A 56798-nucleotide genomic window follows, 5' to 3' on the forward strand; every position below is an offset into this window, starting at 1 on the left:
TACGAATCAGAGACCGAACGGCGAGCAGCACTACCCGCCTGGATGCACTTCTACAATCATCACAGGCGCCACTCCGCCATCGGAGCCCCACCCATCAGCAGGCTCAACAACCTGCCTGGACATCACAGCTAGAGCACCCCCTGGGCCCGCGTGAGCACGTCGCGGAGGATCTGCTCGATGTCGCGGAACTCGCTCGGGCCGATCGTCAGCGGCGGAGCGAGCTGGATCACGGGGTCGCCGCGGTCGTCGGCGCGGCAGTACAGACCGGCCTCGTACAGCGCGGGGGAGAGGAAGCCGCGCAGCAGCCGCTCGGACTCGGCGTCGTCGAAGGTCTCCCTCGTCGTCTTGTCCTTCACCAGCTCGATGCCGAAGAAGTAGCCGTCGCCGCGGACATCGCCCACGATGGGCAGGTCGCCGAGCTTCTCGAGCTCGGCACGGAACAGCGGTGAGTTCTCCCGCACGTGGGCGTTGAGGTTCTCCTCGTCGAAGATCGCGAGGTTCTCGAGGGCGACAGCGGCCGAGACCGGGTGACCGCCGAACGTGTATCCGTGGTAGAAGGTCGTGTCGCCCTTCGAGAACGGCTCGTAGACCTTGTCGCTCACGATGGTGGCGCCGATCGGCGAGTAGCCGCTGGTCATGCCCTTCGCGCACGTGATCATGTCCGGCACGTAGCCGAGGCCCGTGCAGGCGAAGGTGTGTCCGAGACGTCCGAAGGCGCAGATGACCTCGTCCGAGACGAGCAGCACGTCGTACTTGTCGCAGATCTCGCGCACCCGGGCGAAGTAGCCGGGGGGAGGGGGGAAGCATCCGCCCGAGTTCTGCACCGGCTCGAGGAAGACCGCGGCGACCGTCTCGGGTCCTTCGAAGAGGATCATCTCCTCGATGCGGTCGGCGGCCCAGCGCCCGAAGGCCTCGAGGTCCTCGGCCGGAGCGCCCATCTCGGCCGCGCGATAGAAGTTCGTGTTCGGCACGCGGAAACCGCCGGGGGTGACCGGCTCGAACATCGCCTTCATCGCGGGGATGCCGGTGATCGCCAGGGCGCCCTGCGGCGTGCCGTGATAGGCCACAGCTCGTGAGATCACCTTGTGCTTGGTGGGCTGGCCCATCAGCTTCCAGTACTGCTTGGCGAGCTTGAAGGCGGTCTCGACGGCCTCGCCGCCGCCCGTGGAGAAGAACACGCGGTTGAGGTCGCCCGGCGCCTCGTCGGCGAGGCGGTCGGCGAGCTGGATCGCTGCGGGGTGCGCGTACGACCAGAGCGGGAAGAACGACAGCTCCGAAGCCTGCGCCGCGGCAGCCTCGGCGAGGCGGCGGCGGCCGTGGCCGGCGTTCACGACGAAGAGGCCCGCGAGCCCGTCGATGTACTCCTTGCCCTTGGAGTCCCAGATGCGGTGCCCGTCGCCCTTGACGATGATCGGCACGCCGGACTTGTCCATCGTGGACTGGCGCGTGAAGTGCATCCAGAGATGGTCCTTGGCCATCGCCTGGAGTTCGGCTTCGGTCGGTGTGGTGCTCATCTGGTCCCCCAGTTGTAGAGCTGCTTCTGCAGCTTGGCGTAGATGAATGTCTCGGTCGAGAGCACGCCCTCGATCGGACGGATGCGGTCGTTCAGCAGTGCGAGCAGATCGTCGTCGTCCTCGCACACGACCTCGGCGAGGATGTCGAAGGATCCGACGGCGATCACGACGTAGTCGATCTCGTCGATCTCGGCGACGGCCTCGGCGACGACGCGGGCGTCGCCGGTGACGCGGATGCCGATCATCGCCTGACGGTGGAAGCCCAGCTGCATCGGATCGGTCACCGCGACGATCTGCATGACTCCGGACTCGGTCAGGCGCTGCACGCGCTGGCGAACCGCGGCCTCACTGAGTCCGACCTCCCGCCCGATGTCGGAATAGGAGCGGCGGCCGTCCTCCTGCAGCAACTCGATGATCGTCTTCGAGACGTCATCCAGTGCGAGAACTTTCTTGGTCGAACCCATGGTGCGATCTTCGCACCGAGAGTTCACATCGAGCAACCGATTCCGCAGTTTTCTTGGCTGAATCCTACGAAAGAGACCGTCAGGACTCGAGTGGTCCGAGCCAGGCGCTCGCCGCGGTGGCGTGCGCCGACTCGGGATCGGAGGGGTGGAAGAGGCCGGCGAGCACGTCGCGGTAGAGACGGGACAGCTCGTTCGATGAGAAGTAGGAGGAACCGCCCGCGGTGAGGATCGCCTGGTCGACGACGTGCTTCGACATCGTCACGGCCCGATGCTTGACGCCGGACAGCAGGGTGAACCAGCGGGGGCCGTGATCCGCACGTTCGTCGACGTCCCGGGCCAGCGCGGCGATCTGGGGAGGGAGAGCGTCGTAGGCCAGGGCCATGTCGGCGATGCGCCAGCGGATGTCGGCATCCTGACTGTACGCGAGTCCGGTCTTCAGGGAGGTGCGCGTCCGCACGGTCTGCACCGCGAGGTCCAGCGCTCGACGCGCGATGCCGGTGTACACCGAGGCGAGGAGGATCTCGAACACCGAGAAGATCCCGAACACGATCGGGTCCGGGTTGGGTCCGGGGTCGAGGCGGCGCACGACGTGCGCGGCGTCGGCGATCGCACCGTCCAGCACCGTCGTGCGCGACTGCGAGCCGCGCATGCCGAGCGTGTCCCAGTCGTCCTTCGTGGTGACGGCATCCGTTCGCTCCACGAACGCGAAGACGAGCTTCGGAGCGTCCGGACTCGTCGTGTCGAGCCCATGCAGTCCCAGGCGCGTCCATACCGGGGCGAGCGACGTGAAGATCTTGGTTCCGGTGAAGGCGTAGCCGCCGTCGCCGGTGGGGACCGCAGCGGTCTCGCTGCCGAACAGCACGAGGTCGTTGCCGCGCTCGCTGATGCCGAACGCGAAGACCTCACCCGCGGCGGCTCCGTCCTGCACGAATTCGAGTCCGGGCACGCCCCGGTCGCTGAACACCTTCGCGACTCCGGTCCACACCAGGTGCATGTTGATCGCGAGCGCCGTGGCGGGCGCGGCGCCGGCGAGACGCTGCTGCAGGACCGCCGCCTCGGCGAGGCTCAGCCCCGCGCCTCCGCGCTCCGCCGGAACGAGGATCGACAGGTAGCCGGCTTCCCGCAGCTCATCGAGGTCCTGCTGGGGGAACGTGTTCTCCCGATCATGGATCGGCGCGCGCTCGCGGATGCGCTCGATCAGGTCGTCGGGCAGGTAGGCGGTGGGATCGAAGACGCTCATGACAGGGCCCGTCGCAGGTGCTCGATCGTCTCCTCCGGTTCGTCGCGGTGCGGCGAATGCCCCGCGCCGTCGACCACTGACATCGTGATCAGGGGATTGGCGGCGAGAACGCGCTCGGCGGTGTCGCCGGTGAACAGGCTGTACACCGCGGGGTCCGCGCCGATGATGCGGGTGGGGATCGTGAGGCGCGCGGCATCCTCCGTGACGTCCCAGTGCTCGTTCTGCGCACTCGTCTGCGCGATCGCCCACGCGCTCGCGCGGTGCACGGCGTCGATCTTCAGCTCGAGATCCTGCGGATGCCAGTGCGGATGCTCCTGCCGGACGGCCTCGAGACGGTTGTCGGCGAAGGCACGCTCCTGGCTCTTGCGGACGATCGACGCGTCGCGGCCGGAGACCAGCAGCGCCGGATCGATCAGGACGAGACGTCGCGTCCACTCCGGGGCGGATGCCGCGGCGGAGGTGCTGGCGGCGCCGCCGAGGGAATGGCCGATGACCGCATCCCACGCTCCACCGCCGTCGGGGGCGACCAGCGCGAGGTCGGCGGCGTAGGCGGCGACGGAGTAGTCGAGCGCGCGGGGAGCGTCGCCGTGCCCTCGGAGGTCGACCGCCACCGCGTACCAGCCGGCGCTCGCGAGCGCATCGCCGAGGCGCCACATGAGGGCTGCGGAGGAGCCGAGTCCATGCACGAGCAGGGCACGACGGGTGGATGCCGGGTCTCCCCAGGCGATGCGGGGAAGGGTGAGCGGGGCGGGCATGGCACCAGCCTAGGACGGCGTGACCTGCAACGGCTCGGTGTCGGGAGCAGGACTGGCGTCGCGGCCGCGCAGATCGGGGATCGCACGGACGAAAACGATCGCCACGAGAAGTCCGACCCCGGCGAAGAGAGTGGCGGCGAGATAGGCTCCGCGCCAATCCGTGGCATCGACGAGGAATCCCGCGACCGCCGAGCCTGCGGCGGCTCCGATGAGCTGACCGGTGCCCGCCCAGCCGAAGGCCTCGGCCGTCTCGCTGAACTTCACGCTGGCCGAGGTGATCGCGAACAGCATCGCCAGTGCCGGCGCGATGCCGATACCGGCGAGGATGAGGGTGCCGCCGAGCCAGAACACGTTCAGCATCACCATCGTCAGGGCCAGGCCGACCGTCACGACCGCGAGCCGGCGCGCCATCGCCCAGGGGCCGATGGGCAGGTGTCCGAAGGCGAGCCCGCCGGCGAGACTGCCGACCGAGAACACCGCCAGCACGAGACCCGCCTCGAGGCTGCCGTGCTCGAAGGTCGCCACCACGCCGACCTCTACGGCGGAGCAGGCACCGATGAGGAGGAAGCCGATCACGGTGGCGAGCAGCACGGGTGGCTTGAGCACGACCTTGCCGAGCGCGTTGCGGCTGCGCGGGATGCGCACGCGCCCGACCTCGGGGGAGAGCACGAACCACGATCCGCCTCCGACGAGGAAGACGGCCACGAGCAGCAGGCCCTCCATCGTGCCGACCTGGGTCGAGACGAGGGTGATCACGACCGGTGCGAGGATCCAGATGATCTCCTGCAGCGACGCGTCGAGAGAGAAGAGGGGCGTGAGCTGGCGGGAGTTGACCAGCTTCGGATAGATGGTGCGCACGGCCGCCTGGATCGGCGGGGTGGAGAGCCCGGCGACCATGCCGAGGATCATGTAGCCGGGAAGCGAGAGCGGCAGCACGGCGAGGCCCAGCATCGCCAGCACGCACACGGAGAGCGTGAGGGTGATGACCCGACGCATGCCCCAGACGCCCATCCAGCGGCTCGTGAGCGGACCCGCGACGGCCTGACCGACGCTCGTCGCGGCGAGGACGAGCCCGGCGGCGCCGTAGGAGCCGGTCTGCTGCTCGACATGCAGCAGGATCGCGAGAGAGCTCATGCCGTTGGGGAATCGCGCCGTGAGCTGAGCTGCGATCATGCGCGCCACGCCCGGCGTGCGAAGAAGGTCACCGTATCCCGCCACCAGGCAACGCTACCGGGTGCGGGCGGGCTCCGCGCGACTCCCGTATCGTCGGATCCATGCCCGAACTGCACGACCTCTCCGCGATCGAGCAGCGAGAGGAGCTGCGTCGGGGGAACGTCTCGCCCGTGGAGCTCGTCGAGCACTACCTCGACCGCATCGCGCGCCTCGACGCCGGACTCGGCGCATTCGTCGAGGTCACCGCCCGGGCCGCGCGGGATCGGGCTCGCGCGCTGCAGGAGCATGAGCCGCGCGGGGCGCTGTGGGGCCTGCCCCTCGGCGACAAGGATCTGGTGCCCCGCGCCGGAGTGCCCACGCGGTACGGCTCGCTGCTGCACCGCGATCTCGTGCCCTCGGAGACGGGTGATCAGGCCGCCGTGCTCGACGAGGCCGGCGGGGTGAGCCTCGGCAAGACGAACACGCCGGAGTTCGGGATGACCGGCTACACCGAGTCCTTGATCGCGCCGCCTGCACGCGATCCCTGGAGCCCGGGCGCCGGCGCCGGTGGATCGAGCGGCGGAGCAGCGACCGCGGTCGCGGCCGGACTGCTGCCGCTGGCACCGGCATCCGATGCCGGCGGGTCGATCCGGATCCCGGCGGCGACCACCGGCCTGGTCGGCATCAAGCCGTCGCGGGGGAGGATCGCCTTCGCATCCGGTCTCGACAGCGCCGGCGGCCTCGCCGTGGCCGGGCCCATCGCGAGGACGGTAGCCGATGCCGCCCTGCTGCTCGATGTGCAGGTCGCCGGGCGGCCGTACTCCTTCGCGACCGGAGCCGGTCCTGTGCGATCGTTCTCGCGCGCGGTGCAGGAAGGCGCGGCATCCGCAAGGGTGGGGGTCACGACGGTATCTCCCTGGGACGACGACGAGGACATCCGCCTGGATGCGGGAATGCGGGATGCCGTCGACGTGGCCGCGCGTCTGCTGTCGGATGCCGGCGCGGGGGTCGACGCGTTCGACTGGCGTCCGCGCGGATACGCGGAGATGTTCACCTCGCTGTGGCGGATGAGTGCGGCGCGCATGACGCTGACGGATACCGAGCTCGCCCTCGTACAGCCGATCACGGCCTGGCTCGTGCGCGAGGGGCGCCGCCTCAGCGGACGCGAGGTGCTCGACACCCTGGCCGCGGCATCCGCTTTCGAGAGGCGGACGATCAGCGACTTCGCACCGTTCGATGCCGTGCTGACGCCCGCTCTCGCCGAGCCCGCACGACCGGTGGGGTGGTTCGACCCCGAGGACGCGGCCCGCAATTTCGCCCAGCAGGTGCGTTACGCGCCGTACTCGAGCTTCGTGAACGTCGCCGGCCTGCCGGCGCTCGTCGTGCCGGTCATGACCGACGGCACGGGACATCCGGTGTGCGTGCAGCTGATCGGACGGCCCGGTGGTGAAGGGACGATCATCGCCCTCGCCGCGGAGCTCGAGAGACGATCCGGACGGATGCCGACACCGCCCGTCTGGAACCGCTGACGGCGACACGCCGCGACACGCCGAGACGCTCTTTCCACAGGAAAACGGATGTCGGAGGCCCGGCGTAGCGTGCGGCCTGTGGATGGATTCCGACAGGGCCGCTCGAACCCGCGGGATTCCGCGTTTCGACGACGACTTCGATGGCCTCGGAGCTGTGGAAGAAACGGTGGAGAACCTGTGTTGTTAATGGGGAGAGCGGTGGAAAACTACACGGATGTAACTACTACCCCTTGTGGTCGCCTCCAATGTCGGCACCCATATGTAGTATTGAACTCCCGGCGGGGGCCTGCCGGACAAACCTGAGATTTGAGGGAATCAACGATGTCGATCACCGTCTACACGAAGCCTTCCTGCGTTCAGTGCAACGCGACCTACCGTGCCCTCGATGCCAAGGGCATCGAGTACGAGATCCACGACCTGTCGGAGGACCCGGCGGCGCTCGAGCAGGTCAAGTCGCTCGGCTACATGCAGGCGCCTGTCGTCGTCACCGACGAGGACCACTGGTCGGGCTTCCGTCCCGACAAGATCGACGAGCTCGCCTCGCGCCTGGCCTGACCCACCATGAGCGCCGTAGCCACTGCCGCGCCGCTCGTGGTCTACTTCTCCAGCGTCTCGGGCAATACGGCACGCTTCGTCGAGAAGCTCGGGCTCCCCGCCCGACGCATCCCGCTTCGAGCGCAGGACGAACCGCTCGTCATCGACGAGCCCTTCGTGCTCATCACCCCCACCTACGGCGGGGGCGAGGGCCGCGGCGTCGAGAAGGGCGCCGTCCCCAAGCAGGTGATCCGGTTCCTCAACGACGAGGGCAACCGGCATCACCTCCGTGGGGTCATCTCCGCAGGAAACACCAACTTCGGCGAGTCGTTCTGCCTCGCCGGCGACATCATCAGCCGCAAGTGCCACGTGCCTCACTTGTATCGGCTAGAGATCTTCGGCACACAAGACGATGTCGATCACGTGACCGACGGATTGGAAAGACAGTGGCAGCTTCGGTGACCGAGACGGTGGCGTTCAAGGGGAACCCCGCGTTCGAGGGGCTCGACTATCACGCGCTCAACGCGATGCTCAACCTGTACGACGCCAACGGCAAGATCCAGTTCGACGCCGACAAGCGCGCCGCGCGGGAGTACTTCCTGCAGCACGTCAACCAGAACACGGTGTTCTTCCACTCCCTCAAGGAGCGTCTCGACTATCTCGTCGAGAAGGAGTACTACGAGGGCGCCGTCATCGACGCCTACTCGTTCGAGTTCGTACAGAAGCTCAACGACCTCGCGTACTCGAAGAAGTTCCGCTTCGAGACCTTCCTCGGCGCGTTCAAGTACTACACGAGCTACACGCTGAAGACCTTCGACGGCAAGCGCTACCTCGAGCGCTTCGAGGACCGCGTCGTCATGACCGCCCTCGCGCTCGCGGCCGGCGACGAGAAGCTCGCCGTCAACCTCGTCGAGGAGATCATCTCCGGTCGCTTCCAGCCGGCGACGCCGACGTTCCTCAACGCGGGCAAGGCGCAGCGCGGCGAGCTCGTCAGCTGCTTCCTGCTGCGCATCGAGGACAACATGGAGTCGATCGCCCGCGGCATCAACTCCGCCCTGCAGCTCTCCAAGCGCGGCGGCGGCGTCGCCCTGCTGCTGTCGAACATCCGCGAGGCCGGCGCGCCGATCAAGCAGATCGAGAACCAGTCCTCGGGAATCATCCCCGTCATGAAGCTGCTCGAAGACAGCTTCAGCTACGCCAACCAGCTCGGTGCCCGTCAGGGCGCGGGTGCGGTGTACCTCAACGCGCACCACCCCGACATCATGCGCTTCCTCGACACCAAGCGCGAGAACGCCGACGAGAAGATCCGCATCAAGACGCTGTCGCTCGGCGTCGTCGTGCCCGACATCACGTTCGAGCTCGCCAAGAACGGCGAGGACATGTACCTCTTCTCACCGTACGACGTCGAGAAGGTCTACGGTGTGCCCTTCGGCGACATCTCGGTCACCGAGAAGTACCGCGAGATGGTCGACGACCCGCGCATCAAGAAGACGAAGATCAACGCGCGCGAGTTCTTCCAGACCATCGCGGAGATCCAGTTCGAGTCCGGCTACCCGTACGTCATGTTCGAGGACACGGTCAACAAGGCGAACCCGATCAAGGGTCGCATCAACATGTCGAACCTCTGCAGCGAGATCCTGCAGGTGAACACGCCGACCACGTACAACGACGACCTGTCGTACGACCAGATCGGCAAGGACATCTCCTGCAACCTCGGCTCGATGAACATCGCGCTGTCGATGGATGCCGACGACCTCGGCCAGACCGTCGAGACCGCGATCCGTGCGCTCAGCGCTGTGAGCGACCAGAGCCACATCCGTTCGGTGCGCTCGATCGAGGACGGCAACGACCGTTCGCACGCGATCGGCCTCGGCCAGATGAACCTGCACGGCTACCTCGCCCGCGAGCACGTCTTCTACGGCTCGGAGGAGGGTGTCGACTTCACGAACATCTACTTCTACACCGTGCTGTTCCACGCGCTGCGCGCCTCGAACAACCTCGCGATCGAGCGCAAGCAGGCCTTCGACGGCTTCGAGGACTCGACGTACGCGTCGGGGACGTTCTTCGACAAGTACATCGACCAGGCGTGGGTTCCGGCGACCGAGAAGGTCAAGGAGCTCTTCGCGGGCAAGCACATCCCCACGCAGGACGACTGGAAGGCGCTGAAGGCGTCGATCCAGGAGCACGGCATCTACAACCAGAACCTGCAGGCGGTTCCGCCGACCGGCTCGATCTCGTACATCAACAACTCGACGTCGTCGATCCACCCGATCGCGTCGAAGATCGAGATCCGCAAGGAAGGCAAGCTCGGTCGCGTCTACTACCCGGCCGCGTTCATGACGAACGACAACCTGGAGTACTACCAGGACGCGTACGAGATCGGCTACGAGAAGGTCATCGACACGTACGCCGCGGCCACGCAGCACGTCGACCAGGGCCTGTCGCTGACGCTGTTCTTCAAGGACACCGCCACCACGCGCGACATCAACAAGGCGCAGATCTACGCATGGCGCAAGGGCATCAAGACGATCTACTACATCCGTCTGCGTCAGCTGGCGCTCGAAGGTACGGAACTGGACGCTTGCGTGTCGTGCATGCTGTGACACGGATGCCGTAGACATGTCGGATGCGTCGGATCGTGTAGGAGTGTTGCCGTTCATCGGCATCGTCTACGCGGTCCGACGCTATGACTCCCTGGAGTTCCGCTACGTCGGTATCACCACGAAATCCGTGGATGTGAGGCGTCGACAGCATCTCAAGCTGAGCAGGGCAGGAAGAAAGTCACCGTTCTACGACTGGCTGCGAAAGCACGACGGAGAGAGCGAAGAAGTGTACTTCCAGCCGATGGAGCTGGTGATGGGCGACGATCTCGAGGCCCTCGGTGCGGCGGAGGAACGCTGGATCGCAGTGCTGCGAGAAGAGGGACACCCTCTTCTCAATCTTTCCGATGGTGGTCTCGGCCCGCGCGGCTACGTGTGGACTGCGGAACAGCGCGCGGCTGCGAGTGAGCGGTCGCACGGGCGGAAGCGGCCGGACATCCGTTCCGGACCCGAGCATCCGATGTGGGGAACCCATCGTTCGGAGGAGCTGAAGGCGAAGTGGTCCGCCGAACGGAAAGGGATGAACTCCGGCGCCAAGAATCCGAACTTCGGTAAGTTCGGAGCACAGCATCCGAGTTACGGGCATCGAATGTCGGAAGAGGCCAAGGCGCGGCTGTCCGAGATGCGTCGGGGAGAGAACAACCCCAACTTCGGGAAGACAGCGAGCGCGGAGACTCGCGCGAAGATGTCAGCGGTGCGTAAGGGACGGCCACAACCGTCGAGCCGGCGCAGCGCACACACGAGACACCACACCAACAAAAGCATGTTCAGCGAAACATGCGCATACTGCATTGAAGATCAACACAACGCTCAGGGCGGAATGAGGAACCAAGAATGACCCGGCAGAAGGTACAGCTCGTCAGCGACGTACAGGCGATCAACTGGAACCGCATCATCGACGACAAGGACCTCGAGGTCTGGAACCGTCTGGTGAACAACTTCTGGCTGCCCGAGAAGGTGCCGCTGTCGAACGACATCCAGTCGTGGAACACGCTGACGCCGGAGGAGCAGCTGCTCACGATGCGAGTGTTCACCGGTCTGACGCTGCTGGACACGATCCAGGGCACAGTCGGAGCGGTGTCGCTGATACCCGACGCGATCACGCCGCACGAAGAGGCCGTATACACGAACATCGCGTTCATGGAGTCGGTGCACGCGAAGAGCTACTCGTCGATCTTCTCGACGCTCGCGTCGACCAAGGAGATCGACGAGGCGTTCCGGTGGTCCACCGAGAACCCGAACCTTCAGAAGAAGGCTCAGATCATCATGGACTACTACCAGGGCGATGACCCGCTGAAGCGTAAGATCGCGTCGACGCTGCTCGAGTCGTTCCTGTTCTACTCGGGGTTCTACCTGCCGATCTACTGGTCGTCGAAGGCGAAGCTGACGAACACGGCCGACCTGATCCGCCTCATCATCCGTGACGAGGCCGTGCACGGTTACTACATCGGCTACAAGTTCCAGAAGGGTCTCGAGAACGAGACCGAGGAGCGTCGTCAGGAGCTGAAGGACTACACCTTCAACCTGCTGTTCGAGCTCTACGACAACGAGGTGCAGTACACGCAGGACCTCTACGACGGCGTCGGTCTGACCGAGGACGTCAAGAAGTTCCTGCACTACAACGCCAACAAGGCGCTCATGAACCTCGGCTACGAGGCGATGTTCCCGTCGACGGTCACGAACGTGAACCCAGCGATCCTGTCGGCGCTGTCGCCGAACTCCGACGAGAACCACGACTTCTTCAGCGGGTCGGGTTCGTCCTACGTCATCGGCAAGGCCGAGGCCACAGAGGACGACGACTGGGACTTCTAAGGGCGGACGTGGGTAGGGATTCGGGCATCCTGAAATGGGTGCTGCGTCGTAGGAGTTTCTGGGGTGTTCTCGCATCGGTTGGATACGCAGCGGGAGCCGCGCTTCCATTCATCTCCGCAACACGTGCTTTAGAGGTCGGAACGACGCAGACCGACATGATCGCGATGCTCACTTCCTACGTGGTCGTCGGGCTGGTTCTTGGCGGCGTTGGGCAACTCATGCGCTCTGCGGCACACGGAGCAGCCAGTGTGGGAGGCCGACGAGTTGACGGGGCAGGAAAGCTACTAGGTGTGGTTGGTTGGGCACTTGGACTCACCGGAGCTGTTCTCTTCGCTCTTCAAGGCACCGAGACTCCTGAGTGGGTGTTGTCCTTCGTCGTTGCCGCGGTGTTTTTCCCGCCTATCGTCGTCTTCGGGTTCTCGATTCGAACCCGACCCCTGCCGGGTGGAACAGCTCTCGGGGACTCGAGCCCCCGGACCGAAGGGTGAGTTCCCGGCTTGGAAACACGGTTCCGTCTCTGTGCCGCGATCCCTCGCGGCACAGAGAGATCAGCGGCAAGGTGTGCTGCCAACCTTGCAAGTAGTCTCCAATCGGGCCTTCGCCGTCTGTGCGGGCTTCAGGCCGCAACTCGCCGCAGCACCGGTTCCGCCAGTTGGCGAACCGGAGTGCGCAGCGTCTGGCCGAGCTCACGGAACGCGTCGTCCCTGTTCGCGAAGCGGCCGTGGTCGGCCTTCACGAATCGTGAAAGGTCGAACTCTCCGCCGGTGGTCCCGTCCCAGTCGATCGCGCATCGGCCTGCCGCCTCGAAGAGAGTCTCCGAACCGCTGTTGGTGAATGCGCCACCGCCGCGGCATCCGATCGGCCCGAACAGCTCGGATGCCGGACGCCATCCGCCCACGTCGAACTCCGGCCAGATGAGCAGCACCTGCCGCGGCAGAGCGAAGCGGATGACGGGGAACCGCGGATACCAGAACGCCCGATCGATGTGTAGCGCCCGTACCCGGGTCGGGATACCGATCGCGCGCGATGTGCTCTCCAGCGCGGCGAGTCGTTGGCTGCACGAGCCGAAGCCGCGTGCCAGCGTGCGAGATGCGGGCGTCCGCTCCTCGACGGAGTACACCGCCTTGACCTCGGCGCTGATGATCCCGTGCGCCGCGGCGAGCACGCCGAGGGGAGCCTCGGATGCTGCCGCATCACGCGAGCGCTCGACGAGCCGTCGCACCTCCGCTGACTCGTGATCGAGGATCGGAGTGGTATCGAGAGAGCCGGCCAGGGTTCGGCTGAGGACTGTCATATTCGCAATATAGCACTTATGCGAAATATGGAAATGTCCGGTCGGCGAACCCCGACCGGATCCCGGTCAGGCCGAGTACCCCTCGTCCTTCAGCATCCGGGCCAGGTGCACCGCGTTCGCCACGGCGGTCTGCGTCGCCTGCGTCACCTTCTCGGGGACCGAGGTCAGATCCTTGTAGTCGGTGCCATGCATCGCCTCGCCGTTCCAATAGACGCTGGCTTGCGCGGGGACGGTGAAGCCAGCGTCGTTCAGCGCCTGGAACAGGATCGCCGAGATGTGGTGCGCCCCGTCCTCGTTGCCGACGACCACCGCCACCGCCACCTTGTCGAACAGCGTCGGACGTCCCTGATCGTCGGTCTCGGAGATCTCGGCATCCAAGCGCTCGAGCACGCGCTGGGCGACGCTGGAATGCTGGCCCATCCACGTCGGGGTCGCGAACACGACGATGTCGGCGGCGAGCACGCGCTCGCGCAGCTCAGGCCACTCGTCGCCCTTGCCCTCGTCGGTCCGCACGCCCGGCAGGATGCGGTGGTCGACCGCGCGGATGCGGTCGCCGGCGACGCCGTGCTGAGCCAGAGCGACGAGCACCTGCTCGCCGAGCACGTGAGTGCTCGATTCAGCGGGCGAGGGCTTGAGGGTGCAGTTGATCAGAAGAGCGTTCAGTTCGGAGACCATGCCGCACGGTAGGCATGCGCCCGGCCCGGAGCGCAGGGCCTTGACACGATGGAGGGCCGGACGCCGACGGCATCCGGCCCTCCGTGCGAGTGCTACGTGCGGTTCGCCGCGTAGTACGCGAGCAGCGCCTGGGTCGACGAGTCCTGGGCCGCCACGGCATCCGCATCGCCCTCGATCGCCGGAGCGATCTGCAGAGCGAGCTGCTTGCCGAGCTCGACACCCCACTGGTCGAAGGAATTGATGCCCCAGATCGTTCCCTGCGTGAACGTGATGTGCTCGTACAGCGCGATGAGCTGGCCGAGCACCTCGGGGGTGAGCGCCGGGGCGAAGATCGACGTCGTCGGGCGGTTGCCCGCGAAAGTGCGAGCCGCGACCAGAGCGCCCGTGGTGCCCTCGGCCTCGACCTCTTCCGCGGTCTTGCCGAACGCCAGCGCCTTGGTCTGCGCGAGGAAGTTCGCCAGGAACAGCGCGTGGACGTCCTGCTCACCGTCGACCAGCGGGTACGCCGGGTTCACGAACGCGATGAAGTCGGCGGGGATGAGGCGCGTGCCCTGGTGGATGAGCTGGTAGAACGCGTGCTGGCCGTTCGTGCCGGGCTCACCCCAGAACACCTCACCGGTGTCGGTCGTGACGGGCGAGCCGTCCCACCGAACCGACTTGCCGTTGGACTCCATGGTCAGCTGCTGCAGGTACGCGGGGAAGCGGCTGAGCTGCTGAGCGTAGGGCAGCACGGCGTGCGACTGCGCGCCGAAGAAGTTGTTGTACCAGATGTTGAGCAGACCCATCAGCACGGGCACGTTGCGCTCGAGCGGGGTCGTGCGCACGTGCTCGTCGACGGCGTGGAAGCCCGCGAGCAGACCGCGGAACGCGTCGGGGCCGAGCACGATCGCCAGAGACAGCCCGATCGCGGAGTCGACCGAGTAGCGTCCGCCGACCCAGTCCCAGAACCCGAAGGCGTTGACGGGGTCGATGCCGAACGCGGCGACCTTGTCGAGTGCGGTCGAGACCGCCACGAAGTGGTGAGCGACGGCATCGGTGCGCGAGTCGTCGTCGCCGGAGATCGCACCGGATGCCGTGAGCCCCGCCCACAGCCAGTCGCGGGCGAGACGCGCGTTGGTCAGCGTCTCCAGAGTGGTGAAGGTCTTGGAGGCGACGATGAACAGCGTCGTCTCGGGGTCGAGATCCGCGGTCTTCTGCGCGAGGTCGGTCGGGTCGATGTTCGAGACGAAACGCGCCTGGATGCCGGCATCCGCGTAGGGCTTCAGAGCCTCATAGACCATGACCGGTCCGAGGTCGGAGCCGCCGATGCCGATGTTCACCACGTGCGTGACCTTCTTGCCGGTGACACCGAGCCACTCGCCGCCGCGCACGCGCTCGGCGAAGGCGGTGAGCGCATCGAGGACGGACTGCACGTCGGCGTCGACGTCCTGCCCGTCGACGACCAGAGCGGGGGAGGAGCCGGCCGGTCGGCGCAGCGCCGTGTGCAGCACGGCACGGTCCTCCGAAGTGTTGAGGTGCGAGCCCTGCAGCATCGACGCGTAGCGCTCGGCGACGCCGGTCTGCTCGGCGAGACGCACGAGGGCGGCGAGCACGTCGTCGGTGACGAGGTTCTTCGACAGGTCGACGTGCAGATCGGCCAGGGGCAGCGACAGCCTCGCGGCGCGGTCGGGATCTGCGGCGAACCAGCCGCGCAGATCGGGGGTGATCTCGTCGTGGAGAGCGCTGAGCTCGGACCAGGCGGCGGTATGTGTCGGATCAACGGGAGCGGTCATGCGTCAACGGTATCGCGCGACGACTGCTCCGAGGCGCGACGTCAACCCCTGTGACAGCCGCCGCGCGCATGCGTACGGTCGGCGGAGTCGACGAGAGAACGGACGAGGATGCTGACGAGTGCGGAGATGGTCACGGAGGCGCTCCTCGACGGCCGCTACCGGCTACAGGAGCCGGTCGGCACGGGGGGAATGGCGACCGTGTATCGTGCCGCCGACGTGGTGCTGGGCCGCACGGTCGCGATCAAGATGATCCGCCAGGACGGCCCCGACATGGTCCCGGTCGAGCGCGCCCATCTCGAGGAGTCGGCGCTCGCCGCGCTCGACCACCCCGGGATCGTGACGCTGTTCGACTCACGGCTCGCACCGGGGCGCCCCCAGTACCTCGTCCTCGAGCTCGTCGACGGTCCCACGCTGCGCAGCGTGTTGGCCCAGGAGCGGATGCCGCCGGCCCAGGTCGCCGAGTTCGCCGCCGAGCTGGCCGATGCCCTGCGAGCGGTGCACGCGGCGGGCCTCGTGCACCGCGACCTCACCCCGTCGAACATCATCCTGCGGCCCCCGCGTCGCGAGGGGGACACCGCGTCCCCCGTGATCGTCGACTTCGGCATCTCGACGATCGTCGGCGACCCGCGGCTCACTTCGCCCGGCATCGTCCTCGGCACGCTCACCTACATCGCGCCCGAACTCCTCAGGGGAGCGGAGGCCAGGTCCGCCGTCGACGTCTACGCTCTCGGACTCATCCTCATCGAGGCGCTGAGCGGTCGACCGGCGTATGCGCCGGGTGAGGGAGTCGAGTCCGCGGTCGTCCGCCTCTCGACCCCGCCCGAGATCCCCGAGGACCTCCCCGCCGGATGGCACGCGCTGCTGCGGCGCATGACGAGCATCGATCCCGAGATGCGGCCGTCCGCGGCGGAGGTGGGGCGGATGCTGAGGACGATGGACGCGCCGGCGCCACCCGCTGCGCGCACGATCCTGCCGGCGGCCGCGTCCACGGCGTCGACCATCCCCACGGGGCCGACCGCGGTGATCACCTCGCCGCCCCGCGCTCGTTCTCCTCGTGGCGGCGCTCGCGGGAGGCGCCGGATCAGCCGGCGCAGCACAGCGATGCTGCAGACCGCGCTCGGCCTGACCGCCGTCGGTGCGCTCGCCCTCGGTGCCGTGCTCACGGCTCCGGTCGAGGTCGTCGGCCGCAACGGGGATGACCCGATTCCTCGCACCACGCCGAGCGCAGTGGCCGAGCAGGCATCGGAGGAAGACCCCGGAGCGCAGAACGCGACGACGGCTGTGGACCCGACGTCCGAGCAGATCGCGAGCGTTCCGGCTGACCACGAGGCACCGCGTGGCGACAACGGCAAGGAGCCCGACCACGCGCACTCGCCCGGCGGCAAGAACGGGAACGGCGGCAACACCGGCAACGGGAACGGCGACAAGGGGGACGACGGCAAGGGGAAGGACTGAGCTCGCGCCCTAGGATGGCCCGGGTGAGCGAGTCCCCGGCATCCGTCGCCCCGTCGGCATCCGAGCGACCCGTCCTCGTCCGAGGGCCAGCGCTGATCGCCGTGCTCCTCCTTGCGGCCGGCGTGGCCGTGACGCTGCTGACCGAGGACCTCGGGATCGCGCAGTTCCTCCTCCTGCTCGGCGGAGGATGGTGCGCGGGGTTCTCGTTCGTCAACGCGGTGGAGCAGATGCCACGGAACGGTCTCGTGCTGCACCTCGCGGTGACCATCGTGCTCGCGGCGATCCTGGTCACGGTCATCACCTCGGGCAGCGCCCTCATCGAGTCTGTGCCCGAGCCTCTGCGTGGAGTGCTCCTCACTCTCAACCTCGCGGCGATCCCGGCGACCGGGTGGATCGTCCTCGGGCTCCTCGGCCGCGTCACGCAGGGACTGCGGCGGCGGGAGGAGGCACGGCGGCCCCTGCGCGCGGTGCCCGACTGGCAGCGCGATGACAGCGGAGACGGATCGATCGTCGCGTTCACCGCGATCGAGATGCCGTTCCGCGCGCTGACCCGCGCCATCGTGTGGATCGTCGTCCTCGTCGGAGCGCTCGCGGTGGTGCTGCTCATCGCCTTCTCCGACATCGTCCTGCACTTCGGCGCCCGGCTGTCGATCATCGTCGTCGGCGTCGTGCTCGCCCTCCCGGCATACTCGATCCTCACGGCGCGTCTACGGCGTCGCACCGTCGCCTGCACCCTGGCCCTCGGGAACGACGAGGTGCGCATAGACGTCGGCGGCGCGGCATCCGTCATCCGCTATTCGCGACTCGATCACCTGCTGTGGCGCGAGAAGAGCGACTATGCCCGGGTCGAGGTGCGCGGCGCCGGTACCGACATCTCGCTGCTCGTCGGCATCGCGACCGCGGCACCGGGGGTAGCGGCGGAGCTGCCGCCGTTGCCGCGAAGGATCATCCGGCGATTCGAGAGGGAAGGCCTCGTGCGGACCGTGAAGCGTCGGGGCGGCGGTGTGGAGTTCCGCCGCACGGACCGCCAGGGGTCAGCCGAGTGACCGGTCGACGGTATCCTGGATCACGGCCGCAACGACAGGAGACGCCGTGATCCTCAGCTTCATCTTCTTCATGATCCTCTTCCTGGGAGGCATCTACCTCATGGGCCTCGCGCAGTCGCTCGAGGACTTCCAGGCGATCGTCTTCTGCGCCGGCCTCATCATCGTGAGCCTCTCGATCGCGTTCATGATGCGCGAAGGCCGCAACGGTGCCACGCGCCGCTCGAACAGCTGGTCGGGCAAGTCGACCGAGTGACGGTCAGGCTCGCTTCGCGAGCCGCATCTCGAGATTCGCCTTCACGGCGGGCCACTCCGGTTCGATCACCGAGTACTCGACGCTGTCGCGCAGCGCTCCGTTGCGATAGCGCGAAATCGCCCGCATCACACCGTCCTGTTTCGCCCCCAGACGCTCGATCGCGGCGCGGGACTGGAAGTTCACCCACTGGGTCGTGAGGCCGACCCGGAACACCCCGAGCTCCTCGAAGGCGTGCCTCATGAGCAGCAGCTTCGATTCGGCGTTCGTGCCGGTGCCGTGCGCAGACGGGCGGTTCCAGGTGTAGCCGATGTGCAGACGAGGCACCTCGGCGACGAGATCGTAGAACGACGTCATGCCTAGTACGCGCCCTGCAGCGTCGAACGCCGTGAACGGTACCATCTCACCGGATGCCGCGAGTCCGAGCCGGCGTTCGATCTCGGCGGAGAGGCCCTCGGGCGACGGCACCGACGTGTACCAGGCGTTCCGCCACAGGTCGCCCTCCTGCAGCGCCTCGAGCAGGCCGTTGTGTTGCGCCGCCTCGAGCGGGCGGAGCTCGACCAGGCGGCCGGAGAGAGTGACGGGCGCAGGAGTGGAACGGAAGGCCATGCCCCCATCCAACCATCGCCGTCCCTCACCAGCCGGTAGCGTGGTGCGCATGAAGACCGTTCCCTTCGGCACCTCCACCGCTCCCGCCATCGTCGCCGGGATGATGCGCATCGACAGCAAGGACGACGCGCAGATCCGTGAGCTCTACGACGCCGCCCGTGAGGCGGGCATCGACTTCTTCGACCACGCCGACATCTACGGCGGACGCATGCACTTCTGCGAGGAGCGGTTCGCCGCCGCGCTCGATCTGACCGCCGCCGAGCGGAGCGAGATCACGCTGCAGACCAAGTGCGGCATCGTGCCCGCTCAGGGCATGTTCGACTTCTCCTACGAGCACATCGTCCGTCAGGTGGAGGGCTCGCTCGCCGCCCTGCGCACCGACTACATCGACGTCCTGTTGCTGCACCGTCCTGATGCGCTGGTCGAGCCGGACGAGGTGGCCAGGGCGTTCGACGAACTCGAGGCCGCTGGTAAGGTCCGCGCCTTCGGCGTCTCGAACCACACCCCGCGGCAGATCGATCTACTGCGCACCTCGGTCCGCCAGCCGATCGTCGCCAACCAGCTGCAGCTGTCGATCACGCACGCCCCGATCATCGCGCAGCCGATCGCGGCGAACATGGTCGCCGAAGAGCAGAGCGTCGTCCGCGACGGCGGAGGGATCGTCGAGTACTGCCGCATCAACGGCATCACCGTGCAGGCATGGTCGCCTTTCCAGGGCGGCTTCTTCACCGGCGTCTTCCTCGGCAACCCTGATTACGCCGAGCTCAACACCGTGATCGACCGTCTGGCAGCGGTGCACGACGTCACCCCGATCGCGATCGCCACCGCGTGGATCACCCGTCATCCGGCGGGGATGCAGGTGGTGCTGGGCACCACGACGCCCGAGCGTGTGCGCGAGGCGGCGGCGGGTGCCGACGTCGTGCTCACCAGGGCGGAGTGGTACGAGCTCTATCGCGCCGCAGGACACCTGCTTCCCTGACCTCGGAGTCGTCTACCCTGAGATCATGGCGTTCCTGCTCTCGATCCTCGTCATCGCGCTGATGATCGGCGCGCTGGTCGACATCATCACGCGCGATGACGCGCAGGTGCGATTCCTGCCCAAGATGGTGTGGCTCATCCTCGTGATCCTGCTGCCGCTGATCGGCAGCATCCTGTGGTTCGCGATCGGCCGCGAGTACTCCGAGGCGGGGGTTCGGATGCCGCGCATGCGTCGGGCCGCTCCCTCGCCGCGCCCGCAGGCACCGCCGCCCGCGCCGCACCCGGTGGACACCCGCACGACCGAGCAGCAGATCGAGGATCTCGACCGGGAGATCGAGGAATGGCGGCTGCGCAGCGAGATCGAGAAGCGCAAGAGCGACCCGTCCCCTGACGCGGACTCCTAGACCCTGCCGGCGGAGGCCGTCACTCCGGCTCGATGTCGGAGAACAGCCCCGTGAACGGCACCCCGGTGCCGATCAGCCGCTGGAAGAACTCCCTGGCCACAGGGGTGGCCACGGCCGCCGACGCGGCATCGTAGGACTCGAAGTACAGGTCGAGCGTCCGGTGCGCGGGAGTCGGTGTTCCGTCCTCCTTGGGCCAGACCTTCGCCGACTCCGTGCGCTGGAGCCCGGGGAGTCGCGCGGCGAGGGTGTGGATCTGCGGGTAGATCTTCTCGAACGCCGCGGGGTCTGCGGGGTTCTCGATGACGAGGGTGATCTTGGTGGTCATGATGCTCTGTCTTTCTTGGTGTTGTGTCGTGGTCGTGGGTCGAGTGCGGTGACGTTCACACGGCAGTCCGCTTCCGGAGCATCGCCGACAGGCGGATGCCCGAGATCAGGAAGAACACTGCTCCGAGCAGGGCATAGCCGGCGACGCCGATGATCGTGCCGTCGCCGCGCAGGCCCTGCAGGAGGAAAGCGGCGCCGGCGAAGAGGGAGATCCCGCCGGAGAGCATCTGTGGCACCTGTCCGCCCGCGCGGCGATTGCGGATGGCGGTGATCAGCTGCGGCAGGCCCGCACCGATCGCCCACGCGCCCCACACCGTGAGCGCGACGGCGGGGGAGGTCGATGCCCACCCCAGGACGATCGCGACGACCGTGCTGACGACGACATTGGCCCATTCCGACGCCTTCGCCCGGCGGGACCCGCCCTCGGCGCGGATCTGCCAGAACACCGACGCCGCGTCGAACAGCGGATACACGACGAGCAGGACGGTGAGGAGAGGACCGACGGCGCCGCCGGTCGAGATCAGCAGCGCCGCCCAGACGACGGTGAATCCGGCCCGGACGACATAGAGGCGGCGCAGCGCGCGGCGCAGGGCGGGAGAGGGGAGGGAATCGGACATGATCGGCCTTCTCTGAGGATGTTCGTCTAGTAGAGTTACTAGTACGTCTACATGGTGACCGTAGTTCATCGCCGCGCGGAGCGCAAGCACCGGCCGACCGCGAAGCATGGAATCCTTGACGAAGCGCCGCAACCTGCTCGACCGAGACCGGAGCCCGAAGTGCACGATGAGACGACCGCCCTCCCGGCGACGGCATCACCCGCGAGGAACACACGACAGCGGATCCTCGATGCCGCGAACGACCTCTTCTACGAGCACGGCATCCGGGCGACGAGCGCAGATCGCATCATCGAGCAGGTCGGCATCACCAAGGTCACGTTCTACCGGCACTTCCGCACGAAGAACGACCTCGTCGTCGCTTACCTCGAACGGCAGTCAGCGGCGGAGCAGGCGTGGATGAACAGCACCGTCGACGACGGCGATCCGCTTGCCACCATGCACACCATCGCGGCCGACATCGGCACGGCCAGCTGCAGCCCGGGCTTCCGCGGGTGCGCGTTCATCAATGCGGCTGCGGAGTACCCCGATCCGCACGACCCCGTCCGCCTCGCGGTGGCGGCGCACCGCGAGTGGATGATCGGCTTCTTCGCCGGGGTCGCCGGGCGGGCCGGAGTCCGTGATGCCGGCTCCGTGGCGAACCAGCTGATGATCCTGCGGGACGGGGCCATGGTCAACGGGTATCTCGGAGACCCCCTCGCACTGGCGACGTCTCTGGATGCCGGATTCTCGTCGATACTCGGCGCGGGCAACGCAGCAGGGGACTGACTGCACCGGCTCGAACGCTAGACGAGGTCGAAGGACTCGCGGATCGCAGGTTCGAGGGACGGGTAGCGGAACTCGAACCCGGCAGCGCTGAGCTTCTCCGGCAGCACCCAGCGGCTCTTGAGGACGAGCTCGGTCTCGGTGCGGATGCCGATGGCGCCCAGCTCGAGCATCCACCGCGGCATCGGGGGGCCGATGCGCACCCCCAGCCCCCGCCGCACCGTGGCCATGAACGCCACGTTGTCGACCGGGTGCGGCGCAGCGGCGTTCACCGGGCCGTCCAGAGTCGGCGTCTCCTCGAGGAATTCGATGATGCGGGCGACGTCCTCGACATGCACCCAGCTGAAGCGCTGGCGCCCGCGCCGTGCACCAGGCAGGTGCGCGGTCCCCGCCTCGCGCCGCGCACGGGAGACCGGCCAGCGGCCGTCGTACTGCGCGCCGCCGAGACCCAGCCGGGCGAGTGAGCGGATCGGTCCCAGCACGCCGCCGTGACCGAGCACGATGGCGGAGCGCAACGCCACGCGCCGGGTCTGCGGCAGGTCATCTGCGAACAGCGCCTGCTCCCAGGCCTTGGCGACCTCGACCGAGAACCCGGAGCCGATCTCACCGGTCGACTCCGTCATCGGACGGTCCTCGGCGTGCCGGTAGATCGTCGCGGTCGACGAGTTCACCCAGAGCGCGGGCGGAGCGGACGCACGCGCGATCGCCGTGCTGAGTGACGACGTCGTCTCGAGACGGGACCGGAAGATCTCCGCGCGATTCTCCGGCGTGTACCGGCAGTTGACGCTCTTACCTGCCAGGCCGATGACGAGCTCTGCGCCGTCGACGGCACGATCGATCGCCGTCTGGTCGCCCCAGGCGATATCGGCTCCCGACCGCGAGATCGTCAGCACCTCTCGGCCGGCCTCCCGCAGCCGCGGTAACAGGTATCGGCCCATGAATCCCGTTGAGCCGCCGATCACGACGCGTCCTGTGCTCATCGCTGTGCCTCCTCGATCCGATAGTCGAACGATCCTCGGTACTCGTAGAGCCGGCCGAGAACGGGGGCGTCGATCGTGAGCTCGACCCGCTGGCGTTCGACGTCGTCGTCATAGCGCTCAGAGAGACGGACCACGGGGGACAGGAAGCGAGGCAGTCGCAGCCGCAGACCGCCGAGACGGATGCCGACCGCCCGGCTCGTGAGTCGCAGGCCACCGCGATGCACGTCGAGATCGAAGCAGGCGGCTATCAACCCTGGCTCCCCGAGTTCGTCGACGACCCTGCCGTGCCGGGTCAGCGCGACCGCGTCGTGCATCGTCCAGTCGCCGGAACTCAGATAAAAGGTGCGCTCCGCGATCGCACGCGAGGCGATCGTGCGGTTCTCGACGCGGAACGGCACGTCGCGCTCGTGGCCGGCGGCGATGACGCCGTGTCGTTCGAGCATCCGCAGCACGGGCCACAGCCAGCGGCGCGGCGTGCCGACCACATCGAATACACCCTCGCCGATGCCGACACGGCCCTCGGGGATCGCCGTGAAGTACGCGCGCAGCCGCGGATGCAACTCGTCGATGCGTTCCCCGAGCGCCCGTGCATAGGGGGACTGCGGAACCGGCGTCACCGATCCCGCAGCTTCACGAGCCGCTCGTGACCGGTCTCCTCGAGCTCGGCGAGATCGTCGCGCGACTTCAGGAACTCCGAGAACGAGCGGTAGCCGAGGGCCTTCTCACTGAACGAGGGATCCATCCGGCGCATGTGCGTCTTCACCGCCGAGCTGTGCAGCCACTCGTCGGCGTCCGCTTTGTCATGACCGAGGCGCAGAGCACGCTGGAGCAGCTCCGTGGCCTCCGCCTGCTCGTCCTGATTCGCGGCCGGCACGACCTTCGCCCGCGCTGCCCGGGTCTTCGGGGCCTTGCTCTTGGTCGCCGGTTCCGAGGTCTCGACCACCTCGACGGTCGCAGGCGCGCTCCGATTCGGCCGCACCACGCCGGGCAGGGAGTCGTACGACTCGAACTCGTCGCACGCCGCGGCCAACGACTTCGCCGTGGAACCCGCGACGCCGACGCCGATGACGTAGCGGCCGAGGCGCTTGCACCGCTGCGCCAGCGGAACGTAATCGCTGTCGCCCGCGACGATCACGGCGTGCGTGAGGTCGGGAAGCCGGAACATGTCCTCGACGGCATCGACGGCCAGGCGGATGTCCGCGCCGTTCTTGGCGTACGCCGCGGCGGGGAACAGCTGCACGAGATCGACCGCCCTCGCGACGAGCTGTGAGCGGTACTCGGCGTTCACCGGGGACGACCAGTCCGCGTAGGCCCGTGTGAGCACCAGGGTGCCGAAGGACGCCGCATAGTCGATGATGGCGCCGACATCGATCATCGCCGCCTTGAGCCGCTCGGTGACCTCGGGATCGTCGGGCCGTTCCACGATGCGCTGGCGGTCCTTGCCGTAGGCGTTGCGCCCGTGCACCCGGTCGTACCAGGAGATGACGATGTTGTCGAAGTCCAGATAGACGGCGACGCGCGCCTCGGATGCCTCAGCCATGGTGGTCCTCCTCGTTCGGGTATCGCACGCCGATCTGCGCCCTCACCTCATCGAGCGTGCCGATGATCGCGACGCTCTCGGCGATCGGCAGCAGGTCGGAGTCGCGCTCGCCGTCGGCGATCAGTCGTTCGGCCGCCAGCGCCTGGTACTCCATGCCGCGTCCGGCGACCTCGGACGAGTACTCCTCGATCACCGCGCCGTCGGGCCGCACCACGCGGAAGCTCGTCGGGGTGTACCAGACCCGATCGATGTCGATGCGCGCGTCGGTGCCGATGATGCTCGCGGCGTCGGGGCCGGCGGCCCTGGACGACGACAGGGTGGTCGAGAGCGCGCCGCCCGCGTGCGTCATCACGGTCGCGACCTCGGTGTCGGCGCCGGTGTCGCCGAGTCGCGCGACCGCCCGCACGCTCGTCGGAGCGCCCAGCACATCCGACACGAACGAGATCGGGTAGATCCCGAGATCGAGCAGTGCACCGCCGCCGAGTGCGAGGTCGTTGAGCCGGTGCGTCGGGTCGGAGGGGAGGAGCTGCGTGTGATCGGCGGTCACCGCGCGGATGTCGCCGAGCGTGCCCGCCGCGATGATCTCGCGTATGCGCGCCATGTGCGGCAGATAGCGGGTCCACATCGCCTCCATCACGAGCAGGCCGCGCTCGGCGCCGAGCCGCTGCAGATCCTCGGCCTCGGCCCTGTTCACGGTGAAGGCCTTCTCGACGAGCACGTGCTTGCCCGCCTCGAGCGCGAGCCGTGCGTTCGCGTGGTGCAGCGGGTGCGGGGTGGAGACGTAGACGATGTCGATCTCGGTGTCCGCCACGAGGGCCTCGTAGGACGCGTGCGCACGAGGGATGTCGAAGCGCTCGGCGAAGGCGTCGGCGGATTCCTGCGAGCGCGACCCCACGGCGGCGAGATCGAGGCCCGCGGTGCGCAGATCAGCGGCGAAGGCGCCGGCGATGCCGCCGGTCGCGAGGATTCCCCATCGAAGACCAGTCATGGACCCAGCCTATGGCGTCAGGGGACGAGCACGATCTTGCCGTCGGCCGCATGCGACTCGACCAGTTCATGTGCGCGCGCGGCCTGATCGAGCGGGAGCTCCTGGCCCAGTTCGACCACGAAGTCGCCAGCGGCGATGAGCGCGATCGTCGCGGGCACGGCCTCGGCGCGCCAGGCGAGCTCCTGCTCGGTGAGGGGGACCGGGGAGCCGCCGGAGAACGCACGGATGCCGAAGGACGCGGCATCCGGTCCGCGCACGATCGTCGCGATGCGGTCGCGGTCCTCGACGAGGGCGAGGGAGGTCTCGATCGCCTCGTCGGTCCCCGCTCCGTCGAGGGCGACCGTCACGGGCCCTGGTGCGACCTCGCGCACCCGCTCCAGAAGACCGTCGCCGTAGGCGACCGGGATCGCCCCGAGGTCACGCAGCTGCTCGTGTCGGGCCGGCTTGCCGGTGGCGATCACGGTCGCGCCCCAGGCGACGGCGAACTGGACCGCCGCCTGACCCACGGAGCCCGATCCCGCGTGCACGAGCAGCACGTCTCCCTCGGCGACGCCGAGAGAGCGCAGGGACTGGTACGCGGTGCCCGCCGGGATGCCGACACCCGCGGCCTCAGCGGCGGTCACGCTGTCGGGGAGGAGCGTCAATCGCTCGGACGGGACGGCGAGTTCGGAGGCGTACGTGCCGAGGGTGTCGCGGATCGCGACGCGGTCGCCGATCGCGAACCCGTCGACTCCGGGACCGACGCTCGTGACGACGCCCGCACCGTCGGTGCCGACGCGCCGCGGTTCCTCGATCGGCGGGGAGGGGCGCTTACCGCTGCGCAGTTTCGCGTCGATCGGATTGACACCGGCCGCCTCGATCCGCACGACCACCTCGCCGCTGCCGACGACGGGCTCGGGGATCTCGATCTGATGGAGGACGTCGGGGGAGCCGAACTCGGTGTACACGATCGCGCGGGTCATGCGACCAGGCTACCCGCGGCGGATCACCGGGCGGCGAGCGCCTTCGTGATCCGCTGGGGCGAGACCGGCTGCGCGGTGCCGAGTCGCTGCGCGAACACGCTGATGCGGTACTCCTCGAGCAGCCAGCGCGTCTCGACGAGGTGCGGGGCTGCGCCGGGCGCGAGAGGGAAGGTGCCGCCGGCGTCGGTATAGGCCGCCGCCATGCGTTCGTACTCGCTCATCCGGGTACGGTCCTTGCCGGGTTCGCTGGCGAGCGTCTTCAGACGGTCGAGCATTCCGTCGAGGTAACGCGGGAAGTGCGCCAGGCGATCGACGCCCGCTGCCGAGATGAACCCGGGATGCAGGAGAGCGGTCAGCTGTGTGCGGATGTCGTTCAGCGGGCCGAGGAGGGCGAGCGAGTTCTGCGACTTGATCGCGCGTTCCACGTCGCGGGACTTCGTCAGGATCCGCGCGACGAGCGAGACGCAGGCGAAGAGCTCGTCGACGAGGGTGGCGGAGATCTGGTCGCGCGCGGCCTCGAACGCGGCGCGCGTGCGGATGGGGCCGCGGGAGTCGAGGGCGCGGCGGGCCACCGCCGCCCTGGCGTCCTCGATGAGGGCGGCTGCGTTCTGGTACGGCGATGCGGCGAGCGCGAGCTTCTCCTGACCGGTCAGGTGCTCCTGCACGTACGACGATGGGGTCGGGACGCCGAGGAGGACGAGCCGGAGCACGCCGTCACGGGTCGCCTCGGCTGCGGCATCCGCTGTGGCTTCGACGCGCACCGCGACGGTCTTGCCCTGATCGACGATCGCCGGGTACCCCCGCACCACGCCGCCGGCGACGCGGGTGTCGAGAACCTCGGGGAGGTCATCGAATGTCCAGGCGGTGAGTCCCTCCTGCTCGATCGGCGCGCGGACGGAGGCGGCGGCGACGGCGGATGCCCGGTCGGAAGCGCCGCGTGCCGGAGCGCCGAGCGATCGGCTCACGCTGCTGCGGGCGCGATCGGCGAGCTTCGACTGCAGCGCCCGCAGGTCGCGTTCCGATCCGACCACGCGGCCGCGTTCGTCGACGGCACGGAAGTTCATGCGCAGGTGGGCGGGCACACGCTCGTCGTCGAAGTCGTCCGCCGACACCCGCTGGTTCGCCAACGGCTGGATGAGCCGCGCGAGCGCCTCCTTCAGCGTGCGCGTGGGGCGTCCGCCGTGGTTCTCCGGACCGTCTTCGGCGAGCTCTGCGCCGAACCTGTCGGCCCAGTCGGCGGCCGGGACGACATGACGGCGTATGGCCTTCGGCAACGCCCGCAGCAGACCGGTCACGAGTTCGGCGCGCAGCCCAGGCACCTGCCAGTCGAAGCCGGTGTCCTCGATCTGGGCGAGCAGCGCCAGGGGGACGACGACGCTCACGCCGTCGTCGGCCGCGCCCGGTTCGAACCGATAGGCCAGCCCCAGCACCTGGTCGCCCTGCGACCACCGGGTCGGGAACTCGCTGCGATCTGCGCGGCTGTCGTCGTCGACGAGGTCGGCCTCGCGCATGACGAGCAGCTTCGGCGTTGCGGTGAGCGCGTCGCGCCACCACTTCTCGAACGAGCGCACGTCGAACACCTCGGCGGGGATGCGCTCGTCGTAGAAGCGGAACACCGCCTCGTCGCCTGCGAGGATGTCGCGTCGGCGCTCCCGCTCCTCGAGCTTCTCGAGGCGCTTGCGGAGCTCGGCGTTGCTGCGCCAGAAGGCGCTGACCCGCTTGTCGATGCGGCTGGGATCCCATTCGCCGTCGACCAGCGCGTGCCGCACGAACATCTCGCGGGACGCGGCGCGGTCGATGCGGGCGAACTGCACCCGGCGGCGGGGGATGATCTCGACTCCGAACAGCGTGACCTTCTCGAAGGCCACGGCCGCGCCGGCGTCCTTCGACCAGTGCGGTTCGCTGACCTGCCGCTTGGCGAGGTCGCCGGCGAGAGACTCCGCCCATGCGGGGTCGATCGACGCGACGGTGCGTGCGAAGGTGCGCGAGGTCTCGACGATCTCGGCGGCCATGACCGCCTGCGGGCTCTTCTTGCGCAGGCCCGAGCCGGGGAAGATCGAGAAGCGGATGCCGCGCGCGCCGCGGTACTCGGCGGTGCGGCGCTTCTTGGGGTCGGCACCCTTGCCAGTGGTGCGCTCGTCGAGGATGCCGATCTGCGAGAGGAGTCCTGCCAGGAGCGCGCGGTGCACGGCATCCGGATCGGCCGTCGTGTCTTCGCTCCGGTCGCGGACCAGGGTGCGCAACTGGCGGTGCACATCGAACCACTCGCGGACGCGGACGTAGTTCAGATGCTCATTGCGGCACATGCGTCGGAAGGCGCTGGAGCCGAGCTCGCGCTGCTGCTCGCGCAGATGGTTCCACAGGTTCAGCAGCGCGAGGAAGTCGCTCGTCGGATCGGTGAAGCGCGCGTGCAGGCGATCCGCCTCATCGCGCACGCCCTGTGACGCCTCGGCGGACGGGCGTTCGCGCACGTCCTGGATCGACAGCCCGGCGACGATCGGGAGCACCGCACCGATGACGCCGGTGCGACCGGCTTCGACGATCATGCGTGCGAACCGCGGATCCATCGGCATGCGCGAGATGTCGCGACCGATGCGGGTCAGGGTGACCCTGTCTTCCGGTCCCTGAGCCTGTCGAAGGGCACCCAGCTCGGTGAGCAGGTCGAACGCGGATTTGACCCCCCGAGAATCGGGCGGCGTGAGGAAGGGGAAGTCCGTGATATCGCCGAAGCCGAGCGAGAGCATCTGCAGCACGACCGAGGCGAGCGAGGTGCGCAGGATCTCGGGTTCGGTGAACTCGGGGCGACCGGTGAAATCGTCCTCGGCGTAGAGACGGATCGCGATGCCGTCGCTCGTGCGGCCGGCTCTTCCCGACCGCTGATTGGCGGATGCCTGCGAGACCGGTTCGATAGGCAGCCGCTGCACCTTGGAACGGTTGCTGTACCGCGAGATGCGGGCGGTGCCGGTGTCGATGACGTACTTGATACCCGGTACCGTGAGGCTCGTCTCGGCGACGTTGGTCGCGAGCACCACGCGGCGACGGATGCCGGCGACCGTCGATCGCTCGAACACGCGATGCTGTTCGGCGGCGGAGAGGCGGCCATAGAGCGGGAGCACCTCGACGGGCGCGGTCTGTGATCGGTATGCGCCGCGGACCGCGTCGGCCGCGTCGCGGATCTCGGCCTCGCCGGGCAGGAACACCAGCACGTCGCCGGGAGCCTCACGATCGAGCTCGCGCAGCGCGGCGACGATCTCGCCCACCTCGTCGTCCTCCGACTCCTCGGTGCGCGCCCGGTAGCGGATCTCCACCGGGTACGTTCGCCCCGACACCTCGATGATCGGGGCAGGGCACCCCTCGGCATCCGCGAAGTGCGCCGCGAAGCTCTCAGGGTCGATCGTCGCCGAGGTGATGATCACCTTGAGGTCGGGCCGCTCCGGCAGGATGCGCACGAGATAGCCGAGCAGGAAGTCGACGTTGAGCGAGCGCTCGTGCGCCTCGTCGATGATGATCGTGTCGTAGCGGCGCAGCAGCCGGTCGCGATGGATCTCGTTCAGCAGGATGCCGTCGGTCATCAGCGCGATGCGCGTCTGGTCCGACACCTGATCGGTGAAGCGGACCTTGTAGCCGACGAGGCCGCCGAGATCGACCTGCAGCTCCTCGGCGACACGCTCGGCGATCGTGCGCGCCGCGAGCCGCCGGGGCTGCGTGTGCGCGATGCGCTCGCGGCCCAGTTCGAGCGCGATCTTGGGCAGCTGCGTCGTCTTGCCCGACCCGGTCGCGCCGGCGACGATCACGACCTGGTGGTCGCGGATGGCGTCGGAGATCTCGTGCCGGGCGGCGCTGACCGGCAGCTCCGGGGGATAGGCGATCACGGGGGAGGACATGGCCCTCCATCGTATGACGCCGCGGCCCGCCTACGATCATCGGGTGAGCAGTCTGCAGCGGTGGGTCCGCGAGTTCGGCCGTCCCCCACGCATCCTCGGCCTCGACGTGGCCAGAGGTCTCGCGATCATCGGCATGGCCGGAGCGCACATCGGCGACGCGCCCGACCTCGTCTGGAGCGACCCCGAGACCTGGGCCGGGATCGTGCACGGCCGCTCATCGATCCTGTTCGCCGTGCTCGCCGGGGTGTCCGTCGCCCTGATGACCGGACGCTCGGCCGGACCCGACCCGCAGCGGCTGCCGAGCATCCGACTGGGGCTCGTCGGGCGAGGTGCGGTCGTCTTCGTCATCGGCATCCTGCTCGAATACCTGAACACGCCGATCGCCGTGATCCTCACGCTCTACGGACTCATCTACGTCGCGGTGATCCCGTTCCTGCGCTGGCGGCCCTGGCAGCTGCTCACCGCCGCCGGCGGGCTCGCACTGCTGGGGCCGGCGCTCCTGGCACTCGTGAACGCGCTCACGCTGCATCCGTTCGGCGCCGGCATCGGCTTCGTGATCTCGGGCAGCTATCCGATCACGGTGTGGATGGCGTTCGTCTTCGCGGGCATGGCGCTGGGGCGGCTGCACGTGGACACGATCCGCACGGCCGCCCTCACGCTCTTCACCGGCATCGGTCTCGCGATCATCGGCTACGGCCTGGGTGCGGTGGGCGTCGCGTGGGGAGCGGCGGCGGATCCCGGCATCCCCTACCAGGAGGCCGCCCCCGGGTGGGACGGCTATCCGGAGTCGCTGATCGCCACGGATCCGATCGGCTCGATGATCCGCGCGGTGCTGGCCGTCGACGCGCACAGCGGCGGCACCGCCGAGATCCTCGGATCGGGAGGATTCGCGCTCGCCGTGATCGGAGCCTGTCTGCTCGCGAGCCGCGCGTTCCGGGTGCCGCTGCTGCCACTCGGCGCTCTCGGCTCCATGCCGCTGTCGGCATACAGCGCGCACATCCTTGTGATCGCTCTCATCTCCGGACCGGGGGCCTTCTACACCGACGGGCTGTTCTGGGTGATCCTTTCGCTCGGGCTCATCCTCGTCGCGACCGTGTGGTCGGTCTTCGCAGGTCAGGGTCCGCTCGAGCGCCTCACCGCTCGGGCGGCGCGGGCGATGGCGGCCCCGCCGTCCGCGGCCCGTCCTAGGCTGGATGCATGACGATTCCTGCACTCGAACTGAACGACGGCCATTCCATCCCGCAGCTCGGCTACGGCGTCTTCAAGGTGCCCGCCGACGAGACCGAGCGTGCGGTGAGCGAAGCCCTCGAGATCGGCTACCGCCACATCGACACCGCTGCGATCTACGGCAACGAAGAGGGCGTGGGCGCGGCGATCGCCGCCTCCGGCATCGCTCGCGATGAGCTCTTCATCACCACCAAGCTCTGGAACGACCGCCATCACGGCGAGGAGCCCCGCGCCGCGATCGGCGAGAGCCTCGAGAAGCTCGGCCTCGAACAGGTCGACCTCTACCTCGTGCACTGGCCGACGCCCGCCAAGGACGACTACGTGCACGCCTTCGCGAAGCTCGTCGAGCTGCGTGAGGCGGGGCTGACCCGCAGCATCGGCGTCTCGAACTTCCTCGTCGAGCACCTCGAGCGCACGGTGGCCGAGACGGGCGTCACCCCCGCGGTCAACCAGATCGAGCTGCACCCGGCGTACCAGCAGCGCGACGTCGTCGAGTGGGCGACGGCGCACGGCGTGCGCATCGAGTCGTGGGGTCCGCTCGGTCAGGGCAAGTACGATCTGTTCGGCACCCCGGCGATCGCGGATGCCGCGTCGGCGCACGGTGTGACCCCCGCGCAGGCCGTGCTGCGGTGGCACCTGCAGAAGGGCTTCATCGTGTTCCCGAAGTCGGTGCGCCCCGAGCGTCTGCGCGAGAACCTCGACGTGTTCGGCTTCGAGCTGACGGATGCCGAGATCGCGGCGATCGACGCTCTCGACCCGCTCGACGGCAGCGGCCGCGTCGGTGCGCACCCGACCGAGGTGAACTGAGTCCCCACGCTCGCACCCCGGCCTTCCATGACGCCCCGTGTCGCTTCGCGCGACGCGGGGCGTCGTCGTGAGTAGCGTCGAGGGCATGACTGATCCGTACCGCGTCGTCGCCGTCTCCGGCTCGCTCCACGAGCCGAGCAAGACCACCGCGCTCATCCGTGCGATCGCCGCCGCGATCGCCGAGCGCGCTGAGGTGACGGTCGAGGTGATCGAGCTCACCGACATCGGTCCGTCGCTCGCCGGTGCGCTGCGCCGGGACCAGCTTCCCGCCTCGGTCGAGGAGAAGATCGTCGCGATCGAGGAGGCCGACCTGCTCATCGTCGGCAGCCCCGTCTACCGTGCGTCGTTCACCGGGCTGTTCAAGCACCTCTTCGACTTCGTCGGCCAGTACGCGCTCGTCGGCAAGCCCGTGCTCCTGGCCGCCACAGGTGGCGGAGAGCGTCATGCCCTCATCATCGAGCATCAGCTGCGCCCGCTGTTCGCGTTCTTCCAGGCGCTCACGCTGCCGCTCGGCGTGTACGCCAGCGACACCGACTTCGATCGCTACGAGATCACGTCCGAGGTGCTCCACTCGCGCATCGCGCTCGCGGCCGAGCGAGCCCTGCCGCTCGTGAACTACGCGGCCTCGCGGCCCGTCGACCTGCTCGTCGGCTGACCCGAACATCGACAGCGCCGTTCGCCGGCCAGGGCGGCGTAGCGTTGCGAGCATGACGAACCGGCTCGCCGACGCTCTCAGCCCCTATCTGCGCGCACACGCGGACAATCCCGTGGACTGGTACCCCTGGGGCGAGGCGGCGTTCGCCGAGGCCCGCCGCCGCGACGTTCCGGTCATGGTCTCGATCGGCTACTCGACGTGTCACTGGTGCCATGTGATGGCCAGGGAATCGTTCGCCGACCCGTCGATCGCCGCGCAGCTCGCCGAGGGCTTCGTCGCGGTGAAGGTCGATCGCGAGGAGCATCCGGAGGTCGACGGCGCGTACATGGCCGCCGCCTCCGCATTCACGCAGAGCCTCGGCTGGCCGTTGACCGTGTTCACGACGCCGCAGGGTCGCGTCTTCTACGCCGGCACGTACTGGCCCCCGGAGGCGCGCGCCCCGCTGCCGGCCTTCCGCGACGTCCTCTCCGCGGTCGGCGAGGCGTGGAGCGAGCGCAGAGCGCAGGCCGAGGAGTCCGCCGAGGCGGTCTCCGACGCCCTGCGACGGGCCGCCGCGACCACACCGCAGGCGGAACCGGACGAGGCGGCGCTCGCCGCGGCGGCGCGCGCGATCGCGGCGAACGAGGACTCCCGCTTCGGCGGCTTCGGGGGCGCGCCGAAATTCCCCGTCGCGACCGTGCTGCGTTTCCTGCAGAGCCCGGTGGTGCGTCGTGCGGCTCCGGACGCGGCCGCAGTCGCCGAGCGCGCGCTCGCCGCGATGACGGCATCCGATCTGCGCGACCACGACGGCGGGTTCTTCCGCTACGCGACGCAGCGCGACTGGAGCGTTCCGCACTACGAGCGGATGCTCACCGACAACGCGCAGCTCCTCGGGGTGGCGGTCGATGCCGGCGATCGCACGGCGGCCCGGGGGATCGCAACGTTCCTCCTCGACGTGCTCCGCCGCCCCGACGGCGGTTTCGGCGCCGCCCAGGACTCCGAGTCGTGGATCGACGGCGAGCGCAGCGAGGGCGGCTACTACCTGCGCCCGCCGGTCGAACGTGAGGGCCTCGAGCCGCCGCGGGTCGACGCCAAGGTCATCACCGGCTGGAACGGACTGGCGATCGCCTCGCTGGCCCGCGCGGGAGCCGCGATGGGTGAGCCGGGGTGGATCGACGTGGCAGCGGATGCCGCGAGGGGCGTGCTCGACACGAACCGCAGCTCGCACGGCGCCATCGTGCGCACGTCCGTCGACGGCGTGGCATCGGATGCCGTCGCCACGGCATCCGATCTCGCACTGCTCGCCGAGGGGCTGTTCGCGCTCTCCGCGGCGACCGGCGATGCGGACTGGGCGCGTGAGGCGAGGGACCTGGTGGATCTCGCGCTCGACGGTGTCGGCGGGGATCCGCTGCTGGCGGCGCACGGCATCGCGGTCGCACCGGATCAGACCGACGGCGACCTGCCGTCGGACGCGGCCGCGTTGGCGGCGGCGGCTCTCACGGCCTGGCGGTTCGGCGCGGGGGAGCACTACCGGGATGCGGCGACGGAGATCGTGCGCTCGCTCACCGCGCGCGCCCTCGAACAGCCCTTCGCGCACGGCAGCCTGCTGAGCGCCGCCGCAGGGCTCGGAGAGCCGCCACGGCAGATCGTCGTGGTGACGTCGTCGTCCGACGGGGCGCTCGCCGCGGCCGCTCGCGCCGCCGATGCGGATCTCGTGGCGGTCGTGACTCCGGCGCAGGCGGCGGCCTTCGAGGCTGCGGGATTCGAGCTGTTCGACGGGCGGGCGGGCGTGCCGGAGCGCGTCTACGACTGTCGTGGATTCGTGTGCCTGCTGCCGATCAGCGACCCGGCGGAGGTCATGGCCGCGCGCTGACTTCATCGTCGGCCGCGGGCTGGGCAGTCTGCTCAGCGATTCGCGATCTGAACGGCCTCCGCTGCGCGCGGTGCGCAGGTATCGCTGCACGGATTGCCCAGTGCGCGGCATCCGGTCTAGGGTGACCCGACAGCGGCCGGACGCATCCGGCCGGCACGGATCACAGCAAGGACGCTCTGACGATGACTCTTCCCACCCGCGCCGGACTCGACGCCGTTCCCGCCTACCGACAGGGGCGCTCGGCCCCGGCAGGTGCCTCCAAGCTCTCGTCCAACGAGTCCCCGCACCCGCCGCTGCCCGCCGTGCTCGCCGCGGTGCACGACAGGCTCGGCACCATCAACCGGTACCCCGACATGAGCGCCGCGGCACTGCGTGCGCAGCTCGCCGTGCGCTACGAGGTCGATGTCGACCTCGTGACGGTGGGCGCCGGATCCGTCGAGCTCGCGGCACAGCTCATCCACGCGGTCGCGGGGGAGGGTGACGAGGTGATGTTCGCCTGGCGCTCGTTCGAGGCCTATCCGTCGCTCGTCCGCATCGCCGGCGCGACGCCCGTCGCGGTGCCGCTGAACGCCGGGCACGCCCACGATCTCGACGCGATGCTCGCCGCCATCACACCGCGCACCCGTGCGATCTTCGTCTGCAACCCGAACAACCCCACCGGGACGGTCGTGAGCGCCGCAGACCTCGAGCGCTTCGTCGCGGCGGTCCCGCAGCGCATCCTCGTGGTCATCGACGAGGCCTACGTGCACTTCGACCGCACCGACAGTTACGGGGCCGGCATCGAACTGTTCCGCCGGCATCCGCACGTCGCGGTGCTGCACACGTTCTCGAAGGCCTACGGGCTCGCGGGTCTCCGCATCGGCTACGCCATCGCCCCGCGCGAGGTCGCCGAGAACCAGCGCAAGGTCGCCGTCCCGTTCGGGGTGACCGATCTCGCTCAGACGGCGGCGCTCGCGTCTCTGGATGCGGAGGACGAGCTCGCCCTGCGCATCGACGAGGTCGTCGAGCAGCGCGATCGGCTCCACGAGCTGCTCGTGGACGCCGGATGGCCCGCCGTCGCCTCGCAGGCGAACTTCGTCTGGGTGCCGGCGGGAGACCGCACCGCGGAACTCGAGACGCTGCTCCGCGACGGAGGTGTGATCACCCGCGCGTTCCCCGGCGAGGGCGTGCGCATCTCCTCCGGGAGCGTCGAAGACATCGACCGCGTCGCCGCCGCGCTCGTGCGCGAGGAGGCGATCGCATGACCGAGGTCCCCACCACCACGACCACCACCAAGGGGCTGCACCCGGGGCTCACACGCCGGCAGATCTCGATGATGGGACTCGGCGGCGCGATCGGTGCCGGTCTGTTCGTCGGCTCCGGCCAGGCGATCGGCATCGCAGGCCCCGCGGTGCTGATCTCATACTTCGTCGCCGGCGGCATCGTCGTGCTCGTGATGGCGATGCTCGCCGAGATGGTCGCGGCGCGGCCGAGCTCCGGCGCCTTCAGCTCGTATGCGCAGAAGGCCATGGGGCGCAGCGCCGGCAGCGCGGTCGGATGGCTGTACTGGATCCAGCTCGTCGTGGTGATCGCGGCGGAGGCCACGGGCGCCGGCGGCATCATCGCGGGCTGGGTGCCCGGCATCCCCGCCTGGGTCTGGGTGCTCGTCTTCGTCGTCGCGCTCACCGCCGTGAACCTCTTCGGCGTGCGCAACTACGGCCGCTTCGAGTTCTGGTTCGCCGCGATCAAGGTCGCCGCCATCATCGCCTTCCTCGTCGTGGGGGTGTGCGCCATCGTCGGGCTGATCCCTGGCGTCCCGGCCACGGGCGTGGGCAACGTCGTCGCGCACGGCGGCTTCGCCCCGAACGGTGCGGCGGGTATCGCCGCGGCCCTCCTCATCGTGGTGTTCGCATTCGGCGGGACCGAGGTCGTCGCGATCGCGGCGGCGGAGTCCGACGACCCATCGCGGAACATCCGGCGCATCGTGCGCGAGGTGCTCGTGCGCATCCTCATCTTCTACGTCGGCTCGATCTTCGTGATCGTCGCGGTCCTGCCGTGGAACGACCCCGCCGTCACCGCCGGTCCGTTCTCGGCGGTCCTGAACACGCTCGAGGTGCCAGGTGTGGGGCTCGTGATGGACGCCATCGTCGTCATCGCGCTGTTGTCGGCCATGAACGCGAATATCTACGGTGCCTCGCGCATGGCGTACTCGCTCGGCGAGCGCGGACTCGCCCCGCTCGCCGCGACCCGCACGAGCGCGAAGGGCGTGCCCTACGTCGCGGTGCTGGCGTCGGTCGCCTTCGGCTTCGTCACGGTGGCCCTCAACTGGGCCTTCCCCGACACCGTTCTGCCCGCGCTGCTCAATGTCGTCGGGTCGACGCTGCTCGTGATCTGGACTTCGACGGCCGTGTCGCAGATCATCCTGCGGCGCCGAGCCGATCGCGCCGGGGAGGAGCTGCCGATGCGCATGTGGGGCTTCCCCTGGCTGTCATGGCTGTGCCTGGCACTGCTCGCCCTCGTGGTGGCGCTGACGATGATCGATCCCGGCGCGCGACTGCAGCTGCTGCTGACGATCGCCCTGACCGCGGCCCTGCTGCTGGTCGCTCGACTCACACGCGGCGCCTCGCGCCCCGGAGTCGTCCGGGAGCCGTGACGTGCACATCGATCGGCTCGACGCCGCTCTCATCAGACTGCTCACCGAGGAGCCGCAGCTCCCGATCCTCGAGTGCGCCCGGCGGCTCGGCATCGCCCGGGGGACGGCGACGAGCAGGCTCGCGCGTCTGCACGAGGGCGGAGTGATCGACGCGATCGTGCCACGGGTCGAACCCGCGGGCTTCGGCTACGGGCTCGTGGCGTTCTGCCTCGTCGAGATCGATCAGAAGATCGGTCACGACGAGGTCGCCGCAGCGCTCGCCGATGCGGTCCCCGAGATCGTCGACATGCACACGGTGACGGGGATCAGCGACATGCAGCTGCGCCTGGTCGCCCGCGACGCCGTACAGCTGCAGGAGGTGCTCGACCGGGTGGCGGTAGTCCCGGGGGTGGCGAGGACGGCCTCGTCGATCGCCATGCGCACGCACCTGTCCGGGCGGGTGCTGCCGCTCGTCGAGCATGTCGCTCTCGGGGTGAAGGACTGACTCAGACCCAGCCGGGCAGCCAGTTGTGCAGCAGCCAGAACTCGTACGGCACGCTCATCCCCGTCCACACCGGGTAGTAGAACGCCGAAACGGCCACGACCACGACGAGGAAGACGGCCACCGTGCGCTGACCGGCCTGACGTCTGTGCAGGGCGTCTCCCGCGCGGCCGGCGATCTCGCGCAGGGTCAGCGCGAGCGCGAGCACGAGGAACGGCATCATCGCCACCGTGTAGAACTGGAAGATCGTGCGCTCGGGGAAGAGCAGCCACGGGACCCAGGTCGCCGCCAGGCCGACGAGCGGCCAGGCGAACGCGGTGTCGAAAGTGCCTCGACCGAGCAGGAATCGCACCAGACGGTAGACCAGATAGACGGCGGCGGCGACGCCGGCCCACCAGATCAGCGGGTTCGGGATGCTGGAGACCACGGCGATGCAGTGGTCGGTGCCGCACGACGTCGTGTCGCTGTCGACCCAGACCGCCGTCGGGCGCAGCAGCAGTGGCCACTCCCACGCCGGGCTCGCGTACGGGTGGCCGCTGACCAGACCCACATGGAAGTTCAGGATCGACTGGTGGTACTTCCACAGCGCGATCAGGGGATTCGGGTCCGCGGTGCGGCCCCAGCCACCGTTCGTCACGAGCCACCCCGTCCAACTGGCGAGGTACACGACGAGCGCGGGGACGACGAGGAGGACGAACGACACCGGGCCCTGTCGGAACACCGCGGCGGAGGGCCAGAGCACGGTGCCCGCACGCCGGCGGGCCAGGGCGTCGGTCACCACGACGTAGAGACCGAAGGCGGCGAGGGCGTAGAGCCCAGACCACTTCACCGCGCAGGCGGCACCCAGCGCGACCCCCGCGGCGACGAGCCACGGGCGTCTCCAGAGCACGCGCCCCCAGAGCGGCTCCGGGGTCTCGTCATCGCGGCGCTGCACCACGGGTATGGTCCGTTCGCGGTCGATGAGCACGAACAGCACCCCGAGCATGAGGAAGAACGTGAGGATGCCGTCGAGCAGGGCGGTACGGCTCAGCACGATGCTCAGGCCGTCGATGGCCAGCAGCAGGCCCGCGATCGAGGCGACGACGACCGAGCCGCTGAGCCTTCGGGCGATGAGGTACGTGAGCAGCACCGTGCCGACCCCGAGCAGAGCGGTCGCGAGGCGCCAGCCCACGCTGTTGTCGGGCCCGCCGATCGACATTCCCAGCGCGATCAGCCACTTCCCCAGCGGCGGATGCACGATGAACGAGCCCTTCTCGTCGAGCGGCAGCTGCTGGAGGGTGAGGAAGGCCTCGTTCGCGTTCTCACCCCAGGTGCCCTCGTAGCCCAGCGTCCACAGCGACCAGGCGTCCTTGACGTAGTAGGTCTCATCGAACGCGAGCTGGTGCGGGTGCCCGAGGTTGACCAGTCGCAGCACGGCGGCGAGCAGAGTGATCACCAGCGGGGCGAACCACCGGATCATGCGGCCCCACTCAGGACCGAGCACGACCGCGTCGCGCAGCCGCTCGTAGCGCGTCGGCCTGTCGTCGAACGGGGGCAGCAGCGGCACGGGCGCGGTCGCGGGCTGCGCCCGCTCGTCGGGCCGGGGATCGGTCACCCGGTACAGCCTAGACAACGCGCATAGGCTGAACGGGTGATCATCCTCGCAGCCACTCCCATCGGAAACCTCGGCGACGCCTCGCGCCGTCTGATCGAGGTGCTCGAGAACGCCGAGATCGTCGTCGCCGAGGACACCCGCACCACCGGACGCCTCCTGCAGGCCCTGGAGATCACGAACCGTCCGCGTCTGATCGCGCTGCACGACCACAACGAGAAGCAGAAGGCGGCGGAGCTCGCCGCACTCGCCGCCGAACAGGACGTCGTCGTGGTGAGCGACGCCGGGATGCCCGCGATCAGCGACCCCGGGTACGGCCTGGTCGCCGAGGCCGCGGCCCTGGGCGTCACGGTCACGGCTATCCCCGGGCCGAGCGCGGTGCTCATGGCGCTCGCGATCTCCGGTCTGCCGACCGACCGCTTCACGTTCGAGGGCTTCCTGCCGCGCAAGCCGGGAGATCGGCGATCGGCGCTGCGTGCGCTCGCCGCAGAGCCGCGGACCATGGTCTTCTTCGAGTCCCCCTCGCGGCTCGCGAGCTCGCTCGCCGACATGGGCGCGGCGTTCGGCGACGACCGGCGGATCGCGGTGTGCCGGGAGCTGACGAAGTTCTACGAAGAGGTCAGACGCGGCACGCCGGGCGAACTCGTCGCCTGGGCCGAGAACGGCGTCAAGGGCGAGATCGTCGTCGTCGTGGAGGGGGCGCCACGACGCGTCGCCTCGACCGAGGACGCGCTCGCCCAGGTGCAGGAGCTCGTGGCCTCCGGCATCCGCCTGAAGGAGGCGTGCGCCGAGGTCGCCGCGCTCACCGGGCTGTCATCGCGCGATCTGTACCAGGCCGTGCTGACGGCGCGGAGGGGAGAGCCCGCATGACCAGGAGGGCGACGGTCTACGACGTCGCGGACCGGGCCGGAGTGTCGATCGCGACAGTGTCGCGCGTGCTGCGGCTGCCGGATGCCGTTCGTCCGGCCACCCGGGAGCGCGTCCTCGCCGCGGTGTCCGAGCTCGGGTACGTCCCCAGCGGAAGCGCGCGCGGGCTGGCCGAGCGCCGCACCGGAGTGCTGGGGCTGTACTTCCCCGGGTTCGACGCGGCGGAGGAGGCGCCGGAGCTCGACGTCCTCGCCGAGGACGCCGCGACCGTCGGCTTCACCGTCGATCGCGAGGCGGATGCCGAGCACGCCTCGGGCATGCTCTTCCTCGACGAGGTGCTGCGCGGCGCCGAGCTGGAGGCGTGGAAGCGCGGCTTCGTGCTCATGATCGGGGTCGGGCGCGACGATCCGACCCGGGAGACCGTGCGGGACATCGCCGGCCGGGTGGACGGCCTCATGGTGCTCGCGCAGAGCGTGCCCGACGATGTGCTCGCCCGCCTCGCCCAACGGATCCCGGTCGTGGTGCTGTCGGGCCCGCCGCGGGGGGATCGGTACGACCACGTCACGGTCAGCAACGCCGAGGCGATGGCGGAGGTGACGCGCCTCGTGCTCGCAGAGGCGGACCGCGGGCGCATCGCCTTCCTCGCCGGGCCCGAGGATTCTCCCGACGGCGCGGAGCGCTGGGACGGGTTCGCTGCGGCCGTGTCCGCTGCGGGGATGTCGATCGACGAGGTCGTGGTCGTCCGTGGCGACTTCACGCGCGAGTCCGGGCGGCGGGCCGTCGCCGAGCTGCTCGAGGGCGGACCGCTGTCGGCCCTGATCGCTGCGAACGACCAGATGGCGCTGGGGGCGATCGAGGCGTTCCGCGCCCAGGGCGTGCGGGTCCCGGAGGACGTGCTCGTGAGCGGGTTCGACGGCATCGAGGAGGCTGCGACCGCACGCCCCGCTCTCACGACGGTGCGCCAGCCGATGACCGATCTCGGGCGGGCCGCGGTGCAGTTGCTCGCCCGACGTCTTCAGGACCCGGGGGCCGAGCCGATGTCGGTGCGCCTGCCTCTGCGCATCCTCGTCAGGGAGAGCACGAGCAGGGCCTGATCCGGCGGCGGATCCGCATGCGATCCCAGCAGGCTGTGGCACCGCTCCCATCCCTGCTGCTGCGTGTTCTCCGAGGGTCCGACGCGCGTCCGCGGCAGATGTCAAGGGGTTGCATATCGGAAATGTATGCGCTTACACTCGCTCATGCGGCTCCGGCCGCGGGGTTCTCGACGAGCGAGGATCCCTCATGACACGGACGACATGAGGTGGAAGCGTGGCGAAGACGCACATGCTCCGACGCTGGCGGAGAGCCGCGATCGTGGGGCTGGCGGCAGCGGCGGTCGCACTCAGCGGCTGCAGCATCCAGATCACATCGCAACCCGATCCCTCGATCGGCGACGACACGATGCTCATCAACGCGGATCACGGGAACCCGTTCTTCACGAGGAACTTCAACCCGTATCTGACGAACACGCGCACGGCATCGCGGTGGATCTACGAGCCGCTGATCCTGGTCAATCCGCTGGACGGCACGCTCAACCCGTGGCTGGCCAGCGAGTGGTCGCAGCCCGACGCGAAGACGATCGTGATGACGATCCGCGACGACGTGCAGTGGAGCGACGGCGAGGACTTCACCGTCGACGACGTGGCGTTCACGTTCCAACTGCTGAAGGACAACCCCTCGCTCGACATCAAGGGCGCCTGGCAGCACCTCGAGAGCGTCGAGACCGACGGTGACGAGGTGATCCTGCACCTGCAGACCGAGGATGCGCCGTCGCTGTCGATCCTCGGGCTCACCATGATCGTCCCCGAGCACATCTGGGCGGAGGTCGACGACCCCGGCACGTACCGTAACGAGGAGCCGATCGGCACCGGTCCCTTCGTGCTGGGCAACTACAACGACCAGCAGTACTCGATGGACAAGAACCCCGACTACTGGCAGGCGGACTCGATCGAGGTCGAGCACATCATCCTCCCGGCGACGAACACGCAGCTGGACACCGTGACCCGCGGCTACGACTGGGCGTACTCGTTCATCTCCGACGTCGAGGGCACGTGGGGGGCCGCCAGCCCCGACAACTCGTGGTGGTTCCCGCCGGGCGGCGTGATCGCCCTGATGCCGAACCTCGAGGTCGCGCCCTTCGACGACGTGAACGTGCGCCGCGGCATCGCCCTCGCGCTCGATCGCGAGGAGATCGCCGAGACGGCATCCGAGGGCTACATGGAGCCGGCCGGGCAGACCGGGCTGATCCTGCCCAATCAGGAGAAGTACCTCGATCCGACGATCCCCGACGGCGGCATGATCACCCAGGACGTGGATGCCGCGCTCGCCGCCTTCGCCGAGTCGGGCTACACCCTGCAGGGCGATCAGCTCGTCGGCTCCGACGGGAAGCAGCTCGAGTTCGCGCTCACCACGGCCAACGGCTACTCCGACTGGACCCGCGCCGCGCAGACCGTGCAGAGCCAGCTCGCCGCGGTGGGGGTCAAGGTCACCCTGAAGCTGCCGCAGCCCGCGGGCTATCAGAGCGCGATCGCCAACGGCGACTTCGAGATGGCGATCGGCGGCATGGGCAACGGCGACGTCTACCAGGCCTACAACAACCTGCTCTCCAGCGAGTTCTACGTGCCGTCGGGAGAGTCCACGGCGAACAACTTCGAGCGGTACCGCTCGGACGAGGCGGACGCTCTGCTCGCCGAGTACCGCGAGACCGTCGACCCTGCGCGCCAGCAGGAGATCATCGACGAGCTGCAGGGCATCGTCTACGACGAGCTCCCGGTGATCGGTCTGTACTACGGCGGCATCTGGGGTCTCTTCAACGACGCCAAGTTCACCGGTTGGCCGTCTGCGGACGACCCGTACATGATCCCGCAGAACTACGACTCCGCTCCGCTGATGATCTTCACCCGGCTCGAGCGCGTGAAGGGAGGGGACCAGTGAAGTACCTGCTCCAGAAGATCGGCCTGTTCGTGCTCACCCTGTGGGCCGCGATCACCCTGAACTTCTTCCTGCCGCGGCTCATGCCGGGCTCCCCGGCGGATGCCGCGATCGCCAAGCTCGCGCAGAACGGTCCGGTCTCCGACGCCACGAGGGCCGCGATCGAGGCCCAGCTCGGCGTGCCGACCGGGTCGATGTGGGACCAGTACGTGGCCTACCTCGGCCAGGTCGTCCGGCTCGACTTCGGCGTCTCCTACACCTTCTATCCGCAGAGCGTGTCGAGCATGGTCTCCACGGCGCTGCCGTACACGATCGGCCTCGTCGGCATCGTCACGATCCTCGCGTTCGTGATCGGCACCCTGATCGGCGTCTCCGCCGCCTGGCGGCGGGGCACCTGGCTCGACTCCCTGCCGACGCTGACGGGTTCGTTCCTCAGCACCTTCCCCTACTTCTGGACCGCGTTGCTGCTGCTGTTCTTCCTCGGGTACGTGCTGCACTGGTTCCCGACCACGGGGGCGTACGCCGCGACCACGACGCCGGGCTTCACCGGGGAGTTCTTCCTCGACATCGCCCAGCACGCCGTGCTGCCTGCGCTGACGATCCTGCTGACCTCGCTCGGCGGGTGGATCATCGGCATGCGCAACGCCATGATCAACACGCTCGGCGAGGACTACGTGACCTTCGCCGAGGCGAACGGCCTGCGCGGGCGCACGATCGCGCTCCGCTACGCCGCACGCAACGCGATCCTGCCGAACCTCACCGGCTTCGGGCTCACGCTGGGCGGCGTGGTCGGCGGATCGATCCTCGTGGAGCAGGTCTTCCAATACCCCGGTATCGGGTACCTGCTCTTCAACGCCGTGATCGGGCAGGACTACCCGCTCATGCAGGCGCTCTTCCTGATGATCACCGTGAGCGTGCTCATCGCCAACTTCCTCGTGGACATCCTCTACGGGGTACTCGACCCGAGGACTCGCCGATGACCTCCACCATGAACGTCAAGGTCCCCTCCGCCCGGATCGCCGCTCCCAGCCCGTGGCGCGCCTTCGCCCGCATGGTGGGCACGCTGTGGGGCAACGGCAAGGCCCGACTCGGACTCATCATCCTCGGGCTGTTCGTCCTCGTCGCGGTGTTCGCGCCGCTGCTCGCGCCGTACGGGGCGAAGGACAACGGCTTCGAGCGAAACGCGGACGCGTCCCCGGCCCACTGGCTGGGCACCACCGCCGCCGGCGAGGACGTGCTGAGCCAGCTCATCTACGGTTCGCAGGTGAGCCTGCTCGTCGGTCTCGCCGCCGGCCTCCTCTCGACGATCGTCGCGGTGCTGATCGGCCTCAGCTGGGGCTACATGCGCGGCTTCGCCGCCGAGGTGATCGGGTTCATCGTGAACCTGTTCCTCGTCATCCCCGGCCTGCCGCTCATGATCGTCATCGCGGCCTATCTGCAGAACGGCGGCATCCTCATGATCATCGCCGTGATCGTGGTGACCGGTTGGGCGTGGGGCGCACGCGTGCTGCGCAGCCAGACGCAGTCGCTGCGCGGCAACGACTTCGTCGCATCGGCGCAGTTCTCGGGCGACAGCCCGGCGCGCATCGTGTTCCGCGAGATCCTGCCGAACATGACGTCGATCATCGCCGGCACACTGTTCGGCGCGGCAACCGCGGCGATCCTCGCCGAGGCCGGCCTCGAGTTCCTCGGACTCGGCGACTCCAGCATCGTCAGCTGGGGCACGATGCTCTACTGGGCGCAGAACTCCAACTCCCTGCTCACCGGGCAGTGGCTGCTGCTGTTCGCCCCCGGTCTGTGCATCGCGCTGCTGGCGCTCAGCCTCACACTCATCAACTTCGGCGTGGACGGCATCTCGAATCCGCGCCTGCGCGAAGGAAAGGGTCGATGATGACCGCTGCGGAGAAGAACGAGATCCTGCTCGACGTGCAGGGCCTGTCGGTCGAATACGCCTCGCCCGGTGCGGTGCCCGTCACCGCGGTCGACGATGTCTCCTTCACGCTGCGTCGAGGCGAGTTCGTCGGCCTCGTGGGCGAGTCGGGCTCGGGCAAGTCGACCCTCGGTTTCGCGCTCACGCGTCTGCAGAAGCCGCCGGCACGGATCAGCGGCGGTCGTATCCTGTTCGACGGCCGCGACATCCGCGAGCTCGACGCCGAGCAACTGCGCCGGCAGCGGCAGGGCGGGTTCGCCATGGTCCTGCAGTCCGGTATGAACGCGCTCAATCCGGTGCGCACGGTCGGTAACCACTTCCGAGACATCTTCGCGGCTCACGGGCATGTCGCGCCCGAGGCCAGGGACGCCAGGGCACGGGAGCTCGTCGCGAAGGTCGGTCTCGATCCCGTGGTGCTCTCGCGCTACCCCGGCGAGCTCTCCGGCGGCATGCGACAGCGCACGTCGATCGCGCTCGCGCTGTCGCTCGAACCGCAGCTGATGGTGTTCGATGAGCCGACCACCGCGCTCGACGTGCTCGTGCAGCATGCCGTGATGGACACGATCAAGGAGCTCCAGCACGCCGAGGGCTTCACTGCGATCCTCATCAGCCATGACCTCGGCATCGTGCTCGAGGCCACTGATCGGGTGATGGTGATGCACGAGGGTCGCATCGTCGAGGACGCACCGAGCCGGGACGTGCTGCATCGTCCGCAGGACGAGTACACGCGGATGCTGTTGAGCCACTACGCCGACCCGCGGGCCGAATCGATCTCGATCCCCGGTTTCGTCGACCTCGGCACGAGGCGTCGCGATGGACGTTCGCGCACGGATGTCACCGAGACCGTGCCGACCGTGTCGCAGCGCGACGCCCGCCGAGCGGATGCCGCGATCGTGCTCGAGGGCGTGTCCAAGCGCTATCCCGCCCCTCGCCGAGGGGAGAACGAGGTCGTCGCGGTCGACGACGTGTCGTTCCGCCTCGAACCCGGGGAGGCTCTCGCCCTGGTGGGAGCATCCGGCTCAGGCAAATCGACGCTCGCCAAGCTCATCACCGGCGTCGAGAAGCCGACCTCGGGGAGCGTCCGGTTCGGAGACACCGACGTGCCGTCGCTGCGGCGCCGCGGGCTGCGCGACCTGCGCAAGGACCTGCAGATGGTGTTCCAGGATCCGTACGCGGCGCTGAATCCGCTGCACACGGTCGAGTACGCGCTCAGCCGGCCGATCCGCAACTACACGCCGCTCCGCGGAGACGAAGCCCGGTCCCGGGTGCTCGAGCTCCTCGAGACGGTCGGCCTCACGCCGGTCGAGCAGTTCGCGGGCAAGCTGCCGCACCAGCTCTCGGGTGGTCAGCGCCAGCGCGTGGTGATCGCGCGGGCTCTGGCCAGCGACCCCCAGGTGCTCATCGCCGACGAACCGGTGTCGATGCTCGACGTGTCGCTCCGCGCCGGCGTGCTCGCCCTGCTCGAGGATCTCCGCGAACGATGGGGCATCAGCATGCTCTACATCACGCACGACCTGCTGAGCGCGCGGCTGGTCACCGAGAACATCCTCGTGCTGAACCGCGGTCGCGTGGTCGAGCGCGGCGAGACGGCGCAGGTGCTGCAGCATCCGGAGGACCCGTACACGGTCGAGCTCCTGGACGCGGTGCCGAATCCCGCACGCATCCGATAGACCCGCACGCATCCGATTCACATCGAGAGGAGAGCATCCGTGCTCGCATTCCCCGACGGCTTCCTCTGGGGAGCATCGACCGCCGCCCACCAGGTGGAGGGCAACAACACGACCAGCAACTGGTGGGCCATGGAGCACGCTCCTGGTTCGCCCATGGTCGAGCCCTCCGGCGACGCCGCGGATCACTTCCACCGCTACCCCGAGGACATGCGGCTGCTCGCCGACGCCGGCCTGAACTCCTACCGGTTCTCGGTGGAATGGGCGCGCATCGAGCCGGAGCGCGGGTTCATCTCGCGAGCCTCGCTCGACCACTACCGACGCATGATCGACACCGCGCGCGACCTGGGCCTGGACCCCACGGTCACTCTCATGCACTTCACGGTGCCCCAGTGGTTCCAGCGCGACGGGTTCTGGCGCGCGCCGGATGCCGTCGACCTGTTCTCCCGCTATGTCGAGACGGTGCTCCCGATCCTCGACGACGTGACCTACGTGTGCACGATCAACGAGCCCAACATCGCCGCGATGCTGGCCGGGGGAGAGGACGCGGCGAACCTCGTCGCCTACGGTCTGCCCAAGCCCGACCTCGGCGTCGCCGACACGCTGCTCGCCGCGCACCGCCGCGCCTCCGACATCCTGCACTCGGTCTCGGGCGTGCAGGCGGGCTGGACCATCGCGACGCAGGCCTTCCACTCGACGGGCGAGCCGGGCGCGGACGAGATGCTCGCCGAGTACGGCGACCCGCGTGATCACTGGTATCTCGACCAGTCGGCCGGCGACGACTTCGTCGGAGTGCAGGCCTACACCCGCACGTTCATCGGCCCGGAGGGGCCACGGCCGGTGTCGCCCGACGTGGAGACGACGCTCACGGGCTGGGAGTTCTTCCCCGACGCGCTGGAACTCGGTGTGCGCAGCGCGTGGGAGCGCAGCGGCGGGGTGCCGGTGCTCGTCACCGAGAACGGCATCGCGACGGCCGACGACACGCGTCGTATCGCGTACACGCAGGGAGCGCTCGAGGGCCTGCATCGGGCGATCTCCGACGGCATCGAGGTGCGGGCGTACCAGCACTGGAGCGCGCTGGACAACTACGAGTGGGCCAGCGGCTACGCTCCGACGTTCGGCCTCATCGGCTTCGATCGGCTGACGTTCGAGCGCTCACCGAAGCCCTCGCTCGCGTGGCTGGGAGAGATCGCGCGGCGGAACGCGCTCTGAACCCGGCCGTCAGGTTCAGCCTTCGATCGGCGCGCTGAGCGCTTCGTCGACGCCCGAGGCGGCGACGAGCGCCAGCGCGCGTTCGAGCACCTGGAGGTCCTCGACGGTCTCGACCTCGGTGACCCGTCCCCACCGCAGGGTGAGGAATTGGAACGCCGTGTTCTCGTAGCGCGAGCCGTCGGGCAGGTCGCCCGAGACGAATGCCCGCGTCGCGACGCGGGTGCGCCATGGGCCGCCCGAGACGAGCACGTCCCGGATGTCGAAGCGCGCACCGGGCAGCAGCCGCAGCGTCCGCTCCCACCATCGGATCATGGCCTCGCGACTCACGCGGCGCCCGCCGAGCGCGTGCCGCCCGTGGAACACGTAGACGAAGTCGTCGGCGAGACCCTCGACCATGGGCAGGTAGTCTCCCTCGTTGATCCGGTCGAAGACCCGGCGCACCTTTGCACGAACGATCATCCGATACATCGTGTCTCCTTTACGTTACGATGAGTCATATAATGACATCGCCCGGCCGCCCGCGTAAAGCCTCGATCGACGAGGCGATTCTCGATGCATTCGCCGATCTCCTCGTGGACCGCGGCTTCGTCGACGTCCGGATCGACGACGTCGTGGCGCGCGCGGGCACGAACAAGCCCGCCTTCTACCGGCGGTTCCGCGACCTCGCCGATCTCGTATCCGTCCTCCTCGCGCGCAGGCACGGGCTCGACGACGACATCGACACCGGCACTCTTCCCGGCGATCTGCGCGAGGTGCAGCGTCGCCAGGTGACGCTCTTCACGGACCCGGTCGTCGCGCGCGGGCTGGTCGGCTGGGCAGCCCATGCGCAGTCGCACCCCGATCGCGCGGAGCCGTTCATCGCCGGGTACCTGGCACCGCGCCGGGCGTTCACGCACGTCATCCTCGCGCGCGCCGTCGCGCGTGGGGAGATCGAACCGGGGGCGGATGCCGACTGGATCGCCGATCTGCTCACCGGGCCCCTTCTCATGCGCATCACGCTCCCGGGGATGCCGCCGATCGATCAGGCGCTCGCCGCCCACACCGTGGAAGCCGCGCTCGTCGCTCTCGGATATCGACGGCCGGACTCCGCCGTCGCAGATGCCTACGACCGTCGAGCCGACGAGTACACCGCGGCGGCCGGGCGGCTCGATCAGATGGATCCGCGCGACATCGCCGTCATCGCAAGATGGCGTGACGAGACTGCGGGACCGCTGGTGGACGCCGGATGCGGCCCGGGGCACTGGACGGCGTTCCTCGACGATGGCGACAGAACCGTCGCCGGTGTCGACCTATCGGAAGGGATGATCGCGCGGGCCCGCGCCGCCCACCCTGGGGTCGCGTTCGAGCTCGGATCGTTCCGCGAGCTGCCCCGGCGGTCGGCATCCGTCGGCGGCATCCTCGCCTGGTACTCGCTCATCCACATTCCGCCCGCCGAGGTCCCAATGGTCCTGGCCGAGTTCGCCCGCGTGCTGACCCCCGGCGGAGGACTGCTGCTGGGGTTCTTCGACGGCGAACCACGCGGGGGTTTCACGCATGCGATCGCGCCGGCGTGGTTCTGGAGCATCGGCACCCTCACCGCGCTGCTCGAGGACGCGGGATTCTCCGTCGTCGGGAGTGAGCGGCGCTCGCGAGAACCAGGCGAGGTCAGCATCCGTCCGCACGCATCGATCGCGGCCGTCCGCCTCGCGTAACCCGCCCCCTGATCACGCCTAGAATCGATCCCATGCCCGCTGGCGAATCGTTCTACATCACCACGCCCATCTATTACCCGTCCGACGTGCCGCACATCGGCCACGGGTACACCTCGGTGGCCGTCGACGCGCTCGCGCGCTGGCACCGTCAGTCGGGTGACGACACCTGGATGCTGACGGGTACCGACGAGCACGGTCAGAAGATGCTCCGCGCCGCCGCGGCGAACAACGTCACGCCGCAGGAGTGGGTCGACAAGCTCGTCAGCGAGGCCTGGTTCCCGCTGCTGAAGACCCTCGACGTCGCGAACGACGACTTCATCCGCACCACGCAGGAGCGGCACGAGGAGCGCGTCAAGAGGTTCGTGCAGGCAATCTACGACCGCGGCTACATCTACGCGGGCGAGTACGAGGCGCTCTACTGCGTCGGCTGCGAGGAGTTCAAGCCCGAGTCCGAGATCCTCGACGGCACCGGTCCGTTCGAGGGCCTGAAGGTCTGCGCGATCCACTCCAAGCCGCTCGAGCTGCTGCAGGAGAAGAACTACTTCTTCAAGCTCAGCGAGTTCCAGGACCGTCTGCTCGAGCTGTACAAGACCGAACCCGATTTCGTGCGCCCCGAATCGGCGCGCAACGAGGTCGTCTCGTTCGTTCGTCAGGGGCTGAAGGACCTCTCGATCTCGCGTTCGGCGTTCGACTGGGGTATCGAGGTGCCCTGGGACAGCTCGCACGTCATCTACGTGTGGGTCGACGCGCTGCTCAACTACGCGACCGCCGTGGGCTACGGGGAGGACGAGGAGACGTTCGCTCGACGATGGCCCGCCTATCACGTGGTCGGCAAGGACATCCTGCGCTTCCACGCCGTGATCTGGCCGGCCATGCTGATGGCCGCGGGACTCGACGTGCCCAAGGGCGTGTTCGCGCACGGCTGGCTGCTCGTCGGCGGCGAGAAGATGTCGAAGTCGAAGCTCACCGGCATCGCGCCGACCGAGATCACCGACGTCTTCGGCTCCGACGCGTACCGCTTCTACTTCCTCTCGGCCATCGCGTTCGGCCAGGACGGCTCGTTCTCGTGGGAGGACCTCTCGGCCCGCTACCAGGCCGAGCTCGCGAACGGATTCGGCAACCTCGCGTCGCGCACCACGGCGATGATCGAGAAGTACTTCGAGGGGATCGTGCCGCCCGCGGCCGAGTACTCCGAGAACGACCTCGAGATCCAGCAGATCGTCGCCGAGGCGACGACGAACGCGGATGCCGCGATCGAGCAGTTCCGCATCGATGAGGCGATCCGGTCGATCTGGACGATCGTCGACGCCCTCAACGGCTACATCACCGAGAACGAGCCGTGGGCGCTGGCTCGCGATGAGTCGCAGCGTGCGCGCCTGGGCACCGTGCTCTACACGTGCGCCGAGGGTCTGCGTGCCCTGGCAGTGCTGCTCTCGCCGGTGATGCCGCAGTCGACCGAGAAGCTCTGGATCGCGCTGGGCGCCGCCGAGACCCTCGGGCGCCTGGTCGACCAGCCCCTCCGCGAGGCGGGCGCCTGGGGCGTGCTGAAGCCCGGAACGAGTGTCAACGGCCTCGCCCCGCTGTTCCCGCGCGTGGAACAGGCCTGATCGGCGTGACGTACGTCCAGACCCGGTCCGGCGACGGGCGCAAGGATCTGCGGTATCCCGCGGCTCCCGAGCCCCTCGCCGTGCCGGTCTACGACAACCACTCGCACCTGGAGATCCTCGACGGCGACGAGCCGCTCTCGCTCTCGGAGCATCTCGACAGGGCGAACGCCGTGGGGATCGCCGGCGTCGTGCAGGCCTCGGGAGACATCGAGTCGTCGCGCTGGGCGGTCGAGGCGGCGGCATCCGATGCTCGCGTGCTCGCGGCGGTCGCGATCCACCCGAACGACGCTCCGACATATGCCGAACAGGGAATGCTCGACGAGGCGATCGCCGTGATCGACGAGCTCGCCGCCCACCCGCGCACCCGTGCGATCGGCGAGACCGGGCTGGACTTCTTCCGCACGGAGCCCGAGCGGCGCTCACCGCAGCACGAGTCCTTCGAGGCGCACATCGCGCTGGCGAAGAAGCACGGCATCGCGATGCAGATCCATGATCGCGACGCGCACGACGCCGTGCTCGAGACGCTCGCCCGGGTCGGCGCACCGGAGACGACGGTGTTCCACTGCTTCTCCGGAGACGACGCGATGGCGCGGACCTGCGCGGATGCCGGCTACCACCTGTCCTTCGCCGGCAACGTCACGTTCAAGAACGCGCAGAACCTGCGCGACGCGCTGAAGGTGACGCCTCTCGACCGGGTCCTCGTCGAGACGGATGCGCCGTTCCTCACGCCCGTGCCGCTGCGCGGACGTCCCAACGCGCCGTACCTCGTGCCGATCACCGTGCGTTTCATGGCGGCCGAACTGGGCCTCGGTGTCGACGAGCTCTGCGCTCAGCTCGCGGCCAACACGCTGCGGGTCTACGGCTCGTTCGACTGAGCCTCGTCCGACTCGCGCTCACCGGCCGGGCGTGCGCTGACGATCTGCGAGATCGGCTTCCACACCAGCGCGAGCGTGAGGGCGGCACCGGCGAACGCGAACCACCAGGGGGCGGTGAGCCCCCAGGTCTGCGCGATCACGCCTCCGAGCGCCTGTCCGATGACCATTCCACCGAACACGCCCACCATGTTCACCGATGCCACCCGGCCCTGCAGCTCAGCGGGGACGAGGCGCTGCCGGACGGTCGTCGAGATCGTGCCCCACACGAACGCATAGGCGCCGAAGAAGAACATGATCACGAGCGCCAGCCAGCCGGTGCTCGTGAGCGCGAAGGCGAGGTGCATGAGCACCTCGAGCGTGAGCACGACCCGCATGAGGGTCGCGAACGACACATGCCGCTCCAGCCAGCCGAAGGTCATCGTGGCGAGGATTCCACCCAGAGCGGATGCCGTCGTCAGCGCGCCGTAGCCGATCGCTCCCATGTGCAGGTGCTCGGTCGCGTAGAGAACGAGCACGCCCCAGGGAGCGGCCCAGGTGACGTTGAAGGCGAGGATGATGATCACGAGCATCCGCACTGGCGGGTTGCGCCACAGCCAGCGCAGGCCTTCGGCGATGTCGGTGTGCACCGGCGCATGCTCCTCGCGGGGAGGCAGCGGCGTCGTCGCCATCCGGGAGATGAGCACCACGGCCAGAAGCACGCAGACGATCTCGACGAGGAACGGCCAGGCGCTGCCCGCCGCGAACAGGAACGCGCCGAGGGGCGGACCGGCGAACTGGTTGGCGACGAGGTACCCGGCCTGCAGACGGGCGTTGCCGACGCCGAGGTCGGCGGGCGTCACGAGCATGGGCAGCAGAGTGCTCCCCGCGGTGTCGACGAAGACCTCGGCCGTGCCGTAGAGGAAGGCGACGGCCAGCACGATCCAGATGTTCGCGGTGCCGGTGGTGAGGAACACGCAGAGAGCGGCGAGCACGATCGCGCGCGCGGCGTTCGCGGTCATCACGAGGCGCCGGCGGTCGAACCGGTCGGCGATCGCGCCTGCATGCAGGCCGAACAGCAGCCACGGCAGGAACTGCAGGATCGCGCCCGCCGCGACGAGGATCGGCGACGAGGTCATCGACGCGATGAGCAGGGGAGCGGCTGCGAGCGCTATGCCGTCGCCGACGTTGCTCGTCCACGATGACGCGAGCAGCCAGCGGAAGTCCCTGCCCATCCGCCGTGGTGCGAGGAGTTCACCGAGGGAGGGCATCCGAGAAGACTACCGAGAGTAGGGAACAATGGGAGGATGACCGTCACCCTGCTCGGAGCCACCGAGATCCGCAGCCTCGCCGCCGAGCTCGATGTCACCCCGACCAAGAAACTCGGTCAGAACTTCGTGGTCGACGCGAACACCGTGCGCAAGATCGTGCACGCCGCTCGCGTGCAGCCCGGTGAGCGCGTGGTCGAGGTCGGCCCAGGGCTCGGATCCCTGACGCTGGCGATCCTCGAGGCCGGGGCATCCGTCACGGCGGTGGAGATCGATCACCGACTGGCCGCCCGACTGCCGCAGACGGTCGCCGACCACGGGGTCGAACCCCAGCGGTTGACGGTGGTCGATGCGGACGCCCTGCGTGTGACCGAGCTGCCGGGCGACCCCGAGGTGCTCGTCGCGAACCTGCCCTACAACGTCTCGGTCCCGGTGCTCCTGCACTTCCTCGAGACGTTCGATCACCTGAAGCGCGGTGTCGTGATGGTGCAGGCCGAGGTCGCGGAACGGCTCGCGGCGAAACCCGGCTCGAAGATCTACGGCTCGCCGAGCGTCAAGGCGGCCTGGTACGGGGACTGGAAGCTCGCCGGCACCGTGTCTCGTCAGGTGTTCTGGCCCGTCCCCAACGTCGACAGCCTGCTGGTCGGCTTCGACCGCGCCGAGGGCGAGCGCGGAACACTGGAGGAGCGCCGCCGGACCTTCGAGATCGTCGACGCCGCGTTCAACCAGCGTCGCAAGATGCTCCGACAGGCCCTCTCGGGGCTCTTCGGCAGCTCGGCTGCGGCCTCGGTCGTGCTGGAATCCGCGGGCGTCGCACCCACGGGACGCGGAGAGGATCTCACGGTGGACGACTTCCACCGCATCGCCCTGCGCGCGGCAGCGGTCGTGGACCAGGGGAGCGGCACGTGAGCGTCGCGGCGACGCCTGCGTCGGTGCACGTGCGTGCACCGGGAAAGATCAACGTCTATCTCGGCGTCGGCGATCGCCAGGACGACGGGTATCACCCTCTCGCGACGGTCTTCCAGGCGGTCTCGCTGTATGAGGATGTGATCGCGCGGCGGGCCGCCGACTTCTCGATCACCGTGACCGGCGATGTCGACCCCGACACGGTGCCGCTCGACGACCGCAATCTCGCGATGCGTGCGGCCAAGCTGCTCGCCGCGGCCGCCGACTACCACGGGGGCGTCGCCCTCGAGATCCGCAAGAGCGTGCCGGTCGCCGGCGGCATGGGCGGGGGATCGGCGGATGCCGCAGCCGCGCTGGTCGCGTGCGATGCGCTCTGGGGTACGGGCTTCTCGCAGGTGCGTCTGCACGAGTTGGCCGCGAGGCTGGGTGCTGACGTGCCCTTCGCGCTGCACGGCGGGACCGCGGTCGGCACAGGTCGTGGAGACCAGCTCAATCCTGCGCTCGCCCGCGGGCGCTTCGACTGGATCCTCATCACGAGCGATGAAGGGCTGTCGACGCCCGCCGTCTACAGCCGGCTCGATGAGATACGCGGGATCGACGGCGCGCTCGCCGATGATCCGCCGCCTTCTCTCGACGTCCCTGTGGCCGTGCTGCATGCTCTGCGAGCGGGGAATGCGGAGGATTTGGCCGAGACCCTCGCCAACGACCTCGAGGATGCCGCGTTCGACCTCAGGCCCGAGCTCGAGCAGCGCCTGCTGCACGGAGTCCGTGCGGGGGCGTTGCGCGGCATCGTCTCCGGTTCGGGGCCGACGATCGCGCTGCTGTGTGCGGACCCCGAGAGCGCGCAGCACGTGCAGGCCGTGCTGCGCGAGACGGGCGTCGATTCGCTGCACGTGCACGGGCCCGTTCCGGGTGCCCGCATCCTCGCCTGAGGGCTCCCGTGCTGTGCGAGCCGTCTGCACATGTACATAATGGGGTAACCCGATGTGACCGTGCACACGCGAGGAGGCGTTGATGTCCACTCCCTCCGAGCGCGCCCGGGTTCCGAGCATCCGGGACGTCGCCCGCCTCGCTGGCGTGTCCCATCAGACCGTGTCTCGCGTGCTCAACGATCATCCGAGCATCCGCCCGGAGACGAAGGCGAAGGTGCTCGACGCCATCACGGTGCTCGATTACCGGCCGAACCTCGCCGCGCGGGCGCTGGTGACCAGCAAGTCGAGCCTGCTCGGCATCCTGTCGGCGACGGTGGGCGAGTTCGGGCCGACATCGTCGATCGCCGGCATCGAGGACGCGGCGCGCGAGGAGGGCTACTCGGTCTCGACCCTCAATCTGCCCGACACCTCGCCCGAGGCCATCGGCACCGCGTTGCGACAGCTCGCCCGCGAGCAGGTCGACGGTGTCGTCGCGCTCGCTCCGCAGGTGCGGGTCTTCCATGTCCTCAAAGGCATGAGCGTCGATCTGCCCTTCGTCACCCTGCAGACCGCGTCAGGATCCGACGGGGTCAGCCATTCGCCGGACCAGGTCTCCGGTGCTCGGGCGGCCACTGAACACCTGATATCGCTGGGGCACAGCGACATCCTGCATCTGGCGGGGCCGCAGGACTGGATCGAGGCGGAGTCCCGGATGCGCGGCTACCTCGAGGCGCTTCGGGAAGCCGATCTGCCGACGTTCCCGCCGATCCGCGGGGACTGGACCGTCGACTTCGGGTTCTTCGCGGGCCAGGAGCTGTCGCGTCGACGCGACTTCACGGCGGTGTTCGCGGCGAACGACCTCATGGCGATCGGCCTGATGCACGGCTTCCGTGTCTCCGGCATCCGGGTCCCGCACGACGTCAGCGTCGTCGGATTCGACGACATCCCGGTCGCCGCGCACGTGGCGCCGACCCTCACCACGGTGCATCAGGACTTCTCGGAGTTGGGACGCAGGGCCGTTCGGATGCTGCTCGCCCAGATCCGCGGAGAGCAGCCCCCGTCGTTCGGCCAGGTGGAGACGAGGCTGCGCATGCGCGAGTCCTCCGCCGCGCGCTGAGAACACGATTCGATCACGGGCTTGACACCGCTCGATCGAACGTCCAACATTGAGACGCATGTGAACGGTCACATTGGAGGTGACCGCACAGAGTCGAGGAAGATCCGTGAGCACCACAGCAACGTTGCCGGTCGTTTCCGGCCCCATCCTGGAGATGCGCGACATCACCAAGGAATTCCCCGGGGTCAAGGCGCTGTCCGACGTGTCGATCACCGTCCGCTCGGGCGAGATCCATGCGATCTGCGGCGAGAACGGCGCCGGCAAGTCCACCCTCATGAAGGTCCTGTCCGGGGTCTACCCGTACGGCTCCTACGACGGCGACATCCTGCTCTACGGGCAGGAACAGCGCTACCGCGACATCGCCGCGAGCGAGCAGGCCGGGATCGTCATCATCCACCAGGAGCTCGCTCTGATCC

The 56798-nt window shown here is 68.7% G+C and carries 53 protein-coding genes and 1 pseudogene (1 of these 54 running past the window's edge); 34 read left to right on the forward strand and 20 right to left on the reverse strand.

All coding sequences use genetic code 11. The annotated features are described in order from the left end of the window. Positions 1-132: pseudogene (locus ACI3KS_RS12350) on the forward strand (IS481 family transposase); the annotation flags it as partial. On the opposite strand, the gene ACI3KS_RS12355 reads toward ACI3KS_RS12350, so the two are convergent. The 5 genes from ACI3KS_RS12355 to ACI3KS_RS12375 form a co-directional block, all read right to left on the reverse strand. Then, positions 129-1514 (reverse strand): aspartate aminotransferase family protein, encoded by a 1386-nt coding sequence (locus tag ACI3KS_RS12355; protein WP_404918699.1) that lies wholly within the window; start codon positions 1512-1514, stop codon positions 129-131. The pseudogene ACI3KS_RS12350 and the gene ACI3KS_RS12355 overlap by 4 nt on opposite strands. Then, entirely contained in the window at positions 1511-1978 is a 468-nt protein-coding gene (locus tag ACI3KS_RS12360) for an Lrp/AsnC family transcriptional regulator (protein ID WP_404918701.1), read from the reverse strand. The genes ACI3KS_RS12355 and ACI3KS_RS12360 overlap by 4 nt, the downstream gene beginning before the upstream one ends. Before the next feature lie 79 nt (positions 1979-2057). Then, positions 2058-3218 carry an acyl-CoA dehydrogenase family protein gene (locus tag ACI3KS_RS12365; protein WP_404918703.1) on the reverse strand — a complete coding sequence of 387 codons (1161 nt, stop codon included), beginning with the start codon at positions 3216-3218 and terminating at the stop codon, positions 2058-2060. Then, on the reverse strand, positions 3215-3973 hold the full coding sequence (locus ACI3KS_RS12370; RefSeq protein ID WP_404918705.1) for an alpha/beta fold hydrolase: 759 nt from the start codon (positions 3971-3973) through the stop codon (positions 3215-3217). The genes ACI3KS_RS12365 and ACI3KS_RS12370 overlap by 4 nt, the downstream gene beginning before the upstream one ends. A 9-nt stretch (positions 3974-3982) precedes the next feature. Then, positions 3983-5191, reverse strand: a complete 1209-nt coding sequence (locus ACI3KS_RS12375) for an MFS transporter (RefSeq protein WP_404918707.1) — start codon at positions 5189-5191, stop codon at positions 3983-3985. Between the two features lie 56 nt (positions 5192-5247). Here ACI3KS_RS12375 and ACI3KS_RS12380 point away from each other — a divergent pair, with 56 nt between their 5' ends. From ACI3KS_RS12380 to nrdF, 6 genes are all read left to right on the forward strand, one after another. Beyond that, a complete protein-coding gene (locus tag ACI3KS_RS12380; RefSeq protein WP_404918709.1) occupies positions 5248-6654 on the forward strand; it encodes an amidase in 1407 nt (468 codons plus the stop codon). A 321-nt stretch (positions 6655-6975) separates the two neighbouring features. Beyond that, positions 6976-7209, forward strand: coding sequence for a glutaredoxin-like protein NrdH (gene nrdH, locus ACI3KS_RS12385; RefSeq protein ID WP_067118559.1), 234 nt, complete (start codon positions 6976-6978; stop codon positions 7207-7209). 6 nt (positions 7210-7215) lie between these two features. Then, positions 7216-7650 (forward strand): class Ib ribonucleoside-diphosphate reductase assembly flavoprotein NrdI, encoded by a 435-nt coding sequence (gene nrdI, locus ACI3KS_RS12390; protein WP_404918712.1) that lies wholly within the window; start codon positions 7216-7218, stop codon positions 7648-7650. Further along, positions 7647-9791, forward strand: a complete 2145-nt coding sequence (gene nrdE / locus ACI3KS_RS12395; RefSeq protein ID WP_404918714.1) for a class 1b ribonucleoside-diphosphate reductase subunit alpha — start codon at positions 7647-7649, stop codon at positions 9789-9791. Before nrdI ends, nrdE begins: the two co-directional genes overlap by 4 nt. A 16-nt stretch (positions 9792-9807) precedes the next feature. Then, a complete protein-coding gene (locus tag ACI3KS_RS12400; RefSeq protein WP_404918716.1) occupies positions 9808-10626 on the forward strand; it encodes an NUMOD3 domain-containing DNA-binding protein in 819 nt (272 codons plus the stop codon). Beyond that, on the forward strand, positions 10623-11600 hold the full coding sequence (nrdF, locus tag ACI3KS_RS12405; protein ID WP_404918718.1) for a class 1b ribonucleoside-diphosphate reductase subunit beta: 978 nt from the start codon (positions 10623-10625) through the stop codon (positions 11598-11600). The genes ACI3KS_RS12400 and nrdF overlap by 4 nt, the downstream gene beginning before the upstream one ends. Positions 11601-12216: 616 nt before the next feature. On the opposite strand, the gene ACI3KS_RS12410 is transcribed toward nrdF, so the two are convergent. From ACI3KS_RS12410 to pgi, 3 genes are all read right to left on the reverse strand, one after another. Then, the gene (locus ACI3KS_RS12410; protein ID WP_404918720.1) at positions 12217-12894 is read right to left on the reverse strand and encodes a hypothetical protein; all 678 of its coding nucleotides are present in this window, start codon (positions 12892-12894) and stop codon (positions 12217-12219) included. 66 nt (positions 12895-12960) lie between these two features. Continuing rightward, the gene (locus tag ACI3KS_RS12415; protein ID WP_404918722.1) at positions 12961-13569 is read right to left on the reverse strand and encodes a flavodoxin family protein; all 609 of its coding nucleotides are present in this window, start codon (positions 13567-13569) and stop codon (positions 12961-12963) included. A gap of 92 nt (positions 13570-13661) precedes the next feature. Further along, positions 13662-15341, reverse strand: coding sequence for a glucose-6-phosphate isomerase (gene pgi, locus ACI3KS_RS12420; RefSeq protein ID WP_404918724.1), 1680 nt, complete (start codon positions 15339-15341; stop codon positions 13662-13664). A 108-nt stretch (positions 15342-15449) separates the two neighbouring features. On the opposite strand from pgi, the gene ACI3KS_RS12425 reads away from it, so the two are divergent. Genes ACI3KS_RS12425 through ACI3KS_RS12435 form a run of 3 tightly spaced genes read left to right on the forward strand, consistent with a single transcriptional unit; the run spans position 15450 to position 18095 of the window. Then, the gene (locus ACI3KS_RS12425) at positions 15450-16796 is read left to right on the forward strand and encodes a serine/threonine-protein kinase (RefSeq protein ID WP_404918726.1); all 1347 of its coding nucleotides are present in this window, start codon (positions 15450-15452) and stop codon (positions 16794-16796) included. A 23-nt stretch (positions 16797-16819) separates the two neighbouring features. Then, positions 16820-17842 carry a hypothetical protein gene (locus ACI3KS_RS12430; protein ID WP_404918728.1) on the forward strand — a complete coding sequence of 341 codons (1023 nt, stop codon included), beginning with the start codon at positions 16820-16822 and terminating at the stop codon, positions 17840-17842. A gap of 46 nt (positions 17843-17888) precedes the next feature. After that, entirely contained in the window at positions 17889-18095 is a 207-nt protein-coding gene (locus tag ACI3KS_RS12435) for a hypothetical protein (protein WP_404918730.1), read from the forward strand. 3 nt (positions 18096-18098) lie between these two features. On the opposite strand, the gene ACI3KS_RS12440 is transcribed toward ACI3KS_RS12435, so the two are convergent. Beyond that, positions 18099-18701, reverse strand: coding sequence for a GNAT family N-acetyltransferase (locus ACI3KS_RS12440; RefSeq protein ID WP_404918732.1), 603 nt, complete (start codon positions 18699-18701; stop codon positions 18099-18101). 49 nt (positions 18702-18750) lie between these two features. Between ACI3KS_RS12440 and ACI3KS_RS12445 the strand changes: the two genes are divergently transcribed. Further along, a complete protein-coding gene (locus tag ACI3KS_RS12445) occupies positions 18751-19680 on the forward strand; it encodes an aldo/keto reductase family oxidoreductase (protein WP_404918734.1) in 930 nt (309 codons plus the stop codon). A 25-nt stretch (positions 19681-19705) separates the two neighbouring features. After that, on the forward strand, positions 19706-20083 hold the full coding sequence (locus tag ACI3KS_RS12450) for a PLDc N-terminal domain-containing protein (protein ID WP_404918736.1): 378 nt from the start codon (positions 19706-19708) through the stop codon (positions 20081-20083). A 19-nt stretch (positions 20084-20102) separates the two neighbouring features. Here the strand turns inward: ACI3KS_RS12450 and ACI3KS_RS12455 are convergent, their stop codons facing one another. Next, positions 20103-20408 carry an EthD family reductase gene (locus ACI3KS_RS12455; protein ID WP_404918738.1) on the reverse strand — a complete coding sequence of 102 codons (306 nt, stop codon included), beginning with the start codon at positions 20406-20408 and terminating at the stop codon, positions 20103-20105. 55 nt (positions 20409-20463) lie between these two features. Further along, on the reverse strand, positions 20464-21024 hold the full coding sequence (locus ACI3KS_RS12460) for a hypothetical protein (protein WP_404918740.1): 561 nt from the start codon (positions 21022-21024) through the stop codon (positions 20464-20466). A 159-nt stretch (positions 21025-21183) separates the two neighbouring features. Between ACI3KS_RS12460 and ACI3KS_RS12465 the strand changes: the two genes are divergently transcribed. Beyond that, complete coding sequence (locus ACI3KS_RS12465; protein ID WP_404918742.1) at positions 21184-21789, forward strand: TetR/AcrR family transcriptional regulator; 606 nt, start codon at positions 21184-21186, stop codon at positions 21787-21789. Positions 21790-21806: 17 nt separating this feature from the next. Here ACI3KS_RS12465 and ACI3KS_RS12470 read toward each other — a convergent pair whose 3' ends face one another. From ACI3KS_RS12470 to hrpA, 6 genes are read right to left on the reverse strand one after another with little or no spacing between them, the layout of a single operon-like run. After that, entirely contained in the window at positions 21807-22766 is a 960-nt protein-coding gene (locus tag ACI3KS_RS12470) for an epimerase (RefSeq protein ID WP_404918744.1), read from the reverse strand. Beyond that, positions 22763-23383 (reverse strand): DUF4166 domain-containing protein, encoded by a 621-nt coding sequence (locus tag ACI3KS_RS12475; protein ID WP_404918746.1) that lies wholly within the window; start codon positions 23381-23383, stop codon positions 22763-22765. The genes ACI3KS_RS12470 and ACI3KS_RS12475 overlap by 4 nt, the downstream gene beginning before the upstream one ends. Beyond that, entirely contained in the window at positions 23380-24306 is a 927-nt protein-coding gene (locus tag ACI3KS_RS12480) for an NYN domain-containing protein (RefSeq protein WP_404918748.1), read from the reverse strand. Before ACI3KS_RS12480 ends, ACI3KS_RS12475 begins: the two co-directional genes overlap by 4 nt. Continuing rightward, the gene (locus ACI3KS_RS12485) at positions 24299-25294 is read right to left on the reverse strand and encodes a Gfo/Idh/MocA family protein (protein WP_404918750.1); all 996 of its coding nucleotides are present in this window, start codon (positions 25292-25294) and stop codon (positions 24299-24301) included. Before ACI3KS_RS12485 ends, ACI3KS_RS12480 begins: the two co-directional genes overlap by 8 nt. 17 nt (positions 25295-25311) lie before the next feature. Further along, positions 25312-26256: a zinc-binding alcohol dehydrogenase family protein gene (locus tag ACI3KS_RS12490; RefSeq protein ID WP_404918752.1), complete on the reverse strand. Its 945-nt coding sequence runs from the start codon at positions 26254-26256 to the stop codon at positions 25312-25314. Between the two features lie 23 nt (positions 26257-26279). Continuing rightward, complete coding sequence (hrpA, locus tag ACI3KS_RS12495) at positions 26280-30155, reverse strand: ATP-dependent RNA helicase HrpA (protein WP_404918806.1); 3876 nt, start codon at positions 30153-30155, stop codon at positions 26280-26282. A 28-nt stretch (positions 30156-30183) separates the two neighbouring features. On the opposite strand from hrpA, the gene ACI3KS_RS12500 reads away from it, so the two are divergent. The 7 genes from ACI3KS_RS12500 (at position 30184) to ACI3KS_RS12530 (ending at position 37797) form a co-directional block, all read left to right on the forward strand. Further along, complete coding sequence (locus ACI3KS_RS12500; protein WP_404918754.1) at positions 30184-31341, forward strand: heparan-alpha-glucosaminide N-acetyltransferase domain-containing protein; 1158 nt, start codon at positions 30184-30186, stop codon at positions 31339-31341. Further along, complete coding sequence (locus tag ACI3KS_RS12505; protein WP_404918756.1) at positions 31338-32174, forward strand: aldo/keto reductase; 837 nt, start codon at positions 31338-31340, stop codon at positions 32172-32174. The genes ACI3KS_RS12500 and ACI3KS_RS12505 overlap by 4 nt, the downstream gene beginning before the upstream one ends. A gap of 85 nt (positions 32175-32259) precedes the next feature. After that, entirely contained in the window at positions 32260-32829 is a 570-nt protein-coding gene (gene msuE / locus ACI3KS_RS12510; RefSeq protein ID WP_404918758.1) for an FMN reductase, read from the forward strand. A 52-nt stretch (positions 32830-32881) separates the two neighbouring features. Continuing rightward, a complete protein-coding gene (locus ACI3KS_RS12515) occupies positions 32882-34681 on the forward strand; it encodes a thioredoxin domain-containing protein (RefSeq protein WP_404918760.1) in 1800 nt (599 codons plus the stop codon). 182 nt (positions 34682-34863) lie between these two features. Beyond that, a complete protein-coding gene (locus tag ACI3KS_RS12520; RefSeq protein ID WP_404918762.1) occupies positions 34864-35925 on the forward strand; it encodes a histidinol-phosphate transaminase in 1062 nt (353 codons plus the stop codon). Continuing rightward, positions 35922-37313, forward strand: coding sequence for an amino acid permease (locus ACI3KS_RS12525; RefSeq protein WP_404918764.1), 1392 nt, complete (start codon positions 35922-35924; stop codon positions 37311-37313). The genes ACI3KS_RS12520 and ACI3KS_RS12525 overlap by 4 nt, the downstream gene beginning before the upstream one ends. Position 37314: 1 nt before the next feature. Then, on the forward strand, positions 37315-37797 hold the full coding sequence (locus ACI3KS_RS12530) for an Lrp/AsnC family transcriptional regulator (RefSeq protein ID WP_404918766.1): 483 nt from the start codon (positions 37315-37317) through the stop codon (positions 37795-37797). A 1-nt stretch (position 37798) separates the two neighbouring features. On the opposite strand, the gene ACI3KS_RS12535 is transcribed toward ACI3KS_RS12530, so the two are convergent. After that, a complete protein-coding gene (locus ACI3KS_RS12535) occupies positions 37799-39388 on the reverse strand; it encodes a dolichyl-phosphate-mannose--protein mannosyltransferase (RefSeq protein ID WP_404918768.1) in 1590 nt (529 codons plus the stop codon). Positions 39389-39424: 36 nt separating this feature from the next. Between ACI3KS_RS12535 and rsmI the strand changes: the two genes are divergently transcribed. The 7 genes from rsmI (at position 39425) to ACI3KS_RS12570 (ending at position 48031) form a co-directional block, all read left to right on the forward strand. Next, complete coding sequence (gene rsmI, locus ACI3KS_RS12540; protein WP_404918770.1) at positions 39425-40255, forward strand: 16S rRNA (cytidine(1402)-2'-O)-methyltransferase; 831 nt, start codon at positions 39425-39427, stop codon at positions 40253-40255. Continuing rightward, complete coding sequence (locus tag ACI3KS_RS12545) at positions 40252-41346, forward strand: LacI family DNA-binding transcriptional regulator (protein ID WP_404918772.1); 1095 nt, start codon at positions 40252-40254, stop codon at positions 41344-41346. The genes rsmI and ACI3KS_RS12545 overlap by 4 nt, the downstream gene beginning before the upstream one ends. Before the next feature lie 214 nt (positions 41347-41560). Next, positions 41561-43225: an ABC transporter substrate-binding protein gene (locus ACI3KS_RS12550; protein WP_404918774.1), complete on the forward strand. Its 1665-nt coding sequence runs from the start codon at positions 41561-41563 to the stop codon at positions 43223-43225. Further along, a complete protein-coding gene (locus ACI3KS_RS12555; RefSeq protein WP_404918776.1) occupies positions 43222-44202 on the forward strand; it encodes an ABC transporter permease in 981 nt (326 codons plus the stop codon). The genes ACI3KS_RS12550 and ACI3KS_RS12555 overlap by 4 nt, the downstream gene beginning before the upstream one ends. After that, positions 44199-45113, forward strand: coding sequence for an ABC transporter permease (locus tag ACI3KS_RS12560; RefSeq protein WP_404918778.1), 915 nt, complete (start codon positions 44199-44201; stop codon positions 45111-45113). The genes ACI3KS_RS12555 and ACI3KS_RS12560 overlap by 4 nt, the downstream gene beginning before the upstream one ends. Then, positions 45110-46822: an ABC transporter ATP-binding protein gene (locus tag ACI3KS_RS12565; RefSeq protein WP_404918780.1), complete on the forward strand. Its 1713-nt coding sequence runs from the start codon at positions 45110-45112 to the stop codon at positions 46820-46822. The genes ACI3KS_RS12560 and ACI3KS_RS12565 overlap by 4 nt, the downstream gene beginning before the upstream one ends. 39 nt (positions 46823-46861) lie before the next feature. Further along, the gene (locus tag ACI3KS_RS12570; RefSeq protein WP_404918782.1) at positions 46862-48031 is read left to right on the forward strand and encodes a glycoside hydrolase family 1 protein; all 1170 of its coding nucleotides are present in this window, start codon (positions 46862-46864) and stop codon (positions 48029-48031) included. Between the two features lie 15 nt (positions 48032-48046). On the opposite strand, the gene ACI3KS_RS12575 is transcribed toward ACI3KS_RS12570, so the two are convergent. Then, positions 48047-48490 carry a nuclear transport factor 2 family protein gene (locus tag ACI3KS_RS12575; protein ID WP_404918784.1) on the reverse strand — a complete coding sequence of 148 codons (444 nt, stop codon included), beginning with the start codon at positions 48488-48490 and terminating at the stop codon, positions 48047-48049. 41 nt (positions 48491-48531) lie between these two features. Here ACI3KS_RS12575 and ACI3KS_RS12580 point away from each other — a divergent pair, with 41 nt between their 5' ends. Genes ACI3KS_RS12580 through ACI3KS_RS12590 form a run of 3 tightly spaced genes read left to right on the forward strand, consistent with a single transcriptional unit; the run spans position 48532 to position 52204 of the window. After that, positions 48532-49722 (forward strand): TetR/AcrR family transcriptional regulator C-terminal ligand-binding domain-containing protein, encoded by a 1191-nt coding sequence (locus ACI3KS_RS12580; RefSeq protein WP_404918786.1) that lies wholly within the window; start codon positions 48532-48534, stop codon positions 49720-49722. A gap of 32 nt (positions 49723-49754) precedes the next feature. Beyond that, positions 49755-51329 (forward strand): methionine--tRNA ligase, encoded by a 1575-nt coding sequence (gene metG / locus ACI3KS_RS12585; protein ID WP_404918788.1) that lies wholly within the window; start codon positions 49755-49757, stop codon positions 51327-51329. Beyond that, positions 51329-52204, forward strand: coding sequence for a TatD family hydrolase (locus ACI3KS_RS12590; RefSeq protein ID WP_404918808.1), 876 nt, complete (start codon positions 51329-51331; stop codon positions 52202-52204). Before metG ends, ACI3KS_RS12590 begins: the two co-directional genes overlap by 1 nt. Here ACI3KS_RS12590 and ACI3KS_RS12595 read toward each other — a convergent pair. Next, positions 52186-53451: an MFS transporter gene (locus tag ACI3KS_RS12595; protein WP_404918790.1), complete on the reverse strand. Its 1266-nt coding sequence runs from the start codon at positions 53449-53451 to the stop codon at positions 52186-52188. The two genes, ACI3KS_RS12590 and ACI3KS_RS12595, sit on opposite strands and share 19 nt — an antisense overlap. A 36-nt stretch (positions 53452-53487) precedes the next feature. Here ACI3KS_RS12595 and rsmA point away from each other — a divergent pair, with 36 nt between their 5' ends. From rsmA to mmsA, 4 genes are all read left to right on the forward strand, one after another. Beyond that, positions 53488-54357, forward strand: a complete 870-nt coding sequence (gene rsmA, locus ACI3KS_RS12600; RefSeq protein ID WP_404918792.1) for a 16S rRNA (adenine(1518)-N(6)/adenine(1519)-N(6))-dimethyltransferase RsmA — start codon at positions 53488-53490, stop codon at positions 54355-54357. Then, the gene (locus ACI3KS_RS12605) at positions 54354-55286 is read left to right on the forward strand and encodes a 4-(cytidine 5'-diphospho)-2-C-methyl-D-erythritol kinase (RefSeq protein WP_404918794.1); all 933 of its coding nucleotides are present in this window, start codon (positions 54354-54356) and stop codon (positions 55284-55286) included. The genes rsmA and ACI3KS_RS12605 overlap by 4 nt, the downstream gene beginning before the upstream one ends. An 82-nt stretch (positions 55287-55368) precedes the next feature. Beyond that, a complete protein-coding gene (locus tag ACI3KS_RS12610) occupies positions 55369-56382 on the forward strand; it encodes a LacI family DNA-binding transcriptional regulator (protein ID WP_404918796.1) in 1014 nt (337 codons plus the stop codon). 154 nt (positions 56383-56536) lie between these two features. Beyond that, positions 56537-56798: the 5' portion of a multiple monosaccharide ABC transporter ATP-binding protein gene (mmsA, locus tag ACI3KS_RS12615; protein ID WP_404918810.1), read on the forward strand. 1259 nt of this gene lie beyond the right edge of the window; the window shows 262 of its 1521 coding nt (coding positions 1-262); it begins with the start codon at positions 56537-56539; its stop codon lies off the right edge, out of view.

Source organism: Microbacterium sp. ZW T5_45, from assembly GCF_044987415.1.
In the GTDB taxonomy this organism is placed as follows: Bacteria; Actinomycetota; Actinomycetes; order Actinomycetales; family Microbacteriaceae; genus Microbacterium.

Bases quoted from the DNA above. Each gene is read 5' to 3' on its own strand.
- ACI3KS_RS12355 (WP_404918699.1), bottom strand. From the start codon at position 1,514: ATGAGCACCACACCGACCGAAGCCGAACTCCAGGCGATGGCCAAGGAC.
- ACI3KS_RS12360 (WP_404918701.1), bottom strand. From the start codon at position 1,978: ATGGGTTCGACCAAGAAAGTTCTCGCACTGGATGACGTCTCGAAGACG.
- ACI3KS_RS12365 (WP_404918703.1), bottom strand. From the start codon at position 3,218: ATGAGCGTCTTCGATCCCACCGCCTACCTGCCCGACGACCTGATCGAG.
- ACI3KS_RS12370 (WP_404918705.1), bottom strand. From the start codon at position 3,973: ATGCCCGCCCCGCTCACCCTTCCCCGCATCGCCTGGGGAGACCCGGCA.
- ACI3KS_RS12380 (WP_404918709.1), top strand. From the start codon at position 5,248: ATGCCCGAACTGCACGACCTCTCCGCGATCGAGCAGCGAGAGGAGCTG.
- nrdH (WP_067118559.1), top strand. From the start codon at position 6,976: ATGTCGATCACCGTCTACACGAAGCCTTCCTGCGTTCAGTGCAACGCG.
- nrdI (WP_404918712.1), top strand. From the start codon at position 7,216: ATGAGCGCCGTAGCCACTGCCGCGCCGCTCGTGGTCTACTTCTCCAGC.
- ACI3KS_RS12400 (WP_404918716.1), top strand. From the start codon at position 9,808: ATGTCGGATGCGTCGGATCGTGTAGGAGTGTTGCCGTTCATCGGCATC.
- nrdF (WP_404918718.1), top strand. From the start codon at position 10,623: ATGACCCGGCAGAAGGTACAGCTCGTCAGCGACGTACAGGCGATCAAC.
- ACI3KS_RS12410 (WP_404918720.1), bottom strand. From the start codon at position 12,894: ATGACAGTCCTCAGCCGAACCCTGGCCGGCTCTCTCGATACCACTCCG.
- ACI3KS_RS12415 (WP_404918722.1), bottom strand. From the start codon at position 13,569: ATGGTCTCCGAACTGAACGCTCTTCTGATCAACTGCACCCTCAAGCCC.
- pgi (WP_404918724.1), bottom strand. From the start codon at position 15,341: ATGACCGCTCCCGTTGATCCGACACATACCGCCGCCTGGTCCGAGCTC.
- ACI3KS_RS12425 (WP_404918726.1), top strand. From the start codon at position 15,450: ATGCTGACGAGTGCGGAGATGGTCACGGAGGCGCTCCTCGACGGCCGC.
- ACI3KS_RS12440 (WP_404918732.1), bottom strand. From the start codon at position 18,701: ATGGCCTTCCGTTCCACTCCTGCGCCCGTCACTCTCTCCGGCCGCCTG.
- ACI3KS_RS12445 (WP_404918734.1), top strand. From the start codon at position 18,751: ATGAAGACCGTTCCCTTCGGCACCTCCACCGCTCCCGCCATCGTCGCC.
- ACI3KS_RS12450 (WP_404918736.1), top strand. From the start codon at position 19,706: ATGGCGTTCCTGCTCTCGATCCTCGTCATCGCGCTGATGATCGGCGCG.
- ACI3KS_RS12455 (WP_404918738.1), bottom strand. From the start codon at position 20,408: ATGACCACCAAGATCACCCTCGTCATCGAGAACCCCGCAGACCCCGCG.
- ACI3KS_RS12460 (WP_404918740.1), bottom strand. From the start codon at position 21,024: ATGTCCGATTCCCTCCCCTCTCCCGCCCTGCGCCGCGCGCTGCGCCGC.
- ACI3KS_RS12470 (WP_404918744.1), bottom strand. From the start codon at position 22,766: ATGAGCACAGGACGCGTCGTGATCGGCGGCTCAACGGGATTCATGGGC.
- ACI3KS_RS12480 (WP_404918748.1), bottom strand. From the start codon at position 24,306: ATGGCTGAGGCATCCGAGGCGCGCGTCGCCGTCTATCTGGACTTCGAC.
- ACI3KS_RS12485 (WP_404918750.1), bottom strand. From the start codon at position 25,294: ATGACTGGTCTTCGATGGGGAATCCTCGCGACCGGCGGCATCGCCGGC.
- ACI3KS_RS12490 (WP_404918752.1), bottom strand. From the start codon at position 26,256: ATGACCCGCGCGATCGTGTACACCGAGTTCGGCTCCCCCGACGTCCTC.
- ACI3KS_RS12505 (WP_404918756.1), top strand. From the start codon at position 31,338: ATGACGATTCCTGCACTCGAACTGAACGACGGCCATTCCATCCCGCAG.
- msuE (WP_404918758.1), top strand. From the start codon at position 32,260: ATGACTGATCCGTACCGCGTCGTCGCCGTCTCCGGCTCGCTCCACGAG.
- ACI3KS_RS12515 (WP_404918760.1), top strand. From the start codon at position 32,882: ATGACGAACCGGCTCGCCGACGCTCTCAGCCCCTATCTGCGCGCACAC.
- ACI3KS_RS12520 (WP_404918762.1), top strand. From the start codon at position 34,864: ATGACTCTTCCCACCCGCGCCGGACTCGACGCCGTTCCCGCCTACCGA.
- ACI3KS_RS12525 (WP_404918764.1), top strand. From the start codon at position 35,922: ATGACCGAGGTCCCCACCACCACGACCACCACCAAGGGGCTGCACCCG.
- ACI3KS_RS12545 (WP_404918772.1), top strand. From the start codon at position 40,252: ATGACCAGGAGGGCGACGGTCTACGACGTCGCGGACCGGGCCGGAGTG.
- ACI3KS_RS12560 (WP_404918778.1), top strand. From the start codon at position 44,199: ATGACCTCCACCATGAACGTCAAGGTCCCCTCCGCCCGGATCGCCGCT.
- ACI3KS_RS12565 (WP_404918780.1), top strand. From the start codon at position 45,110: ATGATGACCGCTGCGGAGAAGAACGAGATCCTGCTCGACGTGCAGGGC.
- ACI3KS_RS12575 (WP_404918784.1), bottom strand. From the start codon at position 48,490: ATGATCGTTCGTGCAAAGGTGCGCCGGGTCTTCGACCGGATCAACGAG.
- ACI3KS_RS12580 (WP_404918786.1), top strand. From the start codon at position 48,532: ATGACATCGCCCGGCCGCCCGCGTAAAGCCTCGATCGACGAGGCGATT.
- metG (WP_404918788.1), top strand. From the start codon at position 49,755: ATGCCCGCTGGCGAATCGTTCTACATCACCACGCCCATCTATTACCCG.
- ACI3KS_RS12595 (WP_404918790.1), bottom strand. From the start codon at position 53,451: ATGCCCTCCCTCGGTGAACTCCTCGCACCACGGCGGATGGGCAGGGAC.
- rsmA (WP_404918792.1), top strand. From the start codon at position 53,488: ATGACCGTCACCCTGCTCGGAGCCACCGAGATCCGCAGCCTCGCCGCC.
- ACI3KS_RS12610 (WP_404918796.1), top strand. From the start codon at position 55,369: ATGTCCACTCCCTCCGAGCGCGCCCGGGTTCCGAGCATCCGGGACGTC.